This is a genomic window from Pyramidobacter sp. YE332 (genome assembly GCF_033060595.1).
GTDB lineage: Bacteria > Synergistota > Synergistia > Synergistales > Dethiosulfovibrionaceae > Pyramidobacter.
The window spans coordinates 1,377,148-1,434,818 of sequence record NZ_CP133038.1 but is presented as its reverse complement, the minus strand read 5'-3'; the positions used below and the strand labels follow the sequence as shown (position 1 = coordinate 1,434,818).

Below are 57,671 nucleotides of genomic sequence, written 5' to 3'. Positions count from 1 at the left end.
TTTTTTGATTTTTGATTTGTTTTCTGGCGCCAGACGTACACTGCTACGACAGCTGTGCAAACAGCGCAGAGAGCGAAACTGACCTCCGAAAGATGCCGCCGGATCAGCGATTGATTGGCGCCAAGCCAGTAACCCAGCAGCGTCAGGATGACGACCCAGATGCCGGCGCCAAGCGTCGTGTAGAAACAGAAGCGCGTCAGGTTCATGCGGGCGATCCCGGCCGGCAGCGAGATATACTGACGGATCACCGGGATCAGACGGCCGACGAACGTGCTGATATGGCCGTGACGCTCGAAGAACGAGTCGGCTTTGTCAAGAACTTCCGACGTGATCCCGAAGTGTTTGCCGTACTTGATGAAAAAGGGGCGCCCAAAACGCAGCGACAGCCAGTAATTAAACAGCGCTCCCAACAGACTGCCCGCAATCCCCGCAAGAAGCACCCCCAGCAGCGACATGTGTCCTCCGTGGGCCAAAAAGCCGGCCGGAGGCATAACGACTTCGCTGGGGAAAGGGAAAAAGGACGATTCCAGGAACATCAGTGCGACGATTCCCGTATATCCCAGCGAGCCGATCGTATCCACCAGCCAGCTGACCAAACTGCCAAAAACATCGCTTAGCATGACTTCACCCCGCTCGACGATTTTTCTAAGATCCGTGATCGATTAAAAGTCTAATCCGTACGTGCTTCGAGGCCCAAGGACGCACGTCGCGTCGAGACGAGTCCTTGACGGACCCTGTCTCTCGCTTTTTTCGGCACCTCCCCGGCGCGGGAAAAAGAGCGGCGGTCTTCTTTCCGAGAAACAATACGAAGCACGGCGCTATTGTAGCATCATCGGACGTCTTCCGGAAAAAGACCGAAACAGAGAACTTAAAAATATTTCTCCCACTTGAGGCGTTCTTTATGGGATAATAATATACGGATTTTTCGAGAAGGAGACTGTGCCGTGTGCCTGCCTTATTGGAACAGCGAACTTGACGTAGAAGTGGGATGCTGGAGTTTTTCCCGGCGCGAGCACGGCGCCATCTCCATGGCGGGGCTCCATAGCGAACTGCTGCGTGATCTGTCTTTTCAGGCGCTCTCTTTGGAGAGCGAGCTGTTGTATCTCTGCGGCAGCGAATGCGGCATCGCCGGCAGCATGATCTGGGATGAAGCCGTCCTCGAAAGAAGGATGGCTTCGGATATGTCTCCGTTTACCCTTGTATTCGGCTATAGCCGTGAGATGGAGCGCTTTGCGGGGCATTTTCTTGCTCAGCGCCGGGATCTGAAAGCCGGCGTGACGGAATGCACTTTTTGGAATGGGCAGATTGCTCTCATACGTTATAAAGTCATCGCCTATATGGCGGCGCTTCCGGTTTTTAACGAGCTGGAAGGACTCGCGGAAATGCGTGCGGACATGCAGAAATGGAAGAAAAGCAGCGCTCTGGTCCCTTTTTATGCGGAACGCTTCGGTTTTCTGCGCGCCCCTTTACCGTATGAGACTGACATTCCAAAGGACATGCTCGTCGTGAATAAGCTGGAGAACTTTCAGCTCGACGAGACCCGTTCAGTGATCGGACCGTCCCCGTCTATCCCGTTGCCGGCTTTTTATGAGCTGACCATCGGTGACGGCAGCGAGGAAACGTGATATTGTGAAACCCGTGGGAATTTGAAGCTGGTTGTTCGTGAGAAGATCTATCGGCCTTTTCGTCGTGGACGAAGAAGTGAAGGAGGATGTTCGATGGCTGTTCACAAAAAGAACAAGACTCTTGAACCCAAAGTGAGAGATTCCGCCGGGAGCGTACCGGAGCAGGTCCAGTTAACCAGACAATCTCCTTCCGCTCCGAAGAGTCCGAAGGCGAAAAAGGCGTCATCTTCCGACAAGAAAAAAAACGCATCCGGCTTTGAATCGGGAAATAAGGCGGTTGAAAAACACGTGAACAGCGAAGAATCCAAGGTTCATGAGAAAAAGAAGGCTCCCGCGGCAAACGCGCCGGTTCCTGCAAAGAAGAAAACCGTAAAGAAAGAGGTTGACATCCAGGCGGGCGTTTCGTCTGAAGGGAAGGGCGCAACGAAGAAAACCCCGAAAAAGACCGTCGAGACGTCTGAAAAAGCCGTCAAGAAAAAGAAAAAGGTGACGGCGAAGGGAAGCGATCCGAAAACTCCCGCCGCAGAGAAGCCGGAGGAGCAACCTCTCACGAAAGACGACGCGAAGAAAAAGGGTATCAAAAGAAAGAGCGCCCCGGAGCGTATCAAGTTGACCGCCACGCTGGACGCGCTTCCCAAAGAACCCGACGATCCGTTTGACGAGGTTCCCGCAGACGAAGACCTCGACAATTTCAGCGGCCCCGACGCGGAGGATCTCGCCGAGGTGGGAACCGACGATGAGCTCGACGAAAATCTGCCCCTTGAGGGAGAACGGGGAGGAGACGATTCGGAGGAATCTTCTCCCGGCGAAATCTCGGAAAGCGATCCGGACTATCTGCGTTCCATGATGAGCCATATCCGCGGGCTCATCGTGCAGGGGCGCAGGAATGGCTACGTGACTCACAAGGATATCGAGAAATATATTCCCGCAGATTATTGGAGTTCCGAGATCCTGGACAATGTTTTCATTAATTTGACGGAACTTGGCATTCAGGTACTGGATGATTCCACTCAAGTCACGTCAAAAGATAGTAATTCAGCCAAGTCGAAGCGGCCTTCGAAAAGCAGGGCAAAGATTTCCGATGAAGGAGAAAGTCCCGACGTTTCGGGCGACGACGACAGTGCGTCCGATTTTGCCTCGTCCGGCGGCGACGAAGCCCCCGGTTACGGGGAAGAGCTCGGACGCATGGAAGACGTGCCTCTGTCCGACCCCGTGCGCATGTATCTGCGCGAGATCGGCAAGGTCCCCCTCTTGAGCGGAGAGAAGGAACGCGAGCTGGCGATCAGGGTCGAAGCCGGCGACGCGGAGGCGAAACAGCAGATCATCGACGCCAATCTTCGTCTGGTCGTCAGCATCGCCAAAAAATACATCGGCCGCGGCATGCTGTTCCTCGATTTGATCCAGGAAGGCAATCTCGGTCTGATCCGCGCCGTGGAGAAGTTCGATTACCGCAAGGGTTTCAAGTTCAGCACCTACGCCACGTGGTGGATCCGCCAGGCGATCACCCGCGCCATCGCCGACCAGGCGCGCACAATCCGCATCCCCGTGCACATGGTGGAGACCATCAACAAGATGGTGCGCATTTCCCGCCAGCTCGTGCAGAAACTTGGGCGCGAACCCAGCGACGAGGAGATCGCGCACGAAATGGAGATCGAGAGCGGGCGCGTCGAAGAGATCCGCCGCATCGCTCAGCTCCCCGTCTCGCTGGAAACTCCCATCGGCGAAGAAGAGGACAGTCAGCTCGGCGATTTTATCGAAGACCGCAACATGCCCAGCCCCGAGGATGCCGCCGCCGGCAACCTGCTTCACGAACAGATCGAAGAGATGCTCGACGCGCTCTCCGACCGCGAGCGCGAAGTGCTGCGTTACCGCTTCGGGCTGGAGGACGGACGTTCCTATACGCTCGAAGAAGTGGGACGCCGTTTCGGCGTCACCCGCGAGCGCATCCGCCAGATCGAAGCCAAGGCGCTGAGGAAACTGCGCCACCCCAGCCGCAGTAAAAAACTCCGCGATTTTCTCGAATGATTCTTTATTTCAAGAGTTTGTCATGAGACAGAGCCCTTTCCCAGGCATCAAGCCTGGGAAAGGGCTCTTTTGCGATCTGCCGCCGCGGAGGCCTTCGGCGGAGTACGCCGGAAAAACCGAAAAGTTTCGTGAAAAGTCCGTCACGACGCTGTTTCTCCCGCCGCGGGAGGGGATTTTCGTTCGCCTCGTTCCCATAACCGGCGGTAGCAGCCGTCCTTTTGGGCGAGCAGGGTTTCGTGCTTTCCCGCCTGTACGATCGCGCCGTTCCTGAACACGAGTATCTGATCGGCGGAGCGTATCGTGCGCAGATGGTGGGCGACGACCAGCACGGTCCTGTTTTTTGCAAGTTCCGATATGGCTTCCTGAATCAGGACCTCGTTGACGGGATCGACGCTGCTCGTGATCTCGTCGAGGAGCAAAACTGGCGAGTCTTTCAAAAAGGCCCGCGCGATAGAGATCCTCTGTTTTTGTCCGCCCGAAAGTCCGACGCCGTTTTCGCCGATCGGAGTTTGATAACCTTTCGGCAGCGAGCGGATGAAATCATGGATCCGTGCTTTTTTTGCCGCGGCCACGATCTCGCCGCTCGTCGCATCCGCTTTTCCCAGGCGTATATTGTTCTCGATCGTGTCCGCGAACAGCTGCACGTTCTGCATGACGATGCTTATCGAATCGAGGAGTTCGTCGTAATCCATGTCCCGAACGTCCGTGTCCCCGATGCGGACGCTCCCGCCTTGGACGTCCCAAAAGCGGAGCAGCAGGTTGGCGATCGTGGTCTTGCCGGAGCCGGATTCGCCGACGAGCGCGGTCAGCGAGCGCTCCGGCGTGTGAAACGAAATGTCTTTCAGGATGAAGCCGTTTTTTTCGTAGGCGAAGCGGGCCTTGTCGAACGTTATGGAGAAATCTTTCGGCTTCCTGGGAACGGCCGGTTCTACGACGGTCGGAGCTTCTGTGATCTTTTTTATTCTTTTGAAGCTGTCCGTTACCTTGAGATAATTCATCCAGTGACTTTCTATCGCCGTAAAGGGCTTGTAAAACTCTCGGCTGAGAATGACGAACGTCAGATAATGACTCATCGGCAAGGTCTTGTCCATGACGAGGAACATTCCTGCCGTGGTCATGACCCAGAAAGCGGCGTCGATGAGAAAACCGTACAGGGACAAAACGACCGCTTTGTTTTGTGCCGTCTGCTTGCTGTGCTCCCCGAAGGACCGCGCCGCGGACGCAAGCTTTTCGTCAAATTGCCTGCTTTCGGGAAATGCCTTCAGCAGCGGGATCCCTTTTACGTATTCCACAAACAGGCTGACCATATCCGCAAGGCTGTTCCCCGTTTCCGCCTCCTGTCGTCCGGCTTTTTTCAAACCCGCGGCGAGCCACAGAAGCGCGGGCGGGAGGAGCGACAGCATCAGCAGACTCATTTTCGCGTTCAGACAGGACAGGAAAAGGAGCAGCGCCAGCGACACGATAAAATCGGCGCACATCCTCGGCCACATATGCCCGACGACCATCTCCATGCTGTCGACATCTTTGTGGATGATGGTGCTGATCTCGCCGAGCCTTTCGTTCGTGTAGAAGCCGAGAGAAAAAGTTTTCAGGCGGCGGATGATTTTCGATCTGATCTCGTAGACGATATCGAAACCGGCGAAATGCTTCTGTACGTCCGCCAGTATGTTGCTGCCGCATTTCAGCACAAGACAGAGGGCCAGCAGCCGCCAATATTTTGGTAAATTCACGGTCCGGCTGGAGATATCCCCCATGATTTTCAGCGCCAGCAGCATCATGGCCGCGCCGGAAAGCGCATACGCGGTGAAACTGAGGACGCTTATCAACAGCGAACGCCTGCCTCTTGGCGTGAGAGTGTTCCATATTTCCCGCACCATGCCTATGCCTCCCTGATATTCCAGTTGTCGACCTTGTTCTGGGCGCATACCATTTCGCGGTACAACGCGCAGCGTTCCATGAGTTCGGCATGCGTGCCGCTGTCGATCAAAGCGCCGTCGTCCATGACGGCGATCTGGTCCGCGTTCCGTATCGCGTTCAGATGATGGGCGATCGTGATGATCGTCTTTTCCCGGCTCAAGTCGGCGATCGCCGCTTGGATGCAGGCCTCGTTTTCCGCGTCTACCGCGGCCGTCGCCTCGTCCAGAACGATGATCGGCGCGTTTTTCAAGATGCCCCGTGCGATGGAGAGGCGCTGTTTTTCCCCGCCTGAAAATTTCACGCCCGCTTCTCCGACGGCCGTGTCGTAGCCACGGGGGAGTGACATGATGAAGTCGTGGAGCCGCGCTTTTCGAGCGGCGGAAACGATCTCTTCATCAGAGGCGTTCGGGTTGCCGATGAGGATATTTTCTTTCAGGCTCAAGTTGAACAGAAAAACTTCCTGCTGGACGATGGAAAACAGCGAATTCAGCTGTTTTTCGGAGAGTTCTTGAATATCCCGTCCCGCGATGCTGATTGTTCCCGTACCCGGCCGCCAGAACCCCATGAGAAGGTGGGCGAGCGTGCTTTTCCCGCAGCCCGAAGCGCCTACCAGCGCGTTGCGGCTGCCTTTCCTGAATGTGAGATCGATGTCTTTGAGAGTGTCCCGCTTGCCCTTGTAAGCGAAACTCAAACGGCGGATTTCGATGTCGCCGTTTGCCGCCGCGGCATCTGCCGCGCGGCTTTGAGGCGCGGGGACGTTCAGGATGGAGCCGACGCACGACATCGCCTGATTGAATACGATCCTGTAATGCTGAAACGTCGCCGTCTTGGCTATGGACGAGGTGAACGCCGCGCCTAAAATGACGGCCAGCACGAATCTCGATACGGACAATCTGTCGATGGAAAGAAGCCACGAGCCGAATATCATGACCAGGACGACGCCGGATTCCATGAAGAGATCGATCAGCCCCATCGGGACGGAAACGCCCGCCATGGATCTCTTGACCCAATACACGTAATCTTTTGCGGAGCGAAGCGTCTCTTCGGTTTTTCTTTCCTCTTTCCCGAAAGCCTTGACGACGGAAATATTTGAGACGTATTCCATGAGGTTCCCCTGCATCCGCCTCATGCTGTCGGTGAAGATTTTGAAGTTCTTCTTCCACAGCGGGGCGGATATCTTTCGGGTAAGCCACATCAGAGGCAGTCCCGCGATCATGAGCAGCGCCAGGCGCCATTCGAGCGCGAGCATAACGACGAAGATGACGACGGGCAGAAGCGCGGCGGCCATGATCTCGGGCAGTCCGTGCGCCAGATAAACCTCCGCCTGTTCCACGTCGTGCTGTACGATGTTCGCCAGCTCGCCCGCTCTGCGTTCCTGAAAAAATCCCAGCGGAAGCTTTTTCAAATGGGCGATGATTCGAAGGCGAAGTTCCGTTAGAGAGTTGTAGGCAGCCTCGTGAGCCTTCCATACGGCTCCATAGGCGCAGACCGCTTTCAGAGCGAAGCATAAGAGAATGCAGCCGGAGTCTTTCAGTATGAGATTTCGAGAGAGGCTATGGGAATAGGCGATTCCAATCATGTGTATGACCAGAACCTGCGGGATGATATCCAATGCGGCCTTTAGGCAGATCATGATATTCGAGAGCCTGTTTTTCGATGCGACGTGACGGATAAGTTCTTGGGAAGACGGCATAACGTGGATCTCCTTCTTGAATTTTGAATTTCTATTCGGTATTTGCGAGAAAATATTTTCTGCATCGGAACGGAGCCTTCGATGCAGAAATCGGAGTTGACGTCAATCTTGAAGGGCTGAAGGAACGTGCAGTGAGTTCACCCCCTCGTAATAGCATTTTGTCACGAGGGCGAGCATTTCCCGGGCAAACGCCCTGCTTCTGTAGTGTCTAGCGACCTCCAGCAAACTTTCTGTGAAATTGTTGGCCAAAATATGGACCAGCATGTCATGATATGGAGTGCCCGCGTTTTTCGACAGGGCCCTTTTTATATGCGCTTCTATGGAGCGGATCAATTCTTCTTTGGCGTTCGCGAATTGGGTGCCGCAGCTTTTATCCATGAGGATGACGAACACCTTGTGATGTTCGAGGATGTTCAAAAAATAGCTTTCCGCCGCTTTTTTGTATTTTTCAGACGGAAGCCCCGTCTCGGCTTCTTCCGCCTGCGCGATCCGGTCGACGTCTATGGGGATAGACGTCGCGATCTTCTCGAACAGCTCTTTCTTGCTCTTGAAATAGCTGTAGATGAGCCCGACGGGGATCTGCGCTTTGTCCGCTATATCCTGCATTTTGGCGCTTCTGTAATCCTTTTCGTAGAAAACGCCGATCCCGGCGCGAAAAATGCGATCGCGGATCTCTTCTTTCAAGACTTGGGGCACGGCGGGTCACCTCATAAATTGAATTTAAATTCACTATTATGGTACGATATGGCGGCTGCCATGTCAATATAGGAAGCGCGAGGAAAAGAGACGGGAAAATAATTTTTTCGTCGTAAAGGATATTTTTGCGTTTCGATAAACTTTGGGCGCGAAAAATGAAGATTCTTTGGCTTTCCTGTGATATACTTATCCGAGTCGTTTTTTTATCACCATTGAGTCCAGGTTTTGAAAGGAGTGCTTCTTGTGAAATCGGAACTGCTGTCACAAGAAAAAAATATCGTAACCATCAAGGTAACCGTGGATCAGGCCGGTTATGCGGCTCAGCTGAAGAAGACCTATGCCGAGATCGCCAAACGGGTCAACATCCCCGGCTTCCGTAAAGGGAAGGCTCCCAAAGCGGTGCTGGAAATGCGCCTTGGCAAAGACTCGATCATGAGTCAGGCGCTCGAAGACATGCTTCCCAAAGTTCTTGACGAAGTCTGCGCCGAGTACGATCTTGAGCCGATCGCTTCACCTGTCGTCGACGATCTCGACATCAAGGAGGGCGAGGACGTCACTTTTACCGTGAAGTACGAGGTCGAGCCCGAGGTGACTCTTCCCGAGCTCTCGGATATCACCGTTGATCTGCCGGTGTTCGCCGTCAGCGAAAGCATGGTCGACGAAGCGCTCGAAAACATGAAAAAGAGATTGGCCACCTATCGGCCCGTCGATCGGCCCGCTCAGCATGGCGATAAAGTCCGCGCCGCCTACAGCCTGGTCGTGAAAGACGACGACGGCAAAGACATCGTGTCTCACGAACCCCAGATCGACACGTTCGAACTGGACAATCTTTCCATGCGCCCCGAGATCGTCGAGGCTTTGACGGGGACTGAGGCTGGAACCAAAAACTCCGCCGACATCAACGTCGCCGACGATTATCGTGACAAGGCGGTCGCCGGCAAAACGGCTCACTACGAGTTCGACGTCATCGAGGTTCAAGAGCCGGTCGCTCCAGAGATGAACGACGAGTTCTTCAGGAAAGTCACCTCGGAGGACGTACACAGCGAGGCGGAACTGCGCGCCACGATCCGCGAGAACCTCGACAAGCGCCTGAAGGCCGACGCCCGTACCGCGGCCGAGAACGAAGCGGTCGCGAAGATTACCGAGGCTTCCCAGGTGGAACTGCCCGACTCGATGGTGCGGCGCCAGCAGGAACATCTGCGCAAGCGTTTCGAGGAAAACGTCAAACAGCGGACGAAGATGAGCCTTGAGGAATACTACAAGTCCGAAGGGCATGATCTCAAGGAACTCGAAGAGAATCTCGAGAAAGACGCTCGCCGCGACGTGATGGGGTATCTCGTGGTGGACGCCTGCGCCAAGAAATTCGGCGTCTCCGTGCGAAAAGAGGATCTGGACGGGGAGATCTCCCAGATGGCCGCCAATTACGGCATCTCCGGCGACAGCATCAAGGACATGCTGAAGAAGCGTCCGGAGGACTTCGAGAACATGATCTCTCAGGCGCGTTACCGCAAGACGCTGCAGGCGATTATGGAAAAAGTTAAAGTCAACGAAGTGAAGAAGGGTGTTGACGCTGAAGCGCCTGCCGCTCAGAATTAAGGATTTTCCCTCGTTGCTGCGGCAGATACGATGCCGCGGCAATTTTTTTTGAATAGAGAAGCAGAAAGGAGCCTCGATTTCAACATGTATATTCCTTTTGTAATAGAGCAGACCGGCCGAGGAGAGCGCTCTTATGACATCTACTCGCGGCTGTTGAAGGACCGCATCGTTTTTCTGGGCGACGAGATCAACGACGACGTGGCCAACGCGGTGGTGGCGCAGCTGTTGTTTCTGGAAAGCGAAAGCCCGGAGCGCGACATCAGCATCTATATCAATTCCCCCGGCGGCTCGGTTTCGGCGGGGCTGGCGATTTACGACACCATGCAGTTCGTGAAATGCGACGTGTCCACCATTGTCGTCGGCATGGCGGCCAGCATGGCCGCGGTGCTGCTCTCGGCGGGGGCTGCCGGCAAGCGCATCGCTCTTCCGAATTCCCGCATCATGATCCACCAGCCGCTCGGCGGCGCGCAGGGACAGGCCAGCGACATTGAGATCCAGGCCCGCGAGATCGTCAAAACCAAGGAAACGCTGAACAATATTCTTGTGAAGCATACGGGACAGAGCATGAGAAAAGTCAAGGGAGACACTGACCGCGATTTCTACATGACGGCGCAGGAAGCTCTCGCCTACGGCATTGTGGACAAAGTGATCGACAAGCGATAGAACGGAGCGGAATGACTTTGAGATTCCTGCCCCTCTCTCTCGTGTTGTTTATGATAAAACAGGCTGATATCGAAAGGGATGGCTGCCATGGCACGCACTGACGACAAAAATCGCAAGAATCCGCGCTGTTCATTCTGTGGCAGAAGCGCCGAAGACGGGATCACTCTGATCTCCGGTCCGGAAGGAATCAACATTTGCAGCGAATGCATAAAAATCTGCAATTCCTATCTGAGAAATACGGCGGATCTCGACGAAGCTTTTAATGATGCCGGACAGCACGACGACAAGATGATGACGGCGCTGAAAAATCCCCCGCGCCCGAAAGAGATCAAAGAGTATCTCGATGAGTATGTGATCGGTCAGGATTACGCCAAAAAGGCGATTTCCGTCGCCGTTTACAATCACTACAAACGGATTGTCACCGGTTTCAGCGGCGGCGAAGTGGAACTGCAAAAGAGCAATCTGCTCCTGCTGGGGCCGACGGGAAGCGGCAAGACGCTCCTTGCCCAGAGTCTGGCGAGAAAGCTCAACGTTCCCTTCGCCATTTCGGACGCCACGACGTTGACGGAAGCCGGCTATGTGGGCGAAGACGTCGAAAACGTGCTGGTAAGGCTCGTCCAGGCGGCCGATTATGACGTGGCCGCCGCCGAGCGCGGCATCGTTTACATCGACGAGATCGACAAGATCGCCCGCAAATCGGAATCTACGTCCATCACTCGCGACGTCTCCGGCGAGGGGGTGCAGCAAGCGCTTTTGAAGATTCTCGAGGGAACGGTCTCCAATATCCCTCCCAAGGGAGGGCGTAAACATCCTCAGCAGGAATTCATTCAGGTCAACACGGCCAACATTCTCTTCATTTGCGGCGGCGCTTTCGACGGGCTTGAAAACATCGTCGGCCGCCGCGTCAATAAGAAGGTCATTGGCTTCGACAGCGACATTCGCAACGGCACCGCTGCCGACCGCTACGACCTGCTGAGACAGGTGGAACCCGAAGATCTCGTTTCTTTTGGCTTTATCCCCGAACTGGTCGGGCGTCTGCCGTTGCTCGTACCTCTTCAAAGTCTTGACGCGGACGCGCTGGTGCGCGTTTTGACCGAGCCGAAAAATTCCCTGGTAAAGCAATATCAGAAGAGCTTCGAGATGGAGAACGTCAGACTGGACTATCGGCCGGAGGCCATCCGCGCGATCGCCGAAAAGGCGGCCAGCAAGGGGACCGGCGCCCGCGGCCTGCGCGCGATCATGGAAAACCTGATGCTTGATCTGATGTATGAAGTCCCTTCGTCCAACGCCAAAGAACACATCGAGAAAATCATCATCACTCCGGAGTACGTTGCGGGAACGGGGCAGCCTGAATACATCAAAAACGCGGAAGCGAAGGAGTCTTGACCGATGCTGTATGTGCTGCCTGCCCGCGATACCGTCATTTTCCCCGGAGTGCTCGTGCCGATTTTCGTCGGACGCCCTTCGACTCTGAAGGCCATAGAAATCGCGGCTACCGCGGAGAAACGTCGCATCTTTGTGGCAGCTCAAAAAAATCCTGAGGAAGAAAATCCGGGCCCCGCGGATGTATACGATGTCGGCACAGTGTGCGAGATGCTGCAGATGATCCGCATGCCCGACGGTACGATGAAGCTGCTGCTCGAAGGAAAAGAGCGCAAACGCTGCCGCGCGTATGTGCTGCAGGATTCCATGCTGACAGCTGATCTTGTCTCTGTGCCGAGCGGCTACGTGGATGACGACCGCCTGGAAGCCCTGCGCCAGGAAGTGCTCCGCGAGTTTGAGGGCTACGTGACCTATCACCCCCGTCTGCCGGCCGAGCTGATCCAGCCGGTCAGCGCCATCAAGGATCCCGGTCTGGCGGCTGACATGATCGCGGCGCACATGACCCTTGACGTTCAGCGCAAACAGTCGCTGCTTGAATGTTTTCGCGTGGACAGCCGCCTCGAGCTCCTTCTGAAATATTTGATTTCGGAGACGGAAATGCTGAAGCTGGGGCGGGAAATCCACTCCAAGGTCCAAAAGGAGATCGACCAGAACCAGCGGGAGTATTTTCTCCGCGAACAGCTGAAAGCCATTCAGGAAGAGCTGAAGATCGACGATTCTCCGGAAGCTCAAGATCTGCGCGACCGGGCCGCGAAGAGCGAACTGCCCGATTACGTCCGTTCGAAGGTCGAGTCCGAGCTCAAACGCATGTCGAAAACGCCGTCCATGTCGCCGGAAGCGACCGTCATTCGAAACTATGTGGAATGGCTGCTCGACGTGCCATGGCTGAAAAAATCGGAAGAGCAGCTCGACATCGGCGCGGCGAAAAAAGTCCTCGACGCCAATCATTACGGTTTGAAACGCGTCAAAGACCGACTGCTGGAATATCTGGCCGTACGGAAATTGGCCGGCAAGTCCTCGCGGGCGCAGATCTTGTGTCTGGTCGGACCGCCCGGCGTGGGCAAAACGTCGCTGGGAAAATCCGTCGCTCAGGCGCTGGGGCGTCGTTTCGTCAATTTCTCTTTAGGCGGGATGCGCGACGAGGCCGAGATCCGCGGGCACCGCCGCACGTATATCGGCGCGCTGCCCGGACGCATCGTGCAGAAATTGAAAGAGGCCGGCTGCAGCAACCCCGTCATGCTGCTCGACGAAGTGGACAAGATCGGCTCGGATTTTCGCGGCGATCCTGCCAGCGCTCTGCTTGAAGTTCTCGATCCGGAGCAGAATTCCCATTTTACCGACCATTATCTTGAAGTGCCCGTCGACCTGAGCGACGTGCTTTTCATCACGACGGCCAACGTCTCTCATACGATCCCGGCGCCGTTGCTGGACCGTATGGACGTGATCGAGCTTTCCAGCTATCTGCCCGAAGAGAAGTATCACATCGCCAAGGACCATCTGCTGCCTCGCATCTACAGGGAGAGCGGCCTGACGAAGAAAGACGTGGTCCTTTCGGCGCCCGCGTTGAAAGCCGTCATTGCCGACTACTCTCACGAGTCCGGCGTGCGCGAGCTCGACCGGCGCCTGTCCACGCTGTTCCGCAAGATCGCCCGCGCGGCTTTGGAACGGAAAGAGCGGGACGGAGCGCCGCGAAAAGTCAGCGTTGGGGTCAAAGATCTGGCAGGCTATCTGGGCGCGCCTCATCGTCCGGACGTGAGAATCCCCAAGGAACCGCAGACGGGACTTTCCGTCGGACTGGCCTGGACGGCTGCCGGCGGCGACGTCCTGATCATCGAAGCCGTAAAGATGCAGGGCAAGGGAGAGCTGCAGCTGACCGGCAACCTTGGCAAGGTCATGCAGGAATCGGCGATGACCGCGCTGGGATTCATCAAATCCCATTGGCGTAAGCTGACGGATCAGGCTGAACCAAAATGGGGCAGCGTAGGACTGCATCTTCACGTCCCCGAAGGCGCCATTCCCAAGGACGGGCCTTCGGCCGGCATCACCATGGCGATCGCGCTTTTTTCCGCTTTGAGCGGTGCAAAATTCCGTCCCGGCTGCGCCATGACCGGCGAAATCTCTTTGCGCGGCGACGTGCTGCCGATCGGCGGGCTGCGCGAAAAAACTCTGGCGGCCAAACGCTACGGCATTTATAATCTGTTTATACCGGAAGCGAACCGGGCGGACGTGGAAGACATGGAACCTTGGATCAAACAGGGCGTTCATTATGTTTTCGTCTCTCAGGCCGCGCAAGTCCTTGAAGAAACGTTGGAGGGCGGACGATGATCGCGTGGAAGGCGTCGCTGCGCTGTACCGCCTACAAGATCCAGCAGTTTCCCGCAGGCAGTCTGCCCGAAGTGGCCCTGGCCGGGCGCTCCAACGTCGGCAAATCTTCGCTGTTGAACAAACTGGCCGGGCAGAAACTGGCCCGCGTCAGTTCGGAGCCGGGGATGACCCGCAGCGTCAACTTCTTTGACGTTCAGTCGCCCCATCCCTTTACGCTCGTCGATCTGCCGGGGTTTGGCTACGCGTCCCGCAGCAAGGACGAACGCAGGGGCTGGGCCTCGCTGATCGAGGGCTATATCGAGCGCCGCGAAAATCTGGTCCTGGTGGTTCATCTGGTGGACGTCAGGCACGGCCTGCTGGATAAGGACCGCGAACTTCAGGAATGGCTCAAAGCCTTGAACGTGCCGATGCAGATCGTTTTCACCAAAGCCGACAAGATCGCAAAAACGAAACGTAGGAGCGTTGTCATGAAATATGTCGAAGCGGGCCTTTATTCGTGGAACCTGCCTTTGGCCTGTTCAGTCGACGAACCCGAGACGATTGAAGCTCTGAAAGCGCAGATCGATCTGTATCTGACCACTGCGCTGAAATAAGTTCAACTTTGACTAGGGAGGAAAAATAAATGGCCTCGCGCAACGCAGAGCTGTCGAAAACATACGACCCCGCGCCTCTTGAGGAAAAATGGTATCAGTGGTGGCTGGATCAGGACCTTTTTGACGCAAAGATTGATGCGGAGAAAAAAGCTTTCTCGATCGTGCTTCCGCCGCCAAACGTTACCGGGGCGCTGCACATGGGACACGCCTACGACCACACGTTCCAGGACATTCTGGCGCGTTACAAGAGAGCGTGCGGGTACAGCGTGCTCTGGCTGCCCGGGACGGATCATGCCGGCATTGCCACGCAGAACGTGGTGGAGCGTCGCCTCGCCAAAGAGGGCACGTCGCGCCGCGATTTGGGGCGCGAGGCCTTTGTGAAGCGGACGTGGGAATGGAAAGAGGAGTACCGCAGCCGCATCGTCAACCAAATGAAGTGTCTGGGCGATTCCTGCGACTGGAAGCGCGAGCGTTTCACGATGGACGAAGGGCTTTCCAAAGCCGTCCGTACGGTGTTTTGCCGTCTCTATGAAAAGGGTCTGATCTACAAGGGGAAGTACATTGTCAACTGGTGCCCGCGCTGCCACACGGCGCTCTCCGACATCGAAGTGGAACATTCCGAAGAGATGGGGCACATGTATTATGTCCGTTATTACTTCAAGGACAGCGGCGAGTACATCATGATCGCCACGACGCGCCCCGAGACGATCATCGCCGACGTGGCGGTGGCGGTGCATCCCGGCGACGAAGCGCACGCTTATGCGGTTGGCCGCGAGGTGATCGTGCCGATGACGGGCGGCCGCCTTGTCGACGGCACGATGAGCGGCGGTCGGGCGATCCCCGTCATCGCCGACCGCATGGTCGATCCCGCTTTCGGGACCGGCTTCGTGAAGATCACGCCGGCGCATGATCCCAACGATTTTCAGGTCGGCCGTACGCATGGCCTCGAGCCGATCCAGGTGATCGACGAGGACGGGCACATGATCAACATGACCGAAGCCGCCCAAGAGATGGAAGGCATGTCCGTAGCCGAAGCGCGCGTCAAGAGCGTGGAGATCATGCAGGGCGAAGGCGTGCTCGAAAAGATCGAAGAGCTGCCTCATCAGGTCGGCCATTGCTACCGCTGCGGTACCACCGTGGAACCTTACCTGTCGGAGCAATGGTTCGTCAAGGTGGCCCCGCTGGCCGAGCGCGGCGTCGCGGAATCGAAGGCCGGGCACATGCGCTGGGTCCCGCCGCAGTGGGATAAGACGTATTATCAGTGGATGGACGGCGTGCGCGACTGGTGCATTTCCCGTCAGCTGTGGTGGGGGCATCGCATTCCCGCCTGGACCTGCGGAGACTGCGGTCATATCGTCGTTGCCGAACACGATCCCGAGCGCTGCCCGAAGTGCGGTTCCAAAAGTCTGAAACAGGACGAGGACGTTCTGGACACGTGGTTCAGCAGCGCGCTGTGGCCGTTTTCCACGATGGGCTGGCCCGAAAAGACCGAGGAACTGAAATATTTCTATCCGACGTCGGTCATGGTCACGGGATTCGACATTATTTTCTTCTGGGTGTCGCGAATGATCATGATGGGGCTGGAGTTCATGGACGAGGTGCCTTTCCATGATATTTTCATCCATGCTCTGGTGCGCGACGAAAAGGGACGCAAGATGAGCAAGTCCTTGGGCAACGGCATCGACCCCATCGACATGATCAGGCTGTACGGAGCCGACGCGTTGCGTTTTACCGTCGCGGCTCTGACGGTGCAGGGCCGCGACATCCTGCTTGGCCCTGCGAAGATCGAAAACTACAAACGTTTTATCAACAAGATCTGGAACGCCAGTCGTTTCGCGCTGATGAGTCTCGGCGACGAGGACCATGAAGGACAGCCCGATCCCAAGCACATGCGCCTCCATGACCGCTGGATCCTCGAACGGCTGCGCCGCCTTGACGACGTCGTGACGAAGGATATCGACGGATACTTCATCGGCGAAGCCGCGCGCGAACTTTACGAGTTCATGTGGGGCGATTTCTGCGACTGGTACATCGAGCTTTCCAAGCCGGCGCTGTACGGCGACGAAGGCCCCGAGCGCCAGGAGACGACAAAACGCGTGCTGCTGCGCGTGTTCAAGGACGCTCTGCGTCTGCTGCATCCTTTTATTCCTTTTGTGACCGAGGAACTGTGGCACGCCTTTGCCTTTGGCGAGAAGCCGATGGAGTTGGAGTCCTGGCCTGACGCTGCCGCCTACGCCGTTGACCGGGCGTCGGTCGCGGAGATGGACGAGCTTCAGGAATTTATCCGTTCCATCCGCAATCTGCGCGCCGAAGCGGGGCTGCCGCCCAGCCGGAACGTGCAGCGCATCGTGCTGCGCGGTCCCGACCAGGCGTTCGAGCCGGTGCTCGAGGCCAACCTCGATCTGATCAAACTCTCCGCCAAGGTCGACGCCGTTGAAGTCGTTGCCGCCGAAGCCGATAAGCCTCATCTGGCGCTGAGCTCGATCGTCAGGGCCGGCCAAGTGTTCCTGCCGGTTGGCGACCTGCTCGATCCGAAAGCGGAGGTCGAACGTCTGCAAAAAGAGTTGAAGCAGGTCGAAGCCAATCTGGCCCGCAGCGAGAAGAAACTTTCGAGCGAGAGCTTCGTGGCCAAAGCGCCGGAGGACGTCGTCGAGACGGAACGTCAGCGCGCCGACGAGTCGAAGAGCCGCCGCGTCCGCATTCTCGAAAACATTGCCAGCTTGTCCGAGGAATAATCAATTAAAATGGACCGTTTCGAGTGTTGGGATGCTGTCGAAAAGCGCCTGAACTCTCTGACAAGCCCGAATCGCTTCAGGGGCTTGTTTTTGTAGAGAAAGTTTTTGAGGAACTGGGAGATCCGTCGAGATTTCCTGCCGTTCATATCGCCGGAACGAACGGCAAAGGTTCTACTGCCGCCTGCCTCGATTCCATGCTGCGCGCCGCAGGATACAGGACGGCCTTGTACACAAGCCCGCATCTGACCTGTTTGGGCGAGCGGCTTTTGGTCGACGGGCGGATGTTGGGCTGCGAGAAATGGCTGGACGCTCTGGAGCGGGTCAGCGCGGTCTTGAAAAAGCTGCCGGAGGTCCGTCTGGGATATTTTCAGGCGCTGACGGCGGCCGCTTTCTGGCTGATCGAGCGGGAGAAGGTCGATGCCGCGGTGATCGAAACGGGGCTGGGCGGACGGCTCGACGCCACGAACATGCTGCGCCGGCCTCTGCTGAGCGTTATCACGCCGCTGGGGATGGATCACATGCATTTGCTCGGCGACAGCCTGAGCGAGATCGCCGCGGAGAAGTTCGGCATCGTCAAGCCGGGCGGAAGAGCCCTGTACTGCGGCGGCGAGGCGGCGCTGAACGAACAGTTCCGCCGCCGTTGTGCGGAAGTGAACGCGGTCGGCGAGATCTTTTCCGAGCGCTGTCGGATTGCCGGCGTGCAAACCTCTTTGGACGGGAACCTCTTCACCTATGCGGGACCGCAGGGAACGCGGCGCTGCTTCGTCCGGCTCGCGGGGCTGCATCAGCCCGAAAACGCCTCGCTGGCGCTGCGGGCCCTGGAAATGATTTCCGACCGGCTGCCGGTCGGCGCCGGGGCAATGGAAAAGGGGCTGGCGGAAGTTTCCTGGCCGGGACGTATGGAGGTCATGCATCGCGGCCCCGACGTGATCCTGGACGGGGCTCACAACCCCCACGGCACGGCCGCGCTGATCCGGTCGCTGAAAGCGCTTTACGGCGACCGCCCGCTCAGCTTTGTCTACACGTCCATGGCCGACAAGGATTACGCCGCCTCGTTGGCGCTGTATGCCCGGGCGTTTCCGCAGGCGCGTCTGTTCTGCGTGGAGCTTGAAGGCGCGCAGCGCTGCGAGAGCGCCGAAGTTTTGGCGCGGACGGCGGCCGCTTTCCCGTGGGGGGGCGAGCCGCTGGCGGTGAAAGATCCGCTGACGGCTCTGAAAGCCGCCATGGCGCTGGGCGATCCCGTGATCCTTTGCGGAAGTCTGTACTTCGTCGGCACGATCAGGAGGCGGATAAAGGACGATGGATGGCTGTAAAACTTTTACGATCGCGTCGCATCGCGGGTTTTATGATTATCCGCTGCCCCCGCAGGCTCCCTTTCATGTGCGGATCTCTTTGAAGGGCGTCAGCGCGCAGGACGAGATCGAGCGCCTGGCGGCGCGTGCCCCGTTCGTCCTGCCCGGCCAGGTCCACGGCACGCGCGTCCTTTCCGCAGACCGGGCGCTCCGCTATCCCGAGAAGGACCGGGCCGACGGTCTGCTGATCGCGCCCGGAGACGCAGCCTGCGGACTGCGCTTCGGAGACTGCGCGCCGGTCGTAGTTCTCTCGCTTGGGGAAACGCCCTGGATTCTGGCGCTGCATTCCGGTTTCAAGGGGACTTTGAAAAATATCTGCGCTTCGGGAATGGATTCGGCCCGTCAAAGATTTGGCAGCGCCGCTCCGCAGAACCTTTATGCGTGGGTGGGGCCGTGTATTTCCGGAGCGTGTTACAGCCGCCGCATGGACGATCCCTCTACGGCCGAAGCTCTGAAAGTCTTTGCTCCGGAGGCCGTCCGCGTTTCGGCCGATTACGCGCTGTTCGACCTGAAAAGACAGATCGCCGGCCAGCTGCAGGAACAGGGCGTTCCCGCCGAACGCATTTTCCTCGAGTCCCAGTGCACGTGCTGCCGGACCGATCTGTTCTACTCCCACAGGCGCTCCACTCGGGAAAACGATCCGCGGATGCTTCTCACGATACAGACAGAAAGGCCACAAAAAGCGGAATGCACGTGATAAGATAAAAAGAGCAGTGCAACATATAAAACGGGGTGAATCATGTGGGGAGCATCCGAGTTGGCGTCATCGGAGTAGGACATCTTGGCCGTATCCACGCGCGCATATACAAAGAACTGATGGGAGCGAAGCTGGTTGGCGTTGTTGACAGCTCTCTCTCAGCCGCGGAGGAGATCGGCGCGCAGTACGGCGTGCCGGCCTATACCGACGTAGAACGATTCGTCAGCGAACAGAGGCCCGAAGCGATCAGCGTTGTCGTGCCGACCGTTGCTCATTTTGACGTGGCCAGCCGTCTGGCCCGACAGGGGATCCACCTGCTGATCGAAAAACCGGTGACGAGCACCGTGGAGCAGGCTTCGGCGCTTTTGGACATCGCCCGGGACAACGGCATCGTTCTCCAGGTCGGGCACGTGGAACGATTCAACAGCGCGATCCGCTATCTTGACGGCGAGATCAAAAACGATCCGCTCTGCATACAGTCGCGCCGCCAGGGCCCCTTTTCGTCGCGGATCGGCGACGTGGGGGTCGTGCTCGATCTGATGATTCACGACATCGATATTGTGCTTTCGCTCGTGAAGTCCGAAATCGCGGCGATCAACGCGATGGGACGCAAGATCCGCACGAATCACGAGGATCTTGCCGTCGCCCAGATCGCTTTCGAGTCGGGAGCGGTCGCCGACATTCAGGTGAGCCGGGTGGCGGAGCGCCGCCTGCGCCAGATGGATGTCATGTGCCGCGACAAGTATTATTCCGTGAACTTCGAAACTCAGGACGTGATGGTCCATCATGCACCGCAAACGTCGGCTGCCGGAAGTTTGATCGAAGTGATCGAACATCCTTTGTTGCCGAAAGGAGAGCCGCTCAAGCAGGAGCTCCAGCATTTCATGACCTGCGTGCGCGAGGGGCGCCAGCCGCTGGTCGGGATTTCGGACGGCAAGCGGGCGCTTCAGGTGGCCGTGGACATATTGAAGCAGATTCATTTTCAGGATTGATACCGGTTTCGTTGAAAAGGCTCCGTGCCCTTTTGTAGCGCAAAGGCGCGTCGAGAACAGTAAAAAAGACAGGCAGAAAATTTTTCTTTCTGCCTGTCTTTTTTTGTAAAACGAAAACCACCGGCAGTGCCGGTGGTTCCAAAAGGCTTTAGCTATGGAGAAAAAGGACTCCTCCTTTGGTAAAGTAAGAACGGTCTGTCAGCCGCCAAGCCAAACCAAAGGAGGATCAAGTCCTGATGAAACTTGACATAAGTAGTTTAGCACACACGAAGTGGGAGTGTAAGTATCACGTGGTATTTGCGCCGAAGTATCGCCGCCAGATCATCTACGGGAAGATCAAACAAGACATTGGCCTGATGCTGAGAAAACTGTGTGCGTACAAAGAAATTGAAATATTGGAGGCGGAAGCATGCAAAGATCACGTCCACATGCTCCTGAGTATACCGCCCAAATACAGCATATCACAGGTGATGGTTTACTTGAAAGGTAAAAGCAGTCTGATGATTTACGAGAAGTACGCGAATCTGAAGTACAAATATGGCAATCGACATTTCTGGTGTCGCGGTTATTACGTAAGCACGGTAGGACGCAACAAGAATGCAATAGAGACCTCCATCAGGAATCAATTACAGGAAGATCATGCCGAGGAACAGCTGACGATCAAAGAGTACGTTGACCCGTTTACGGGTAAGCCGGCACAGGAAGGCAAGTAGAGAGCCCCTTTAGGGGCAGCCTGTGAGAGTTGTGCGGCTGACAGACTTTTCGATGAGCCTATAGGCTCGGCTGGGAAGATGCCCCAAGGGGGCTTGTGCAAACCACCGGCACGGCCGGTGGTTATGATTCTCGGTAGAGCGCAGTGACATAGTTTTCTGTACGCTGCGACGCTCGCTTTGTGAGTCTTCCTCGCGGCGCCCTTGCGTCCGGCTTTTTGACTGATGGAGGAGTATTATTGCCGCAATCATTGAACTCGTTGCCATGGGAATATTGGATTGTGATATTATCGTCGTATATTCGCACCCAGGAGGGACAACGTGGAAAAAAAGATCATCATGGGGCTTCCGGCCCTAAATTTTCAGGCCTTGTTGGGCCTTGTTTTCTTTGCGGCAACGTTCTTCCTTGTAAAGCTGATCCGCGGCATTCAGACGGGCCGTTACCCCGGGGGCGGCGCGATGTTGCTTTATCTCCGCTCGATCTTATGGCTCTGCCTTGTCGGCGGTTTGATGATGTTTCTCGGAGCGCTCCTTGGTTTTCGATATGTTTAAAATTCTGTCGGACGTGTTTCTCGCATTTTTTTAAGAATTCAGCAAGAAGAATAAGAGCTTTTTTCGTTATTCTCTGTTATTATTTGTAGGCGGTTCCCGCTTTCCTCCGCAGCCCTCGTGCGCACGGGAAAACAAGGAGCGATTCGTGATTGACTTTGCCCGAATTACTGATAGAGTATGATTATTGTTTTTTCGGCGAAGGAAAGGGCGAGCTCCATTCTTGTCAAGCGCCTCACGGATTGACGTCTGATGAGCGTTAAAGATAAACGGCGTTAACGGCAGTTCATATTTTTCAAGGAGGTACCAGTATGGCGGTAAAAACCATCGATGAGCTTTGCAATGTGCTTCTCGACAAGCGCGCCAAGGCGGCGGCCGGCGGCGGCGAGAAGGCTGTTGCCAAGCACAAGGCCAAGGGCAGTCTCACGGCTCGTGAAAGGATCGATCTCCTCATGGATGAGGGATCGTTTGTCGAGCTCGACGAATTTGTGGAACATCGCTGCACGAATTTCGGCATGGAGAACAAAAAATATTTAGGCGACGGCGTCGTCACGGGCTACGGCACGGTCGGCGGACGCATCGTTTACGTTTTCAGCCAGGACTTTACGGTTCTCGGCGGCTCTCTGGGACAGATGCACGCTGCCAAGATCTGCAAAGTCATGGACCTTGCCCTTCGCAACGGCTGTCCGATCGTCGGCATCAACGACAGCGGCGGAGCTCGTATTCAGGAAGCCGTTGACGCTTTGGACGGCTACGGTGGAATCTTCTACCGCAATACCATTTCCAGCGGCATCATCCCGCAGATGTCGGTCATCGTCGGTCCGACGGCTGGCGGCGCGGTGTACAGCCCCGCTTTGACGGATTACATCTTTATGGTTGACAAGATCAGCATCATGCATATCACGGGCCCCGCCGTCATCAAGACGGTGACCGGCGAAGAGATTTCCAGCGAGGAGCTGGGCGGCGCCAAAACTCATAACAGTCGCTCCGGCAACGCGCATTTCTTCGCCGCTTCCGAGCAGGAATGCTTCCAGCAGGTTCGTGACGTGCTGAGCTACTTGCCCAGCAACAACATGGGCGACGCGCCCCGCGTGGCGACGAGCGACCCCGTCTCCCGCACGGAGATGGCTCTGCGCACCATGGTGCCCACCGATTCCAACAAGGGGTACGATGTGCACAACGTGATCAAGGCGGTGGTCGACGACGGCAAGTTCGTCGAGGTTCAGGCGATGTGGGCCAAGAACATCGTGATCGGCTATGCCAGCTTCGACGGTATGCCGGTCGGCATTGTTGCCAATCAGGCCAGCGTGATGGCGGGATGCCTCGATATCGACTGTTCTGATAAGGCGAGCCGTTTTATCCGTCACTGCGACGCCTTCAACCTTCCGATCGTGACGTTCGTCGACGTCCCCGGTTACCTGCCCGGCAAGGCGCAGGAGTGGGGCGGTATCATCCGTCACGGCGCCAAGATGCTGTATGCTTACAGCGAGGCGACCGTGCCCCTGATCACGGTGGTGATGCGCAAAGCTTACGGCGGCGCTTATATCGGCATGTGTTCCAAGGCGCTGGGGGCCGATTCTGTCCTTGCCTGGCCTCAGTCGCAGATCGCCGTCATGGGAGCGGCCGGCGCGGCCAATATCATCTTCCGCAAGGAGATCGAAGCGGCCAAGGATCCTCAGGCTGAGCGCGCCGAGCTCATCAGCGAGTATGAAGACGCCTTTGCGACGCCGTATCAGGCGGCCAGCCGCGGTTACGTCGACAAGGTCATCCTCCCCGAAGAAACCCGGTACGAAGTCATTCAGGCGTTGAAGGCTCACCGCACGAAACGCCAGGCTCTGCCCCGCAAGAAGCACGGCGTCATGCCCAACTAGTGAGGAGGAAGAGCGATGCCCGCTACCGAAGCAGTAAAAACATTAGCAGCGTCCTTTGAAGGAATGGGCGGTGCTACGGCTCTTTCACTGATCGCCTTCAGCGTCGTTTTCCTTGTTTTGGCGGGACTGACGTTGGTTATCTTTGCCATGCGCGTTGTTTCCAAGGTCGCCGGCAATCAAAAAGCTCCAGCGGCCGCTCCCGCTCCTGCGCAAGTTGCTGCAGGCGCTGCGCCTGTTCGCGTCGGAACGGCTTCGGACGACGAACTCGTGGCCGTTATCGCGGCGGCGATCGCGGCGCAGACGGGAACTATGATGTCCATCAGATCGATCGTTCCGGCCGGCGTGCATCTGATCGGCAGCGACGAAACGGCATGGATCGCCTGTGGACGCATCGAAGCGCTTCAGGGAGCTCTCTCTGACCGCTGGAATTAGTGACTGACGGTTCAGGTCAGTGCGCCTGAAATCCGAAAAAATTATCTCATTGAAAAACAACCGAGGAGGATACTCATAATGTCGATGTATAAGATTACCGTGAATGGCAAGTCCTATGACGTAAACGTCGAGCCTCTTGCTGGCGCCGCTCCTGTCGCGGCGCCTCAGGCTGCGCCCGTTGCGGCGGCTCCCGTTTCTGCTCCTGCCGCTGCTCCGGCGCCGGCGCCCAAGGCTGCGCCCGCTCCGGTGGCGGCGCCGGCCGCCGCCGCTCCGGCGGGCAGCACGGAAGTGACGGCGCCTATGCCCGGCAAAGTCCTGCGCGTCCTTGCCAAGGTGGGCGACACCGTGACGGCCAATGACAATCTTCTGATCCTCGAGGCCATGAAGATGGAAAACGAAATTCCCGCCGGCCGCGACGGCAAGGTGCTGGAGATCCGTGTGAACGAGGGTTCGGCCGTGAACAGCGGCGACGTTCTCGTGGTTATTGGCTGAAAACTGCCGGTCCCGAAGGCGAGGCATCCACTTTTCGTGGATGACCTCGCTTTTTTTATGCAAGTGTGGCAAAATAGCCTTGTTCCGTGGAAATGACTGAAGGTCGGCGAATCGACTTCTTTTGAGGGGGAAATTTCATCGTGAAAATTCTTATTGGTTCCGATCACGCGGGGTATGAACTGAAGCAGAAGGTCATCGCTCATTTGGCCGGCCGCGAGGGCTTGGCGGTGCAGGATTTTGGCACCGACACGGCGGAGGTCTCCTGCGATTATACCGATATCGCTCTGCAGGTCGGGCGCAGCGTGGCTCACGGCGACGCCGACCGCGGCATTCTGGTCTGCGGTACGGGACTGGGCATGGAGATCGCCGCCAACAAGGTCTCGGGAGTTTACGCGGCGGACTGTTGGAATAAAGAGGTCGCGGTCCTGAGCCGTCGTCATAACAACGCCAACGTCCTGACGCTGGGAGCGCGCGTCATCGACGAGCCGACGGCGATGGAAATCGTCGATGCCTGGCTGGCGACCGGGTTCGACGGCGGACGCCATGTACGCCGCACGCAGAAGATCTGCGCCTACGAACGCAGCACGAATCGAGCCTTTATGAACGAGGCCGGCCAGGTGGTGGTCTTCGACCATCCGCTCGTGCAGCACAAGCTGAGCATTATCCGCGACAAGAACACCCCGGTGAAGACGTTCCGCGAGACGGTGGCGGAGATCGCTTCGCTGATGGTCTACGAGATCACCCGCGATCTGCCCCTGAAGATGATCGACGTGGAAACGCCCATCACGCGCACGAAGGCCTATGCGCTGGCGGGCAAAAAACTGGCGATCGTGCCGATCCTGCGCGCCGGGCTGGGCATGATGGAGGGCGTGTTGAACCTGATCCCCAACGCGAAGGTCGGGCATATCGGCCTTTACCGCAATCCGGAGACGCTTCAGCCGGTGGAATACTACTGCAAGCTTCCGGGCGATATCGAGGAACGCGATATTTTCCTGCTCGATCCGATGCTGGCGACCGGAGGTTCCTCGGCGGAAGCCATCAGCCTGATCAAAAAGCGCGGCGGCAAAAAGATCTCTCTGGTCTGTCTGATCGCCGCGCCCGAGGGCGTTTCGGTCGTGCACGAGCAGCATCCCGACGTGAACATCTTTGTCGCGTCTCTTGACAGTCATCTGAACGAGCACGGTTATATCGTTCCCGGCCTTGGCGACGCAGGAGACCGTATTTTCGGAACCCGTTGATGAAGCCGTTCTGGCTTTTTGTGATCTTTCTGTTGTGGGGCGGCGGGATGACTCCCATTGCCATCATGCTGGCGGAGCGTTACGGCATGATGGATTACCCGGATCAGCGCAAGATCCACCATGACCCGGTGCCGCGCGGCGCCGGGCTTGTTTTGTGGAGCGGCCTGCTGATGTGGGCGCTGCTTTTTGCCCGGGTTTCGTTCGAACTGAGGATCATCGTGACCGGCGCGACGATCGTTTTTTTTGCCGGCTATGTGGACGACATGCTTTCTCTGTCCCCGCTCGGACGCCTGGTCGTGCATTTCCTTGCCGCCGCCGTCTCGTTGCTCATGGTGGGACGGCAGGATGCGCTGCATATGGGCGTTCTGTTGTTCTGGGTCGCCGGCGTGACGAACGCTTACAACTTTATCGACGGCATCAACGGCTTGGCTCTTTCCATGGCCTTCCTCAGTCTGAGCTTTATCGGCTGGATGAGCGCTTCGACTATGGTAATGCCGGTCATTGCCATGATCGCAGGGATCTTTTTCTGGAATTTCCCCAGGGCGAGAACTTTCCTGGGGGACGGCGGCGTCTACCTGCTGGGCTACTTTACCGCGGCCGTCACGATGCTTTGGCTGCTGCCGATGAATCTCGGCATTTACAAGTTCTGCGCGCTGCTGCTTTTCATTGGCGGCGTGCCTGTGATCGACACTCTGGCGGCGATCATCCGTCGCGCTGCCGCGGGGAAATCGCCTTTTTATCCCGATCGGAGCCATATTCATCATCGTCTGCTGGATAAAGGGCTGTCGCCGTTCGGGGTCCTGGCGGTCTTGAGCTTCCTGCAGATCATCAGTCTGTCCTGCGCCTATCTGCTTTTGCGTTTATAGGGGAAAAGCCGTCGCCCTGATCGAGGGTGACGGCTTTCTTGTAGTTGTTGTATAATGTAAAAGTATTTGTATCTTGGCTATCATAAAAACGTGCCTTAGGAGTGGGAGTTATGAGTAATGCCCAGTTTTTAAAGATTTCCGGCGGAGCGGCTCTCAAGGGGAAGGTTCGTACCCAGGGATCCAAGAACGCCGCGCTGCCGGTGATGGCGGCGGCTCTTCTGCTCGGCGACGGCGAAAAACTGACATGTACCAATGTGCCGCTTCTGCGCGATACCGAGACGCTGGTCGCTCTTTTGTGCGCGCTGGGGATGGGGGTGCAGTTCGAGGATGGCACGGCCACGGTGACCCGTCGGGGCGACCTGATCTGCGAAATGCCCGCCTCGCTGGTGCAAAAGATGCGCGCTTCTTCGATCCTTTTGGGACCGCTGCTTGCCCAGACGGGAAGGGCGGTCATGCCTTTGCCGGGAGGCTGTGCGATCGGCGCCCGGCCGATCGATCTGCATCTCAAGGGGCTGGCGAAAATGGGCGCTTCGATCGAACTCAGCCACGGGGCCGTCTATGCCAGCGCCAAGAAACTGCGCGGCTGCAGAATATATCTGGATTTCCCTTCGGTGGGCGCGACGGAGAACCTTGTCATGGCGGCGGTGCTGGCGGACGGCGAGACGACGATCGAAAACGCCGCCCGCGAGCCGGAGATCACGAATTTGGTTCAGGCGCTTCAGGCGATGGGGGCCGAGGTCTGTTATAAAAAGGACAACGCCGGCGTGATCCAGGTCAACGGTCGGGCCGGATTGGTTTCCGGCCGCGTCCAGATCATCCCCGACCGCATCGCTTCATGCACGTACCTCTTGGCCGGCGTGATCACGAACGGCGAAGTGACCGTGACCGACGTGACGCCTCAGCATTTCGATTCTCTTCTGGCCAAACTGGAAGAGGCCGACGTGTCTTATGAACGGCAGGAAAGCAGCGTCACCGTTTATCCCTCGCGCGACAGGCTCAAGAAGCTGTCGGTCAAGACCATGCCTTATCCCGGCTTCCCCACCGACGTGCAGCCGCAGCTGATGGCCGCGCTGTGCCTCGCCAAGGGCACGAGCGTGATCAAGGAAAGCATCTTCGAATCCCGTTTTCAGCACGTGGCGGAACTTCGCAAAATGGGCGCGGCGATCGAGATCCAGGGCAACACGGCGGTCATCAACGGCGTACCCGCTCTGTACGGCGCCAGCGTGCAGGGAACCGATCTTCGCGCCGGCGCCGCCTTGGTGCTGGCGGGGCTGGCGGCTGAAGGCGAGACTCGCGTTTACGGCCTTGACCATATCCTGAGAGGGTACGAAAATTTCGATCGCGCCCTGCAGGGGCTGGGCGCCAAAGTTTCTATCGCGGAAGACGACGAAAGCTCGCTTTAGAGCGTTTATCCTTCCAGAAGGGGGAGCGGTCGTGAAGACGAAGACGGTTTCTGACCTCCTTCCGGGGAAATATGAAGTCCTGGCCTTTTACGGGCCGGCGGGAACGGGAAAAAGCATGCGCTCGCAGATGGTCGCGTCGAAACGCAGCGTCGACATCATCATCGACGACGGGCTGCTGATCTCCCGCGGGCGAATTCTGGCCGGGAAAAGCGCCAAAACGGAACCCAACATGGTACGGGCCATTCGGCGCGCCATGTTCCATTTCCCCGAACACCGCGACGAGGTGCGGCGCTGCCTGGCGCGCCACCCTGGAAGCCGCGTCATGATTCTCGCCACGTCGCGGGGCATGAGCGACGAGATCTGCGAGGTGCTGGGACTGCCGCTGCCTTCGGAATACGTGCGCATCGATCAGGTCGCCTCCGACGACGAGATCGAAAAGGCGCTTTACGAGCGGAAACAGAACAAGCGTCACGTCATTCCCGTCGCTCAGACGCAGATCCAAAAGAACTATACGGGACGACTGGTGGGCCGTCTGAAAAATCTTTTCTCGAGTCGGGACGAGGCGGAAAAGACCATTGTGCGTCCTCCGTTCAGCTACTACGGGGCGCTCAAGATCGAATCCGCCGTCGTCGAACAGATCGCCGAGCACGTGGCCCGCGGCACCGTACAGGTAGTCTCCGTCAAAGAACCCAAAGTGAAAGAAGAGAACGACCGTCTGGTCATTTCTCTTTCCCTGACAGTGGAAACCGGCGCGCTCAGCTTCAAGGAACTGACCGGTCAGGCGGCGCTGCGCGTCCGGGTTGCCGTCGAACAGCTGACGGGAATGGAAGTCGCGAGAGTCGACGTGACCATAGCAGAGGTAACCTTTAATGACTGAAATGCTCTCTCAAGCGCAACGCTCTCCGCAAGAGCGCACGGCGCTCTACCAATTGCTGCGGGACGCGGCGAACCGATGTGAACAGTGTGGTCTCTGCCGCTCCAGAAAGAACGTCGTGGTCGGCGAAGGCAGCCTGACCTCGCGCATCATGTTCGTCGGCGAAGGCCCCGGCGAGGTGGAGGACAATTCGGGACGTCCCTTCGTCGGTCCGGCCGGGCAGCTGCTGACCCGCATCCTCGAGGCGGCCAAATTCAGCCGCGACGACGTGTACATCACCAACATCGTCAAGTGCCGGCCGCCCAACAACCGCGTTCCCGAAATCGAAGAGGTCTTAAGCTGCCAGCGCTGGCTGGAGGCTCAGATCGCCCTGCTTCAGCCGCAGATCATCGTCTGTCTGGGGAACACGCCTCTGAAGTGGTTCCTGCACGGCACGGAGGGGATCACCAAAATGCGCGGGCGCTGGTTCACGTGGCGCGGCGCGGCGCTGATGCCGATGTTCCATCCCAGTTATCTGCTGCGGAACCAGAGCCGTGAGCGCGGCGGCCCCAAGGATTTGACGTGGCGCGATATTCAGGAGATACGTCAGCGCTATGAGAGCTTGAGAGGATAAAGCATGGAACGTTGCGCGAACTTACCGAAACACGTTGCCCTGATCATGGACGGCAACGGCCGCTGGGCTAAAAAGCGCGGCCTGCCCCGCCTGCTGGGGCACCGTGCCGGGATCGCCGCTCTGGAACGGACGGTGCGGGCGGCCGGCGAGATGGGCATTGGCTTCCTGTCGGTCTACGCTTTTTCAACGGAAAATTGGAATCGTCCCCGGCTCGAAGTGGCGGGGTTGATGGAGCTGCTTCGGCACTACGCGCGCAAGAAAGTTCCCGATCTTGTGAAAAACGGCGTCAGAGTCCGTTTTTGCGGGGCGCGCCGAGGCGTGCCCGACGAAGTTCTTCGGATCATCGACTGGAGCGAAGCGGAGACGGCTCGATGCGGCCGCATGACGCTGATCGTCTGTTTCAACTACGGCGGCCGGCAGGAGATCCTGGACGCCATTGCCGACGCTCAGTCCAAAGGGGAAACGATCGCCGGCGAAGAAGACCTGAGGAAACATCTTTATCTCCCCGACATTCCCGATCCCGATCTGATCATCCGCACCAGCGGGGAGCTCCGCATCAGCAATTTCTGGCTGTGGCAGGGATCATACAGCGAATATTATTTTACGGACACGCTCTGGCCCGATTTCGGCACCGCGGAACTGAAGAAGGCATTGCAGTCCTATGCCGGAAGGGAACGCCGCTATGGACGAGTCGAAAAGTTTTGAGCATACGCTGGCTGTTCGCGCTGCTACGGGCACGGCACTGGTCGCGGTGATGCTGGGATTGCTCTATCTCGGCGGCTGGTGGTGGCATGTCTATGCCGCGTCTGTGGCTTTGGGTTCTCTCTGGGAGTTTTACCGCATGTCGCCCGGTCTGCCGAAAGCGGACCGTTGCGTCGGCCTGGTGGCCGCGACGGTGGTGCTTTTTTCCTCCGAACGCGTGTCGCAGACGGGGTTGATGGCGATTTTCGGCTTGTGCTGCTTCGCCGTCTATTTCATGGAACTGGCGCGGCGCCAGCTGACCGCCGACAGTCATTCCACGGCCAGCGTCGGGCCCGTGATCACCGGCTTGGTGTACGCGGTCATCCCGTGGTACTGCATGATTCGTTTTCGGGCTCTGCCCGATCCCGTAGGATGGGCGGCGGTGCTTTCCATCTTTCTCTGCACCTGGTCCTGCGACGTCATGGCCTATCTTGTCGGCTCGCGTTGGGGGACGGTGCGCGTTTGTCCTCATATCAGCCCTCACAAGAGCCTTGAAGGTTTTATCGGCGGTTTTGTCGCCAGCACGCTGTGCGGTGCGCTGTGCGCGCTGTTTTTCAAGTTCAGCCCGATGGCGTTCGTCCTCGTCGGCGCGGCCTGCGGCAGCGCCGGCCAGCTGGGCGATCTGGTGGAATCTCTGATCAAGCGCGAGAACGACGTCAAGGACAGCGGACACATTTTCCCCGGCCATGGCGGATTCCTCGACCGTTTTGACAGCGTCCTCGTCAACACGCTGTGCGCGTGGATGATCTGGTGGGCTTTTCTGCTTTGAGAGTTGAAGGATGTTGAAAAATACGAGAAAAAAGGTGGCCGTGATCGGCTGCACCGGCAGCGTGGGCTCTTCGGCGCTTGACGTGTGCCGCTCCTATCCCGAGATCTTTCAGGTGACGGCGCTGGCAGCGGAGACGGGAAGAGAGGCGCTGCCGTCGCTTTGTCGGGAGTTCGGACCTAAAATCGTCGTCTTGCGGAAGCCACGCTGTGATTTGCCCAAAGGAGCGGAGCTCTGGCAGGGAGACGAGGCGCTGCTTCGTCTGGTCGAGTCCGACGAAGTGGAACATGTCGTCTTCGCCTCGTCCGGCGTCGTCGCGGTAAAGGCGCTGGCGCGCGCGATGGAACTGGGCAAGGAAATCAGCCTGGCCAACAAGGAATCGGCGCTGATCATGGGCGAGCGCCTGGCCTCCGCCGTGCGCGCCGGTCAGATCCGTCCGCTCGACAGCGAACATAACGCGCTCTGGCAGTGTCTTGCCGGCGAAAATTACGATCATGTGGAACGGCTGGTTCTGACGGCTTCGGGCGGCCCTTTCCTGCGCACGCCGCTGGAACAGCTCGACGCGGTCACGCCCGAGCAGGCGGCGTCGCATCCCGTCTGGCCCATGGGGCGCAAGATCAGCGTCGACAGCGCCACGATGATCAACAAGGGCATCGAGCTCCTCGAGGCGCGCGATCTCTTCGGGATTTCGAGCGAGAAAATCCTGCCCGTGATCCATCCCGGCTCGAAAGTTCACGCGCTGGTTTCCTTCGTCGACGGGGCGACGAAGATGCTCCTGAGCCCTCCCGATATGCGCCTTGCGGCGCTGACGGCCCTCTCGTGGCCAATGCGCTTGCCGCTGCGGATGAAGAAGATCGAGCCGGTCGAACTGGACGGCCTGGATCTTCATTTCGAAAGGCCGCAGGAGGCGCGTTTCCCCGGGCTTTATACGGCGATCGAGGCGGCCCGCAGGGGCGAACCCTATCCCGTCATTCTGATCGCCGCCGACGAAGCGGCCGTGCAGATGTTTCTCGAAAGAAAGATCGGCTTCGCCGACATTGCGAAAGTCGTGACCGCCGTCGTGGACGGCTATAACGGCGGAGACGTGGAAGACATTTCTTCGCGCGTCGCGCTTTACGAACGCTGCCGGGTCCACGCTCTCGAGTTGGCAAACGAGAGGGCCTGGGGCAGGAAGAAGGTTTGGAGTTAAATGATTCTGAGCGTCATATCGTTTCTTTTTATCATCCTGATCTGCGTGATCGTGCATGAGTTCGGCCATTATCTGACCGCGCTCTGGTGCGGCGTCAAGGTGCACGAATTTTCCTTCGGCATGGGGCCCGTGCTGTGGCAGCGCCAGGGGCGCAAAAATAAGTGGTCGGTGCGCGCGTTTCCCGTGGGCGGTTTTGTCCGTCTGGCCGGCATGGGCGAGGAAAACGAGGGCGAATCGCTTCTTCCCGGGGAGAGCTTTCAGGAAAAGCCCGCCTGGAAGCGCCTGATCGTTTTGGCGGCCGGCGCCTTCAACAATATCCTGCTGGTCGTGGCGCTGGCGACGGTGCTGCTGATGTCGCGCGGCGTGATGGACCTTTCCGTCAGCGAAGTCGGCGCGCTGATGCCCGGCTTTCCGGCGGCGGAGGCGGGGTTGCGGCGCGGCGACGTGATCGAGCGGGTCGGCGGCGTCGACGTCCGCAACTGGGAAGAGATGACCCGCGCGATCCGCTCCCAGGCCGCCGGTCAGGAGAAACTCGAGCTGACGGTCCGGCGCGGTCCCCGGCAGCTGACGCTGACGATGGGAACCAAAGCTGAAAAGGCGGGCGAGCCGCCGCTGATCGGCATCCAGCCCGCGATCAGGAAGCTGCCGCTGAGCCGGGCCCTGCGCGGCTCGATCGCGTGGACCTTCCACATGTCGCTGGCGATGCTCCAGGGGCTGAAAGAAATGCTCGTTCACCCGGCGAAAGTCGACGTCTCCGGGCCCGTGGGTATCGCCGCCATGGCCGGGCAGGCGGCCAGCGCCGGATTTTTCTCGCTGCTGTCGTTCCTCGCCGTGATCAGCCTCAATCTGGGGATCATCAACTTGCTGCCTTTTCCCGCCCTCGACGGGGGACACATCCTCTTTGTGCTGGCCGAGATGATCACGGGCAGAAACATGTCCCTCGAACTGGAAGGGAAGATCCATTTCATCGGCTTTATGATCCTGTTCGCTCTGATCATCGTCGTGACCTGGCAGGATATTTTGAAGCTCTTTTAGCGCGGAGGCCGATCATGAAAAGAACCGTGCGGATTGGTTCCCTGACTCTGGGCGTGGGCGCGCCGGTGCGGGTCGAGTCGATGCTGAAAACGAGCCTCGACGACACGGCCGCGTGTCTGAAACAGCTGACCGAACTTCGGGCCGAAGGCTGCGAACTGGTGCGCGTCGCGTTTCCCAAGCCGGAGCTGAAAGACCGGCTGCGCGCCCTGAACGATTCCTCGCCGCTGCCGCTGATGGCGGACATCCACTTCGATCCGGCGCTTGCCGTCGCGGCCATGGAGGCCGGCTGCCCTTCCATCCGCATCAATCCCGGCAACATGGGTAGCCCCGGGCGCCTGGCGGCCGTCGTCGACCTGGCGCGGGAGCGCCGGGTCGTCATCCGGATCGGCGCCAACAGCGGTTCGGTCAATGACGCGCAGCTTCGGCGCGCCGGCGGCGACCGCGGCGCCGCTCTGGCGCTGGCAGTTGGAGAGCAGATGGAAATGCTGCTGTCGCTGAAATTTTACGACATTGTCGTTTCCGCCAAATCGACCGATCTGGAAGAGTCCCTGCGCGCCAACGTCCTTCTCCAGCGCCGCTACGGCGACTTCCCGTTCCACGTGGGGATCACCGAATCGGGCAGCGGATTGGACGGCGTCGTCAAAAGCGCCTGCGGCCTGTCGCGGCTTTTGGCGCTGGGCATCGGCGACACGATGCGCGTCAGTTTGTCCCAGCCGCCCGCGGACGAAGTGCGGACGGCCTACAGCATCCTGCGGGCGCTGAATCTGCGCCAGCGCGGCGGGCGGCTGATCTCGTGCCCGACCTGCGGACGGCGCCAGCTGGAAGTGACCGCCGTCGTTCCTCAGCTCGCCCCGATATTGGAAGAACTGCCCGACGGCTACACGCTGGCCGTGATGGGCTGCGAGGTGAACGGTCCGCGCGAAGCCCGCTGCGCCCAGCTCGGCGTCGCCGGTTCGCCTTCGGGCCCGGTCATCTTCAAAGACGGAAAGATCGTCGAGCGCGTCGAAAGCGGCTGCGTGATCGAGGCGCTGCGGCGCCATCTGCCGAAAAAATCTTGAAAAAAAGCCGCCACGGAAGAATGATATGTCCCCTTCATTTTTCCGTGGCGGCTTTTTTCTGCCCTAAATACAGCGAGTGTGGTAAAATAAAACGTCATGTCGCATGAGGGAAGAGGAGGGGCTTCTGTGAGAGACGCCAGAAAATTGATCGACGCCATCGAAAAATGGATGAGCCAGATTATTTCCGCTTCCGGAGCCGGCGGCGCCGTGGTCGGACTGAGCGGCGGCATCGACTCGGCCGTGGCGGCGGCGCTGCTCAAAGAAGCGCTCGGGACGGAACGCGTGATAACGGTGTATATGCCGTGCCACAGCATTCCGCTTGACGGAGAGCACGCGCGCCTGACCGCCGACGCGCTGGGAGTGAAAATGCTGACGGTCGATCTGTCGGAGACTTTTGACGTCTACCGGCGCACGATCGGCCGGATCATGGAACCTTCCGCGCTGGCAGCGGCCAACATCAAGCCCCGCCTGCGCATGATCACGGCGTATTCCATCGCGCAGACGCTCGGGTACCTGGTGTGCGGTACGGGCAACAAGGACGAGCTGACCGTGGGCTACTTTACCAAATACGGAGACGGCGGCAGCGACTTTATGCCTCTGGCCGATCTGACCAAGGCCGAGGTGCGCGCGATCGCGCGCGAAATGGGCGTGCCCTCTCCGGTCATCGAAAAGCCGCCGTCGGCCGGACTCTGGGAAGGGCAGACCGACGAGCAGGAAATGGGGCTGTCCTACGACGTACTCGACGCGTATGTTTCCGGACGGCCGGTCGATGAGAAGAGCCGCAGGGAAATCGAGCGGCGCAGACGTATTTCGGAGCATAAAAGGAAAATGCCGCCAATCTGCGTCATCGACGCAGTTTGAGCGATTTCAAGCATGTTTTGCAGAGTGCGATTCCTTAAACTTTTTATGAGGTGATTTTGTATGTCAGGGCATTCGAAGTGGGCAAATATCAAGCATCGTAAGGCTGCGCAGGATTCCAAAAAAGGAAACGAGCGCCAGAAGCTGATCAAGATGATCATCATCGCGGCCAAGGAGGGCGGCGGCGATCCCGGCATGAACGTGCGCCTCAAGGCGGCGCTCGACCGCGCGCGGGCGGCCAGCGTCCCCAACGACACGATCACCAGGGCCATCAAACGCGGCACCGGCGAGCTCGAGGGCGTTTCCTACGAGGAACTGACGTACGAGGGCTACGGCATCGACGGCGTGGCCATCATCTGCGAGTCGTTGACGGACAACCGCAACCGTACCACGCCCGAGATCCGCGCCATTCTCGAACGCAACGGCGGTTCCATGGGGACGGCCGGCAGCGTGGCCTGGAACTTCGAGCGCAAGGGCAGCATCGCCATCGAGGGGGCGGTCGACGAGGATCAGCTGATGGAAGATGCCATCGACGCCGGCGCGGATGACGTGGCCGTCAATGAGGAGGGCGCCACGGTGACGACCGATCCTTCAGCCATGATGGAGGTTCGCGAAGCGCTTGAAAAGAAGGGCTATAAGGTCACCGACGCCGAAAATGTCTTCGTCCCCAAGACGACCGTGACAATCGGCGACGTGGAAAAAGCCCGCAAGATGCTCAAGCTCTTCGATCTGCTCGACAGCCACGACGACGTTCAGAACGTCTACGCGAACTTTGAATTTACCGACGAGGTGAACGAGGCCATTGCCAACGACGACTAAGGGGCTTGTCTGTCTGGGGATCGACCCGGGCATCGGCCGCCTCGGATACGGCTTTGTGTGCCAATCGGGAAGCTCCTATCGGGCGCTGGCCTACGGGTGTCTTGAGACGCCTCCCCATCAGGATACGTCAGTGAGAATTAAAGCGTTGTATGACGGTGTGAGGGAGCAGATTGAAAACTGCTCCCCTCATTTTATGTCCGTCGAGAGACTCTATTTCGGACAGAACCGCACGACTGCCGAAGCGGTGTGGCAGGTTCGGGGGGCCATACTGTTGCTGGGAGCGCAATATCATCTGCCGGTTGTCGAACCCAAACCGTCGGAAGTGAAGCTGACGGTCTGCGGCGATGGCACGGCGGAAAAACGTCAGGTACAGCTCATGATCCAGCAGCTTCTGAACCTGCCGGAAATCCCCCGTCCCGACGACACGGCCGATGCGCTCGGTATCGCTCTGGCCGGCCTGGCGATCGTCCGCAGTCCGCAGTATGCCTATGGAAGGAGATAGCCGGCCATGCTTGCCAGCATCAGAGGAAAGGTCGTAGAAAGGTCCGAATTTGCAGCCGTCGTCGAGTGCAACGGCTTTGGCGTGGAGGTCCTTTTGACGCGCCAGGCGGCGGAACGATGCGAACTCGGAGCGCAGGTATTTCTTTACACCCTGCTGCAGATCGGCGACGCCGGCGTGGCTCTTTACGGTTTTGCCGACGATACCGAACGCCGGACGTTCAAACTGATGATTCTGACCAAGGGCGTGGGCGGCAAGGCGGCCATTTCCATCCTTCAGTATCTTTCCCCTGCGGAGATCGTCGCGGCCGTGGAGCAGAACGACATCAGGCTGCTTACTTCGGTGCCGGGAATTGGCAAAAAAACGGCCGAACGCATTTGTTTCGAACTTTCTGACCGCATTCATAAAAAAGGCTTTATCCAGCTGACGGGCGAACTGCACGGTGCGCCTGCCGGCGATCGGCAGGCGGCCGCCGGCGTGCTCGACGCTCTTGAATCCCTGGGATTCGACCGCGCCTCGGCCGTGCGCGCCTACAAGTCGGTTGTGGCTGAACAGGGAGAGTCTCTTGGCGAAAGCGAGGCCATTATGAGCTGCCTTCGCATCCTTCAGCCCCGCAAGTGAGGTGATGCGTTTTGGACAAAGAAAACATTCATCGCGGTTTCGATCTGCCCCCGCTCGAAGAGCTCAAAGAGCGGGAAGACGAGAGGGGCCTTCGCCCCCTCCAGTTATCCGATTTCAACGGCCAGACGGAGATAAAATCCAAGCTGGAAGTCTATATCCAGGCCGCGAAGAAGCGCGAAGAAGCGCTGGACCACGTCCTCTTTTACGGGCCTCCCGGCTTGGGAAAGACGACCCTGGCCGGCATCATCGCCCATGAAATGGACAGCGAGCTGCGAGTGACGACGGGGCCGGCGCTGGAGAAGCCCGGCGATCTCGCGGCGATCCTCTCGAACCTTCAGGATCACGACGTGCTGTTCATCGACGAGATCCACCGCATGTCCACGACGATCGAAGAAGTGCTGTACTCCGCCATGGAGGACTTCACGCTGCACATCATCGTCGGCAAGGGGCCTCTGGCGCGCAGCATCTGCCTGAACCTGCCGCACTTCACGCTGGTGGGGGCCACGACCCGCCTGGGGCTGCTCAGCGCGCCGCTGCGCGCGCGGTTTGGCATCGTCGAGCAGCTGCGGCTCTATACGGCGGAGGAACTGTGCGTCATTCTCGACCGCGGCGCGGGCGTGATGAACATGAAAGTGGAGCCCGACGCCTGCCGCGCGATCGCCAGCCGTTCGCGCGGGACGCCGCGGATCGCCCTGAGGCTGCTACGCCGCGTCCGCGACTTCGCCGAGGTGGCCGGCGTGCCGACCGTCGAAGCCGCTCTGGCGGCGCGGGCGATGGATACGCTCGGCCTTGACGGACTGGGGCTGGACGACGGCGACCGCAAAATACTCGACGCCATCGTCAGCCTTTTCGACGGCGGTCCCGTGGGGCTTTCGACCCTTGCCGCCGCGCTGAACGAAGAACCTCAGACGATCGAAGACATCTACGAGCCCTATCTGATTCAAAAGGGCATGATCGAACGCACCCCTCGAGGGAGGAAAGCAACGGAAAATGCGTACCGTTATCTTGGCAAGACGCCGCCTCAGGCGGCGCCGGATCAACTGGAACTGCTGTAAAAAGATCGCTCTCGCCGTGTTTTTTTTCTCGCTGTGCCTGTGCCTTTCGGCTGAGGCTCAGGCGCGCTGGATTCGCGTGGGGCTCATGACCGCGCCTTCCGCGCCGATTTCCGGACGCAGCTTGAGCGGCAGGGATGGCGGCGGCCGCCGCTTTTCGTTGCCGGCGAGTTTCAGCGCTCACGCGCGCGGATCGAACGTCGTCATTCAGGGAAAAAGTTATGCTTCTCCTGTGATCGTGAGCTCGCCGCATCAGATCCGCTGCGGCAAAGTCAGCTATGAAGGCGAGCTGGTGCTGCGGGCCCGCGGCGGGCAGGTCACGGTGATCAACCGTCTTGACGTTGAAAAATACCTTCGCGGCGTCCTCGGCTACGAGATCAATCCGCAATGGGCCATGGAAGTCCTCAAGGCGCAGGCGGTAATCTCCAGGACCTACGCGCTGGCGCAGATGGGACGTCACGAAGCCAGCGGTTATGACGTCTGCACGACCGATCATTGTCAGGTCTATCGAGGCACGAACGTGCTCCACGCTTCGACGGACCGCGCGATCGCGCAGACCCGCGGCCAAGTTTTGACGTACAGGGGCGATTTGGCGCACACCTTTTTCTGTTCCGACAGCGGCGGCGCCACCGCTGATGTCGGCGACGTGTGGGGCAAACGCGTCCCCTATCTGGTCGTTCGCAAAGAACCCTTTCCCTCCGGATCTCCCAAGGCTCGCTGGGAGGCCTCTCTGTCGGCGGGCGAGATCCAGAACGCTCTCGCCAAAAAAGGCAAAAGCGTGGGAACGGTGTCGCAGATCGCCATCGAGCGGCGGGACGCTGCCGGGCGCGCGGCGGCGCTGAGATTTACGGGTTCTGCGGGAAGCTCCGTGCTCAGCAGCGCGGCTTTTCGCACCCTGATCGGCGCGAAAAAAGTGCGTAGCACGTTCTTTGAGTTTTCTCCCGAAGGCCCGCGTGCGACCGACGTGCCCGATCCCGTTCAGCGTCGCGAAGCGCCCCGGACCGCGAGAAAAATCGCCTTTGACCCAACGCCTCTGACGACGGCTGAAGACGCGCAGCTCAAGGCGCTGATCGAGCAAAAGAAATTCAACGTCGACGAACGCCTGGACATGATCCTCTATCCCGAGCGGCGCCGGAATTACCTGTATAAAGCTTTAGGCGTTGAGGCGCCGGCAATGGAGCGGAAACGAGAACCGCTCGAACAGCCGGCGGAGACGGCGAAGCGCATTCCGAATCCGGCCCGGACGGCAGTTTCCGCCAGCCTCGCCGGCGGCAGCGTCACATTGTATGGGCGCGGCTGGGGGCACGGCGTCGGCCTCTCGCAGTGGGGAGCCAAGGCCATGGCGGATCGAGGCTGGTCGGCGGAAAAAATACTTGAGTTTTATTATCCCGGCACGGCAATCCAAAAGAGATGAAGAGATAACGTACGGCAAACCTTTACAGGAGTGACTTTTTGTCAATGACGCAGAGGGACTTTTTCGACATCAATACCTATGATTATGAACTTCCGCCCGAGCTGATCGCGCAAAAACCGGCGGACCCCCGCGACCGTTGCCGCCTTCTGACCGTACGCCGCGCGGACGGGAAGCTGTTTCACCAGCATTTCCACGATGTTCTCCAATGGCTTCGCCCCGGCGATGTCCTTGTGCGCAACGACACGCGCGTTATGGCCGCGCGCGTCGGAGGCGTGAAGGTCAACGGCAGCGCCCAGGTGGAGGTCCTTCTGCTGCGTCCGGAGGACGACGGCGAAAAATGCTGGGAGGCTCTGGTTCGCCCCGGCCGCAAGCTGCCCGAGGGATCGCGGGTGCGCCTTGACGGCGACGTCGTGGTCACAATCGACGCCGTCAAAAGCGAAGACGGCGTGCGCCGCGTCGTTTTCCCCGCCGACTGCGATGTGCGCGCTCTGGCCGAGGCAAACGGCTCGATGCCGCTGCCCCCTTATATTCATGAGCGCTCGTCGCGCCCCGAGGATTATCAGACCGTTTATGCGAAGGATCCCCGTTCTGCGGCGGCGCCGACGGCCGGCCTCCATTTTACTCGAGAGCTGCTTCGGAAAGTCGCCAAGCGCGGCGTGACGATCGCCGACATTACGCTCGAAGTCGGGCTGGGAACGTTCCGCCCCGTCAAAACGGAGGATATTCGAAGGCATCATATGCATGCCGAACACTGCGTGATCCCGCAGGATGCCTATGACAAGATCGTCATGGCCAAGAAGAACGGCGGGCGCGTCGTCGCCCTCGGCACGACCGTGGTGAGGACGCTCGAAGGCATGGCCGCCGCCTCTGGGGGGCTTCATCCGGGCGTGCTGGAAACGGAGCTGTTCATCTATCCTGGGTTCGAATACAAGGTCGTGGACGCGCTGATCACGAATTTTCATCTTCCCAAGAGCACGTTGGTGATGCTGGTTGCGGCCTTTGCGGGCTATGACCTGACCATGAAAGCGTACGCCGAAGCGGTGAAGGAACGATATCGCTTCTTTTCGTTCGGGGACGCCATGATGATCGTATAAAGGCAGGCGCCGCGATGAAAAAAATCCTTGCAGTCCTTGCGCTCGCTTTTGTCGGCGCCGCCGCCGTGTATCGCTGGAAGCCTTCGCAGTGGAAAGACGTCTTCGTCATGCCGTTCCATAAGAACGAAAAGACGGCTCAGCTCTTCCTGAAAGAGGGAGAATCTCTGCGCCACTTCGCACAAAGGATCGCCGAAGAGGACCTCGTTGCCGACCGCCGCAATCTGCTGTACTGGCTCGGCAGGAAAGGCGCCGATCGTTCGCTTCGCGCCGGGGGGTATCACATATCTTCCGGCCCTTCCTGGTATGTCGCTGAACAGCTGAGCAGCAGCGCGCCTTCGTACTTCAGCGCGATCATCGTTCCCGGCGCGCTGCCGCAAAAGCCTTTTTCGCTGGGGAGCGACGAAGCGCAGAAAGCGGCCCTGAATGACCTCGACAACTTCCCCGCGGCCATGCGCCGCATTTTGCCCGACGCCGCCGAAGGACGCGCCGCGTTCCTTTTGCCCGAGACCTATTCCCTGACGGAGGCATCTCTGCCGGAGCTTGTCAGACAGGCGTCGGCGGCGTGGTATGCCCGTTTCGGCGCGCTTCTGAACGATAAGGACAACGCTTTGCGGACGGCGGTGATCGCCTCTCTGCTGCAGCGCGAAGCGCAGATCGACAGCGAATACCCTGTGATCGCCGGAGTCATCGAGAACCGGCTGGCTCAGAACATGCTGCTGCAGATCGATGCCAGCGTCGTCTACGCGTGGTATCTTCAGAAAGGCGAAACGCTGAAGCGCGTGCTGTTCAAGCATCTCGAAGTGGATTCGCCGTACAATACCTATAAGAGCGCGGGGCTCCCGCCGCTTCCTGTCTGCGTTCCTTCGCCCCAAGCCTGGGAAAGCGCGTTGGCACCTGAGAAGAACGATTTTCTCTACTATGTGGCCCGCGGCGACGGAAGCCATCGTTTTGCCAAAACAGAAGCCGAACACCAGAAGAACGTGTTGCTCTATCGCAAAAGCAAATAAATTCGTGGGAACAGAAGAAGGAGACGCTTCCGATGGAAGAAAAGAAACGTTGTCCCGGCTGCGGAGCCGTTTTTCAGAGCGTTGACGAGAATCTCCCCGGCTATCTTGTGCCGGGCAAGAATCCCGACGAAGGCGTGCTTTGCAAACGCTGCTTTCAAATGAAGCATTACGGCGTTTATCGCAAGGCGCTGCTCGCTGACCCGGGGATCCAAAAGGATATCAGGGCCCGCGCGCTGGGCGCCGCCGCCCTGTTTCTTGTCCTTGACGTGAGTCGTCCGGAGATTTCCCTGCCCGATCTCGACTGGGCGGAAAGCATGAAAAAGCCTGTCTTTGTTATCGCCAACAAAATCGACCTGCTCGAACCGTGGACGACCCGCAAAGACGTGCTGCAGTGGCTGTCGGAACGCACGGGCGTCCGTCAGGAACAGATTCTCCTGGTCTCGGCGCAGAACCGCGGCGATATGGCCGAACTGCGACGGCACATCGAGGAGACGTTCGACGCCGACGACCGGCTCCTTTTTGCCGGCGCCGCCAATGTCGGCAAGAGCACGCTCCTCGGCGCGCTTTTGAAGAATGAAGTGCCGACGGTGTCCCGTCTGCCCGGCACGACCGTGGGACTGACGGAATACCGGATGGCGAACGGTCCCGTTCTGGTGGACGCTCCCGGCTTGAAGGGGGAGGATCCCTTCGTTCCCGTGCTCTGTCCTGATTGCCTTGCCGCTCTTTCGCCGAAAAAAGTTTTTCAGAGCAGCATCGAGGTGCTGAAAACCGGTCAAACCGTTTTTTGGGGCGGCTTGGCGCAGCTTACAGTTGCGGATGCGGGCGAGCGCGGCTGGGTCCGCTTGGGGATTTTCGCTCCTGACAGCGTCACGATCCATCGCACCCGCGAAGAACGCATCGACGGCCTGATGAAGGATCATGTCGGCGAATTGCTGGTGCCGCCGTGCCGCAAGTGCGCGGCGAAACTGCGGACGCAGAGCTGGCGTGAAGAAGAGTTCCGGATCCGCCCCGAAGAAGATCTGGTCGTCCCCGGCATCGGCTGGGTCGCGCTGTACAGCGGCGCTTGTACGGCGAAGCTGCGCGCCCCCGCGTTCGTGAAGGGAGTCCGGCGTCCCTGGCTCATTCCCTCGCCGGCGCGGCGGCTGCAGGGGAAGAAAAAATATTAATGGCCGCTTTGGAGGACTGCAGGCAGTTTTTGAGCGCTCTGCCCGGTATTGATGGGGGCGATCTGTACTTTCAGCGCTCCGCGTCGCGCAGTTTGTCCTACAGTGACGGAAAAGTCGAAGAGGTTTCCAGCTCTTCGTCCGCTGGCTGTTCCGCCCGTTTGCTGAAAGGCAGGAGTTCGGCTTTTGCCGTGGTTTCCGGCGTCGAACGCGGCGGCGCGGCGCGGGCTCTTGCAGAGGCGGCCCGCATCGCTTCGGTCAAAAGCGGGAAAGTTCCCGCAATGAATTTTCCGATTGACCGCGTGCAGGCGTTCTTTCCGGAGAACGTGGATTTTTTCGGTGAAACTGACCGGTGCCTGCGGGCAGAGTGCGGCTGGATCAGGCAGATCACGCTGTCCTGTTCCGCAAACGCGCGCCGGTACGTCGTCGTTTCACCGGAAGGAAGCCGTGCCGGGGAAGTGGAACATTGTTCTTTTGCCGCCGAGGTGATCGTGGAACGCAATGGACGTCTGGAAAGCGGCTATGACGCTTTTTCCCTGTCCGGAGACGCCCGTGAGTTCTTTCGAGAGCTTTCCGCGAACAACGTGGCTCGCAGAGCTCTTCGGGAGGCTTTGCTCAACCTTGAAGCGGTGGAGTGTCCGACGGGCGCCATGCCGGTGCTTTTATCCGACGAAGCCGGCGGCACCATTGTCCATGAGGCCTGCGGGCATGGAATGGAAGCCGATCTCGCGTTCGAGGAACAGTCGTCCTTTGCGGGAAAAATCGGCAGACAGGTCGCGGCGGAGGACGTGACGGTCGTTGACGACGCGTCGATCCCCGGACTCTACGGTTCTTTTGCCTGCGACGACGAAGGGACGCCCTCCCGGCGGACGGTCCTTATCGAGCGGGGAATTCTGAAAAACTACCTGACGGACAAACGATGTGCGCGCTTGTATGGCCTGCCCCTGACCGGCAACGGGCGGCGCTCGTCCTATGCCGGCCTGCCGATGCCGCGTATGAGCAACACCTTTGTGGCCGAAGGGACCCGCGAGCAGGGCGAGATGATCCAGAGCGTTCCCCGTGGGATCTTCGTCTGCCGCATGGGCGGCGGCGAAGTCAACACGACGACGGGGGAATTCGTTTTCGACGTCACGCAGGGCTCTCTGATCGAAGACGGGAAAATAACGCGCCCGGTCAAGGGCGCTTCGCTGATCGGCCGCGGCATCGACGCGCTGATGGGGATCCGCGCCGTCGGCAAAAGGCTCCACATGGAGCCGGGAATGTGCGAAAAGGAGGGACAAAGCCTCCCTGTCACAGACGGACAGCCATCGTTGCTGATCGATGGGCTTGTCGTCGGAGGGACGGCCGCTGATAGATGAGTTCGAAAAATCGCTTTAAATCGCGTCGGCGCGCCACAAAAACTCAGTCTGCACGTGGCAGGATGGCCAAGCGCGGTTTTGAATTCGGCGCGCTGTTCCGTCTGTGTCAGATTTTTCTGGCGGCGATCCTGCTGTATGTCACGGCCTCGTTGTTCACCAAAGGCGCCGGCGTGCTGGGTAAGGACATGGCGAGCTGCCTGCTGCGGCTGGCGGGCGGCGGTCTTGTGCTGCTGCTGTTGCATTTTTTCTACGGCCTTTTTTGTTCTTTGCTGTACCGTCAGGTTCATTCCGTCTTCAGCCAGTGGATGGGGACGTTTTGTCTTTACGGCGCCGTCACTCTGTTCCTGGGAATGCTTCGGCGCATCGGAGCGGGCGAAAATATCGGACTTCTCAGTCCCGGTATTCTGGGGAACGTCTCTTCTCAGGTGCTGCCCCGTTTTATCGGCGTGATCGGGACAATGCTGACGGGGCTGTGTCTTGTCGGACTGGCGGCATTCAATTATGGACATCTCAACGCTGCTCGTGTTGCCTGGCTCCGCGAGCGTTTGTCGTTCGTTCACATGCCGCGCTGGCGCCGCGAAAAAGCGTCCCAGGCCCCCGCTTCTGCGCAGGCCGAGGGGGAAGCCGCGCCGGCGGTGCAGGGTGAGGCCGAAACGGCGCGACCGGAAGAAAGTATCCCCGAAGAGGCGTTGCCCAGCGAAGAAGCCGAGGCTGCCGAGGCCGCCGTTTCTGAAACGGAAAGCCCGCCCCAAAGCGGCGGCGCCGGAAAAACAGGCTTCTGGGGCTCGCTGGGCGCTGCCGTGAAGGCGCTGTTCGGTCACGGCAGGAAGGAACGCGAAAACGGCGAGATCATCGACGAGTATGCCGAGCAATACGCCGACGAGCAGGGAGAGAACGCCGAAAGCGAAGATTACGGCGATTATTTTGCCAACGCGCCCCAGTCCGACCGCTATGGCCATGAAGCGGCGGAGGCGCGGGAAGATGAACTTTCCGATACGAATGGCGAAAGAGCGTCCGCCGCCGTCACTTCCGGGGAATCCGGAAGCGCTGGCGAAGCGGAAAGCGCCTTTGCAGCGGCCGGTTCCGTGCCGATCAGCAAAAAGCCTTCCGTGGAAGTGGAACCGTCGGGAGATCTGGTCGGGACGGAGAACGTTCAGTTCTGCGCGGGACGCCCGATTCCCGCGGGAAGTTTCCCGCCGCCGCTCGATCTGCTCGGACCGCATCGGGACATCAAAGAGGTCATCGACGATCAGCAGGCGCAGGAAAACGGACAGAAAGTGATCTTGTCTCTTGCCGATTTCGGCGTTTCCGCGGAACTGAAGCGCACGATCATCGGCCCGACGGTCGTGCAGTATCAGATCCAATTGGCTCCGGGCATCAAGGTCAGCAAGGTGATGGCTCTCGGCAACGACATTGCCGTGGCGCTGGGCGTCTCCTCGATCCGAGTGGAAGCGCCGATCATCGGCACCTCGTATGTGGGCATCGAACTGCCGAACGTCAATCGCCGTTCCGTGCCGCTGCGCCAGATTCTGGAAAGCGAAGTTTTCCAGAAAACGAAACTCAAGCTGCCGCTGCCGCTGGGGCAGACGGTGGACGGGCGCATCCTCATCTCCGGTTTGGAAGACCTGCCGCATCTGCTGATCGCCGGAACGACGGGGTCGGGCAAGAGCATTTTCGTCAATAACTGCATCGTCTCTCTGTGCTATCACAACACGCCCGCGGAGCTGCGCTTCATCATGGTCGATCCGAAGCGGGTCGAGATGGGCATCTACGAGTCGCTGCCGCATATTCTCGCCAAACCCATCGTCTCGGCGACGGGGGCCGTGCACGCTCTGGCCTGGGCCGTGCGCGAGATGGAGCGGCGCTACGACGTCTGCTATCAGGCAAAGGTCAAGGATATCTTTTCGTACAACAGTAAAGTTCTTCCCAAGGATCGTCTGCCTCATATCGTGATTATCGTGGACGAGCTGGCCGATCTGATGATGACGGCTCAGAAAGAAGTGGAAGACTGCATCATGAGTCTGGCGCAGAAAGCGCGCGCCTCCGGAATCCATCTGATGCTGGCGACGCAGCGCCCCTCCGTCAACGTGCTGACCGGAACTATCAAGGCGAACATCCCGGCGCGAGTGTCTTTCGCGCTGCCGTCGGCGGTCGACTCGAAAACCATTCTGGACAAGTCCGGCGCGCAGAATCTGCTGGGCAAGGGCGACATGCTCTTTGTCAGCACCAAGACGCCGCATCCGCTGCGGATCCAGTCGCCGTTCCTGGACGAACAGACGAACATCAGGGTGGTCGAATATCTGCGCAACACTTTCGGCGATCCCGAATACGTCGATCTGGAAGAGGCAAGTGACGAAAAGGGCGGGACTTCTTCCGACTTTCTTGAAGACAGCCGCCTTGAGGAAGCCATCAAGATCGTGCTCAGCACCGGCGTGGCTTCGTCGAGCGGTCTGCAGCGCCAGATGCGCGTCGGTTTTACCCGCGCCGCCCGCATGGTCGATACGATGGAGTCCATGGGCATCGTCGGACCGCAGCATGGCGGCAAGCCCCGGGAAATCTTGGTGGACGAGGCGGAAGCTTTGGAGATTCTCGAGCAGCTCCGCGGCGAATAGAAAAAAATGACGGTGAAAAAGTTTGCGCCCATCGGGCGCAGACTTTTTCACCGCCATGGCAGGAGCCGGGGATAAAAAAAGAGGCCCCTTTCGGGCCTCTCGGCGTGTCCGTTCTACCGGAAAAGTTCCGGCTGAAATCATTGGCAGCACAAGGAACGGCGGCTTGTCCGTTTTGATTAGAGCGCTCTCTTGACTTTTCCGGAACGAAGGCAACGGGAGCAGATGCGCATTCTCTTCGCTTCGCCGCCGCCAAGGTCCACGCGGACGGAGAAAAGGTTGAGCAGCCAGCGTCTGCGAGTTCTGCGATGAGAGTGGCTCAGCTGATTTCCCGTCGCAGGACCGCGACCACAGCAGTCACATACCTGGGACATTTAAAGCAGCCTCCTTTGTGTAGTGTTCAGTAACAACCAGTGAATTTTAACACAGGTACGGCCATTAAGGCAAATGGTTTCAGAGGTCTGGATATTTTTTTAAGAAGAACATTCTCTCTCTCTGCGGGGAGCTTTGATTGGAGTCGTGAAGATGGACTATTCAGCAAAAATCGGACGCCTTGAAGAAATCTTGAAAAACATGGAGCGTACGGCGATGCCGCTTGAGCAAACGCTGGCGCTCTATGAAGAAGGGCAGAAGCTCGTGGCCGAGTGCCGCCGGTTCCTTGCCGAAGCGGAGGGGAAGGTCAAGAAGCTGGAGGACGACGGGACGTTGAGCGACTTTGACCGGCAGGAAGAAGACGAAAATGGACTTTAAAGAAGAACTGAGCCGCCGCTCGGCTTTTTTCGAAAGGTCGCTGCGGACTTTTTGCGAAGAGGAGCGTCGTCGCATTCCGGCGCGGCTGCGCGAGGCCATGAATTATTCTCTGTTGGCGGGCGGCAAGCGCCTGCGCCCGGTTTTGTGCATGGCCGGAGCGGAGATCATGGGAGGAAAAGCCGAAAGCGTTGTGCCGATGGCGACGGCGTTCGAGATGGCGCACACCGCGTCCTTGATTCACGACGACCTGCCCTGCATGGACAACGACACGCTGCGCCGCGGCAAGCCGACGAACCATGTCGTTTACGGCGAATCCCTGGCGCTGCTGGCCGGTGACGCGCTGTTTCTTGACGCGTTCGAGACCGCGCTCGACGGTCTGTCGAAAAACGGCGCCGAACCGCAGCGCTGCGTCCGGGCTCTCGCTCTTTTCGCGCAGGCGCTCGGCCCGGAAGGGATCTGCGGCGGCCAGGTGCTCGACACGGATCGCGCCAGCCAGACAAACGACCAGAGTTTTGTCATGGACATCGCTTCGATGAAGACGATGGTGCTGATCCGCGCCTCGTTGTGCGCAGGCGCCATCTTGGCGGGGGCGGACGGCGCGCTTTTGCAGCGGCTCATGAAGTATGGAGAGAACGTCGGGCTGGCGTTTCAGATCGCCGACGACCTCCTCGACTGCACCGGTTCGCAGGCTGCGATGGGAAAGACGCTCGGCAAAGACGAAGCGCAGGGCAAACGCACGTTCGTGCGCGCCTACGGTCTCGACGGTGCCCGCGCGCTGCTTCATGAGAGGACGCTGGACGCCGAAAGGCAGCTGGAGCCGTTCGGGGAAAAGGGCGCGTTCCTGCGGAGTCTGGCCGCCTATCTGGAGCACAGGTCGAATTGACATGGCGCTGCTGGACGACATCAAGGGACCGGAAGACGTAAAAAAGCTCCCCGAGAAGGAGCTTCCCGGACTGATCGGCGAAGTTCGTTCCCGCATCGTCGACGTCACGCTGAAAAACGGCGGCCATCTGGCTTCTTCTCTGGGAGCCGTGGAACTGATCGTGGCGCTGCTGCGGGTCTTCGATCCGCGGCGCGACCGCGTCGTGTTCGACGTGGGGCACCAGGCCTATGCGTGGAAGATCCTGACGGGGCGCAACGCCCGTTTCGAGACGTTGCGGACGGAGGGCGGCATCAGCGGCTTTCCGAAAATGAGCGAAAGCCCGTACGACCACTTCGGCGTCGGACACAGCAGCACCTCGCTCTCGGCGGCCCTGGGATACGCGGTCGCGCGCGACCTGCGCGGCGAAAAGCATCACGTCGTCGCCGTCGTCGGCGACGGCGCGCTGATCAACGGCGAGTCCTTCGAAGCGTTGAATCACGCCGGTTCCCTCGACAATCCCGTGATCTTCATCCTCAACGACAACGCCATGTCGATCAGCCCGCGCGTGGGCGGCATGGCGCTGCATCTGGCGAGGCTGTCCACTTCCGCGCTGTACAAGGGCACGAAAAACGTCGTGAAGAGCTTTTGCCGAAAGGCGTTCCGCACCGACCGGGTCTACCGGCGTTTGGAGCGGATGAAGAACGCCGTCAAAAAAGCGCTGAGCCGCGGCAACCTTTTCAGCGACATGGGGCTGACGTACTGGGGCCCGTTTGACGGACACGACGAACAGGAACTCGAGCGCGTCTTCGCTTTGGCGAAAAATTACGACGGTCCCCTGCTGATCCACGTGCTCACGGAAAAAGGCAAAGGGTACGCGCCGGCCGAAGAAAATCCCGTCGCCTATCACGGCGTCGCCGCCGCGCGGAAAGCTCCCGCGAGTTCGGCGAGCTGGAGCAGGGCGGCGGCTGCGTGCATCGAAGATCTGGCGGAAAAAGACCCCCGCGTCACGATCCTGACCCCGGCCATGACGGAAGGATGCGCGCTGAATCGTCTCCGCGCCGTTTTCCCGCGGCGTTTTTTCGACGTGGGCATCGCCGAAGAACATATGCTCACGTTCGCCGCGGGACAGGCGGCCGGCGGCCTCAGGCCGATCGCCTGCATCTATTCGACGTTTTTGCAGCGGGCGATGGACCAGCTGGTGCACGACATCTGTCTGCAGCGTCTGCCGGTGATCCTGGCCGTGGACCGCGCCGGACTGGTGGGCGAGGACGGCGAGACGCATCAGGGACTGTTCGACATGAACTGGGCCAGCGCCATCCCCAATCTGAAAGTCTGGGCGCCTTACGACGGCCGTTCGCTGAAGGCCGCCTTCGAGAGCGCGGCGCGCTGCGAAGGCCCGTCGCTGATCCGCTATCCGCGCGGCAGCGCCGTGGAACGGCTGACGCCGGCCGACGCTTTCGAGACGGCAGATTTCGCCTTCGTGAATCGAAACAGCTCATGGTGCGTCGCTGCGGCCGGATCGGCCTGCCAGATCGCTCGCCGGGCGGCCGAACTGGTTGACGAACGCGGCGGCGAAGCGCCCGACCTGCTTTATCTGAACCGCGTTTCTCCGCTGCCGGAAGAGGCGCTGGCGCGGCTGGACGGAAAAAAACTCCTCGTCACGGCCGAAGAAGCGTATGAGCGCGGCGGGCTGGGCGAGCACCTGTCTTTGTTCTGCGCAGAGCGCGGTCTGCAGTGTGCCGTGCGGGCGGCGGCGCTGCCGGCGGCCTTCGTCGCGCCGGGCACGCCGGAGCAGCAACGCAAGCGTCTTGGCCTGACGCCCGAAAGGATCGTGGAGTTCTATGAGCGCCAGATGCGTTAAAAAACGACTTGACCTGCGCCTGGTCGACGAAGGGCTGGCCGATTCCGTTCGGGCGGCCGGCGCGCTGATCATGGCCGGGGAGGTCCTGATCGACGGTCAACCGGCGTCCAGCGCCGGACAGCCGGTGAAGGACGCCGCCGTCGTGCGCCTGAAAAGCGGTTCCGGCGGCTGGGTCAGCCGCGGCGCCCACAAACTGCTGACGGCGATCGAGCGTTTCCATCTGAAGCTGGACGGCCGCGTGTGCCTCGACGTCGGCGCTTCGACCGGCGGTTTCACTCAGGTGATGCTCAAACATGGCGCGGCGAAAGTCTACGCCGTCGACGTCGGCTACGGACTGCTGGACTGGAGCCTGCGCACCGATCCGCGGGTGGTGGTGATGGAGCGCCGGAACGCCCGTTCCCTGACGGGGGAGATGTTTTCGCCGCCGCCGGATTTTGCCTGCAGCGACGCCTCGTTCATATCGCTGCGCCTGCTGTTGAATCCGCTGGCGGCGTCGACGTCGGCGGACGCCGAAGCCGTGGTGCTGGTCAAGCCGCAGTTCGAAGTCCGCCGCGAGGAAGTCGGCGAGGGCGGCGTGGTCCGTTCCGCGGACGTTCATTGCGGCGTGCTGGAAGATCTGTCGGCGTTCATCGGCGGCGAGACGCCGTGGGGACTCGCGGGGGCGGCCTGGTCGGCGATCAAGGGCCCCAAAGGCAACATCGAATTCCTGTTTCATTTGAAAAAAAACGTCGCCTCGGTGGCAGTGGATTTTCATGAGCTGGTGCGCATGAGCCACGAAGCCCTCGCCGAATGAGCTGAACTTTTAAGGCGTCGGAGGAAACTGCGTCTTGTTTCCTTCGGCGCCTTTTTGTTGTTTTGTTGCGGAAATCGCCGCCTTTGAATTGTCGGCTTCGTGAAATCTGCTATAATCGCATTGAATTCTTTTTGTGAAACGGAATCCCTGGTGTATTTCCGATGGAGGACAGTCGATGAAATTCGGCCTGATTGTTAATTTGTCGAAGCCCGAAGCGGTCCAGCTGGCTGAGGAGCTGTGCGCGTGGGGAAGAAAGAGGGACAATCCCTTTTTGCTCTTTGCCGATGAGGCGGCCGCGCTCCGTCAGAGCGGGATCCCTCTCGACCGTTGGCTGGCGGAGGTGGAGACGGCGCTGGTGATCGGCGGCGACGGCACTTTTCTGCAGGCCGCCCATCTGGTGCAGCACAGCGGCATCAACCTGTTCGGCGTCTCCGTGGGACACCTGGGCTTCCTGGCGGTCGGCGATCCGCGGCGCGTGCGCGAACAGATCGAGCAGATCGAAAAGGGCGATTTTAAGATCGAACGGCGGCGTTGTCTCGAAGGCGTATTGGCGACGGAGGAGAAAGAACGGCGCGTTTTCGCTCTCAACGATCTCGTGCTCAGCAAGGGGATCCAGGCGCGGCTGGTCTCTCTCGACGTGCAGGTGCAGGGGAAGCCGATATGCGAATACCGCGCCGACGGCGTGATCATTTCGACGCCGACGGGATCTACGGCTTATGCGCTTTCCGCGGGCGGGCCGATCGTGCCGCCGTCGCTGGACTGCATGCTGCTGGTCCCCATTTGCGCGCACACGTTATATGCGCGCCCCACGCTGCTGGGGCCGGACGACTGCCTGACGCTGCGCCCGACGGAAAATTCCGAGCTGTTTTTGACGGTGGACGGCGCCGACGTTTACCCTTTTTCCAGCCGCGATCGTCTCGATGTGCGGCTCTCCAGGGATCACGGCGTCAACACCATCTCGCTGCCTCAGTTCGACTATTACGATCTGCTCCACGAAAAGCTCCTGTGGGGCTGGAATCCAGTTTCCGAAAGGAGCGCCCGCCGTGCTTGAAGAGCTGAAACTCGTTTCCGTGGGCGGCATCGGGCAGGTTTCGCTGCGCTTCGGCGCCGGATTGACGGCGGTGACGGGGGAGAGCGGGGCCGGAAAAAGCAGTCTGGTGCGCGGGCTTGAACTGGTCTGTGGAAAGCGCAGTTCCAGTGGCACGATTCGCGCCGGAGATGAGATCGCCGTCGCGGAGGCGTTCTTTTATCAGCCCGACCGCCTGGAGGGCGTCGGCGAGGAGCTGCAGCCTCAGGATTGTTCGCTGGCGCTGCGGCGCGAACTGTCGCGCTCCGGGCGCGGCAGGTGTTCCGTCCAGGGGCGGACGGTGCCGTTGAACGCCGTCCTGGATCTGGCTCCCCGGCTGCTCACGATCCAAAGCCAGTTCGCCCAGCTCGAGCTGCTCGACCCCGACCGTCAGCTCAAAATCCTCGACGCCTGCGGCGGCGAAGGGCTGAAAGAGACGAAGGTCCGGCTCGAAAAGGAATTTTACAAAGTCTTGGACTGCGAGCGGGAACTGCGCCGCAACAAACAGCGCGAACAGGGAATCACCTCGGCGTACGGGGCGCTGGCCGAGATCGCGCCTTTTTTGGAACGCGCCGGTCTGCAGCCCGACAGCGAAGAACGGCTGAATGAGGACTTCGCCGAAACGGAGCGCGAACTCAAACGCCTGCGCGAGCTGCGCGGCCGCTTCCGCATGCTGCAGAACCAGGAAAGCGGCGGACTGGTCTCCGAGCTTTCGGGCGTCCTCAACGGCCTTTCCGAGCTCGTGCCCTGCGAGAACCGCGAGGCGCTCGGCGAGATGTCGCAAAAAGCGATCGCCGTTCTCGAAGACCTTGCGGGAGCGATCGGCGCGCTGGCCTCTTCGGAAGCGCTCGAGAATCTCGAAGCGGAACTGGAAGCTCTTGAAGCTTCCCTCGGTCAGATTCGCAAGAGCAAGCGCCTTGCCAAGGTGAACACCGTCGAGGAACTGCTGGAATACTGGCATAAAGGCGAGGAAGAATCGCGCTGGCTGGCCGGATCGGGAAAAATCCAGGCCGACCTGAACGAGAAAATCGCGGCCGCCAAGAAAGCCGTCGCGAAGGAAGCCCGTACGCTGCTGGAGCAGCGCACCGCGGCGGCGCTGGCGCTTCAGCAGCGAGTCAGCGAGAATCTCGCCGGCGTGGCGATGGAGAACACGCAGTTCCGCATCCGCATCACCGAAACGAATAAACTGAAAGCAAACGGCGCCGAGAAGGTGGATTTCGTCCTGCGGCGCGGCGATCAGGAAATTCCGGTAGCGAAAGCGGCTTCCGGCGGCGAGCTGAGCCGTATCCTTTTGGCCATCCAGATCTCGCTTCCCGATGAACTGATGCCGCCCACGGTCGTTTTCGACGAAGTGGAAGCCGGGCTGGGCGGACGGGCCGCCTATCTGACCGGCCTGAAGCTGCGCGAGCTGGCCGACCGCGTCCAGGTCATTCTGATCACCCATGAAGCCAGCATCGCGGCGCTGGCAAACCGACATTACCGCGTGACGCGCCGGGGCACGCTCTCCACCGTGACGCGCGTCGAGGGGGAAGAGCGGATCCGGGAGATCGCGCGGATGCTCTCCGGAAACGACCAGGAAGAAGAGGCGCTTTCGCATGCGCGCAAGCTGCTTGGGGCAGACGCCGCCGACGAGGAAATCGTTTTTGATCCGGACCGTTTTTTTGACGGAAAAAGCAGTCCCTTGTGATCGCCGGGTGTGGACGATCGAAAGGGACTGCTTTTTTTTTGAGGCGGGCAAATTATTCGTGATTGCGATTCTGGACGTGGCGCATATAAGCCTGAAGGTCCTTGGACGTGTTGACAAGGTGGCTTTCCAGAGCCTTGAGCGTGCGGTCGAGGTCATGGGCCTTCACGCCGGCAAGGATTTCGCGGTGCTGCTCCTCCGATTCCTTGCGCATGGAACTGAGATGGTTGCGGATGTAACGGTCGACCTGACGGCGCAGTTTGGCGAGCATATCGAGCGTCATCGGTCGGTCGGCCGGCTCGTACAGCGAGGAATGGAAGAGCACGTTCATGTCGCGCCATTTGACGGGATCTTCCTCTTTTTCCATCCTGTCCAGCAGCACCTCTTCTTCCTGGATCAGCGCGTTCGAGATCAGGTCGAAGGAGACTTTCATGATGCCGACTTCGAGCCAGGTGATCATGTCGTAAATTTCGCGGGCGTCTTCAAGGCTCAGCCCGGAAACGATCGCGCCGCGACGGCCGCGGAATTCGACCAGCCCTTCGATCTCGAGCTGCTTCAAAGCTTCCCGCAGCGGGATCGGGCTGACGCCCATCCGCGCCGCGAGCTGGTTCTGCAGCAACTGCTCGTTTTCCTGAAGAATTCCCCGATAAATGGCCTCGCGCAGCACGTTGGCGATGTAGTACGAGGCGGCCTTGTCTCCGCTGATACGAGGCATCAGCTCTTCCAATGTCATGTTTCAGATTTCTCCCTTCCCGAAAGCAAAATTTCTGCCTGGATACTATATTATTCTACTCTCTCGGAGTATAAAAATCCATGTCCTATTTTTATGTTATTTTATTATATATAGAATCTCATTTCGAATTATACTCATTTGACAAACAAACTTCGCCTCCATATACTTAAGAAAAATAAGAAGTCAACTGGAGGCGTTTTGATGAAAAAGATCATGGTTTCTGGCTGTCTCGGCCAGATCGGCACAGAGCTCGTCACCAAGCTGAGACGTGATTACGGCGCGGAAAACGTTCTCGCGACCGATATCCGCGAGGACTCGGCCCATGTCCTTCCCGAGGGGCCTTTTGTGATTCTCGACGCCCGCGACGGCAAAAAGTACGCGGAGCAGGTCGAAAAGTTCAAGCCGGACACGATCTATCATTTGGCCGGACTGCTTTCCGCGACGGCCGAGAAGAAACCTCAGCTCGCCTGGGACATCAACATCAACGGGGTCTACAACGCCCTCGAATGCGGTCGGATCTATCACAGCGCCGTCTTTTTCCCCAGTTCCATCGCCGCCTTCGGCCCCGATACGCCTCGCGACAAAACGCCGCAGGACACGCTGCAGCGCCCCAATACGATCTACGGCGTGACGAAAGTGGCCAGCGAACTCCTGGCGGAATATTACCATAAAAAATGGGGCGTCGATACCCGCGGTGTGCGTTTCCCCGGCCTGATCTCCTACAAGACGCTGCCCGGCGGCGGCACCACCGATTACGCCGTCGACATCTACTATCAGGCCGTGCAGCAGGGCAAGTACACCAGCTACATCGCCAGGGGCACCTACATGGACATGATGTACATCCCCGACGCGATCGACGGCATGATCCAGCTGATGGAAGCCGATCCGTCGCGGCTGGTCCACCGCTGCTGCTTCAACATCACCAGCATGAGTTTCGAGCCGGAACAGGTCGCCGCGGCGATCCGCGCCCATATCCCTTCGTTCGCGATGGATTACGCCGTCGATCCCGTGCGCCAGGCCATCGCCGACAGCTGGCCGAACTCTCTCGACGATTCGGCTGCCAGGGCGGAATGGGACTGGGATCCCAAATACGATCTGGAGAGCATGACGGTGGACATGCTCAAGAACCTGCGCGCCAAACTCGGCGACAAGGCGAAGTTTTAAAAAAATCTCGTAAGGCAGGAGGCATTCATACGATGAAAAAACTCGAAGCGGTACTGACGGCGGAGCTTGAAAAGTTGAAGCAGGAAGGCCGTCTGAAGGGCAAAGAACAGATCATCGTCGACGTGAAAAAGGGCGAAGGCGCCAAGGGGCCCCGTTATTTCCTGAAAGGGGAGGGCGGCAAGGAATTCATCCGCATGAATTCCAATTCCTATCTGGGCCTGTCGCTGCGCGAGGACATGATCGCCGCGGAGGAAGAGGGCACGCGCAAGTACGGCGTCGGTCCCGGCGCGGTCCGCTTCATCAGCGGCACCTTCAAGGCGCACCGCGACCTGGAGCACAAGCTGGCTGCCTTCCACGGCCGCGAGGACGCCATGATCTTCAGCGCCGCCTACGTGACCGTCGGCGGCGTCCTGACCTCGCTGATCAGCAAGGAAACCTTCGTCATCAGCGACGAACTGAACCACAACAGCATCATCAACGCCATCAAACTCGGCCTGGGCAAGTCGGGGCTGCGCGCCGTCTCCAAGCACAACTCTCTCGACGACCTCAAGCGCTGTCTGGACGAAGCCGTCAAGAGCGGGGCCAAGCGCGCTCTGGTGGTGACCGACGGCATCTTCAGCATGAGAGGCGACCACGCGCCTTTGAAGGAGATCGTCGAGCTGGTGCACAGCTATGACGATCGCTTCGCCGAGGACGCCTTCGTCGTGGTCGACGATTCCCACGGCGTCGGCGCGTTCGGCAGGACGGGGCGCGGCACGGAGGAGATCACCGGCGCCCGCGTCGACGTGCTGATGGGCACGCTCGGCAAGGCGTACGGCGTCAACGGCGGCTACGTCGTCGGTTCGCGCGCGCTGATCACGTATCTGCGCGAGCACGCCGCCATGTACATCTATTCCAATCCCATCACCGTCGGCGAAGCCTATGCCGCCATAAAGGCGCTGGAGATCCTCGACAGCGAAGAAGGCCGCACGATCCTCGCTCATCTGCGCGCCGTGACCAAGCGTTTCGAGGACGGCCTGGTCGCGCTCGGTTACGAGACGATCCCCGGCGAACACCCCGTGACGCCGCTCGTGCTTCACGACACGGCCCGTACCAAAGCGCTGGTCGCGCACCTGACGGAGCACGGCGTGCTGGCCACCGGCATGACCTATCCCGTGGTGCCCAAGGGCGCCGAGGAGATCCGCTTCCAGATCAACGCGGACCACACCGAAGCCGACATCGACGAAGTGCTGTCGGCGATCGCCTCGTTCAAGGGTTAGATTTTTTCCGGCGGCCGTCGGTCCGGCGCCCCGCTTTTTCCCGTCCCTCGCGAAAAAGAGCTTGCAACTCCTGCGAAGCGATGCTACAATGCTTTTCGACCTGTTACTCCGTTGCTCCCCCTCGGGAGCTTCCCGTTCCGCTTTGCTTCCATGGAGCGCAAAGTCGGAGAGGAGCTACGTTGTTTCAGGATTATTGCCCCATGAGGTGAAGCATTATGTTGGAGAAGTCAGTCAAAACCGAGCTCATCGAGAAGTATCGCGTGCATCCCACCGATACCGGCTCGCCCGAAGTGCAGATCGCCGTTCTCACGCAGAGGATTCGCGATCTGACCGATCACCTGCGCGTGCACATCCACGACCACCATTCCAAGAAGGGCCTTCTGACCCTTGTCGGCAAGCGCCGCAAGCTTCTGCGCTATCTGAGCGGAAAGGATTTCAACCGCTACAAGCAGCTGATCGAAAGCCTGGGCCTTCGCCATTAAGCCCAACGGAAAGAGAGAGTCCCGTTCGTTCGGAACTCTCTCTTTCTTTTTTGACAAAAAGTTTTCAGGGATTCTAAGGGCGATTCCCTCGGATTTATGCGCCGATCTTGAAATTCGACTCTCGCATTTATATGAAATTGTGTTATTCTTACGCTATTATATATCGCGATCGAAAAGAAAGAGGAGGAGTCTTTTATATGGAAAAGACCTACACACTGAACGTCGGCGGCCAGGATCTGGTTTTCAAAACCGGAAAAGTCGCCAAGCAGGCCAACGCGGCCGTTGTCGCGTCTCATGGAGAAACGACCATTCTCACCACCGCCTGCATGTCGGACAAGCCCCGCGTGGGATTGGATTTCTTTCCCCTGCTCGTCGATTTTGAAGAACGCTATTA

Annotated in this window: 53 protein-coding genes (2 of these 53 only partly in view); 48 read left to right on the top strand and 5 right to left on the bottom strand. The window is 59.2% G+C overall.

Features of this window, described 5'->3' with window-relative positions:
- Positions 1-620 carry the 5' portion of a DedA family protein gene (locus tag RAH42_RS06715; RefSeq protein ID WP_120373080.1) on the bottom strand. Its footprint begins 10 nt before the window's first position, so only the first 620 of its 630 coding nucleotides appear in the window; its start codon is at positions 618-620; its stop codon lies beyond the left edge, outside the window.
- Positions 621-944: 324 nt separating this feature from the next.
- On the opposite strand from RAH42_RS06715, the gene RAH42_RS06710 reads away from it, so the two are divergent.
- Together RAH42_RS06710 and rpoD are read left to right on the top strand one after the other, a co-directional pair.
- Positions 945-1,625, top strand: coding sequence for a hypothetical protein (locus RAH42_RS06710; RefSeq protein WP_078016960.1), 681 nt, complete (start codon positions 945-947; stop codon positions 1,623-1,625).
- A gap of 843 nt (positions 1,626-2,468) precedes the next feature.
- Positions 2,469-3,650 (top strand): RNA polymerase sigma factor RpoD, encoded by a 1,182-nt coding sequence (gene rpoD, locus RAH42_RS06705; protein WP_120372030.1) that lies wholly within the window; start codon positions 2,469-2,471, stop codon positions 3,648-3,650.
- Positions 3,651-3,790: 140 nt separating this feature from the next.
- On the opposite strand, the gene RAH42_RS06700 is transcribed toward rpoD, so the two are convergent.
- Positions 3,791-5,527 (bottom strand): ABC transporter ATP-binding protein, encoded by a 1,737-nt coding sequence (locus RAH42_RS06700; protein ID WP_317539096.1) that lies wholly within the window; start codon positions 5,525-5,527, stop codon positions 3,791-3,793.
- A gap of 2 nt (positions 5,528-5,529) precedes the next feature.
- On the bottom strand, positions 5,530-7,200 hold the full coding sequence (locus RAH42_RS06695; protein ID WP_317539095.1) for an ABC transporter ATP-binding protein: 1,671 nt from the start codon (positions 7,198-7,200) through the stop codon (positions 5,530-5,532).
- Positions 7,201-7,512: 312 nt separating this feature from the next.
- On the opposite strand from RAH42_RS06695, the gene RAH42_RS06690 reads away from it, so the two are divergent.
- From RAH42_RS06690 to RAH42_RS06515, 36 genes are all read left to right on the top strand, one after another.
- Positions 7,513-8,028 (top strand): hypothetical protein, encoded by a 516-nt coding sequence (locus RAH42_RS06690; protein ID WP_317539094.1) that lies wholly within the window; start codon positions 7,513-7,515, stop codon positions 8,026-8,028.
- 171 nt (positions 8,029-8,199) lie between these two features.
- On the top strand, positions 8,200-9,552 hold the full coding sequence (gene tig / locus RAH42_RS06685; RefSeq protein WP_317539093.1) for a trigger factor: 1,353 nt from the start codon (positions 8,200-8,202) through the stop codon (positions 9,550-9,552).
- Positions 9,553-9,636: 84 nt separating this feature from the next.
- Positions 9,637-10,215, top strand: coding sequence for an ATP-dependent Clp endopeptidase proteolytic subunit ClpP (gene clpP, locus RAH42_RS06680; protein WP_078016955.1), 579 nt, complete (start codon positions 9,637-9,639; stop codon positions 10,213-10,215).
- An 87-nt stretch (positions 10,216-10,302) separates the two neighbouring features.
- A complete protein-coding gene (gene clpX, locus RAH42_RS06675; protein ID WP_317539092.1) occupies positions 10,303-11,601 on the top strand; it encodes an ATP-dependent Clp protease ATP-binding subunit ClpX in 1,299 nt (432 codons plus the stop codon).
- Positions 11,602-11,604: 3 nt separating this feature from the next.
- On the top strand, positions 11,605-13,923 hold the full coding sequence (lon, locus tag RAH42_RS06670) for an endopeptidase La (protein WP_317539091.1): 2,319 nt from the start codon (positions 11,605-11,607) through the stop codon (positions 13,921-13,923).
- A complete protein-coding gene (gene yihA / locus RAH42_RS06665; protein WP_317539090.1) occupies positions 13,920-14,516 on the top strand; it encodes a ribosome biogenesis GTP-binding protein YihA/YsxC in 597 nt (198 codons plus the stop codon). Before lon ends, yihA begins: the two co-directional genes overlap by 4 nt.
- Positions 14,517-14,545: 29 nt before the next feature.
- Positions 14,546-17,251 (top strand): valine--tRNA ligase, encoded by a 2,706-nt coding sequence (locus tag RAH42_RS06660; protein WP_317539089.1) that lies wholly within the window; start codon positions 14,546-14,548, stop codon positions 17,249-17,251.
- A gap of 26 nt (positions 17,252-17,277) precedes the next feature.
- Positions 17,278-18,564 (top strand): folylpolyglutamate synthase/dihydrofolate synthase family protein, encoded by a 1,287-nt coding sequence (locus RAH42_RS06655; RefSeq protein WP_317539088.1) that lies wholly within the window; start codon positions 17,278-17,280, stop codon positions 18,562-18,564.
- Positions 18,551-19,300, top strand: a complete 750-nt coding sequence (locus tag RAH42_RS06650; protein ID WP_317539087.1) for a polyphenol oxidase family protein — start codon at positions 18,551-18,553, stop codon at positions 19,298-19,300. Before RAH42_RS06655 ends, RAH42_RS06650 begins: the two co-directional genes overlap by 14 nt.
- A 44-nt stretch (positions 19,301-19,344) precedes the next feature.
- Positions 19,345-20,292, top strand: coding sequence for a Gfo/Idh/MocA family oxidoreductase (locus RAH42_RS06645; RefSeq protein ID WP_078016950.1), 948 nt, complete (start codon positions 19,345-19,347; stop codon positions 20,290-20,292).
- A gap of 236 nt (positions 20,293-20,528) precedes the next feature.
- Complete coding sequence (gene tnpA / locus RAH42_RS06640) at positions 20,529-21,005, top strand: IS200/IS605 family transposase (protein WP_317539086.1); 477 nt, start codon at positions 20,529-20,531, stop codon at positions 21,003-21,005.
- A 318-nt stretch (positions 21,006-21,323) separates the two neighbouring features.
- Positions 21,324-21,554, top strand: coding sequence for a hypothetical protein (locus tag RAH42_RS06635; protein WP_078016831.1), 231 nt, complete (start codon positions 21,324-21,326; stop codon positions 21,552-21,554).
- Positions 21,555-21,862: 308 nt separating this feature from the next.
- Positions 21,863-23,422 carry an acyl-CoA carboxylase subunit beta gene (locus RAH42_RS06630; protein WP_317539085.1) on the top strand — a complete coding sequence of 520 codons (1,560 nt, stop codon included), beginning with the start codon at positions 21,863-21,865 and terminating at the stop codon, positions 23,420-23,422.
- Between the two features lie 63 nt (positions 23,423-23,485).
- Positions 23,486-23,854 (top strand): OadG family transporter subunit, encoded by a 369-nt coding sequence (locus RAH42_RS06625; protein WP_078016829.1) that lies wholly within the window; start codon positions 23,486-23,488, stop codon positions 23,852-23,854.
- A 75-nt stretch (positions 23,855-23,929) separates the two neighbouring features.
- Complete coding sequence (locus RAH42_RS06620; RefSeq protein WP_317540249.1) at positions 23,930-24,346, top strand: biotin/lipoyl-containing protein; 417 nt, start codon at positions 23,930-23,932, stop codon at positions 24,344-24,346.
- Positions 24,347-24,486: 140 nt separating this feature from the next.
- Positions 24,487-25,584: a uracil phosphoribosyltransferase gene (gene upp / locus RAH42_RS06615; protein WP_317539084.1), complete on the top strand. Its 1,098-nt coding sequence runs from the start codon at positions 24,487-24,489 to the stop codon at positions 25,582-25,584.
- Positions 25,584-26,450: an MraY family glycosyltransferase gene (locus RAH42_RS06610; protein ID WP_120372009.1), complete on the top strand. Its 867-nt coding sequence runs from the start codon at positions 25,584-25,586 to the stop codon at positions 26,448-26,450. Before upp ends, RAH42_RS06610 begins: the two co-directional genes overlap by 1 nt.
- 110 nt (positions 26,451-26,560) lie before the next feature.
- Positions 26,561-27,853 carry a UDP-N-acetylglucosamine 1-carboxyvinyltransferase gene (gene murA / locus RAH42_RS06605; protein WP_317539083.1) on the top strand — a complete coding sequence of 431 codons (1,293 nt, stop codon included), beginning with the start codon at positions 26,561-26,563 and terminating at the stop codon, positions 27,851-27,853.
- Positions 27,854-27,884: 31 nt separating this feature from the next.
- Entirely contained in the window at positions 27,885-28,730 is an 846-nt protein-coding gene (locus RAH42_RS06600; protein WP_317539082.1) for a hypothetical protein, read from the top strand.
- Positions 28,723-29,340: a uracil-DNA glycosylase gene (locus RAH42_RS06595; protein ID WP_317539081.1), complete on the top strand. Its 618-nt coding sequence runs from the start codon at positions 28,723-28,725 to the stop codon at positions 29,338-29,340. The genes RAH42_RS06600 and RAH42_RS06595 overlap by 8 nt, the downstream gene beginning before the upstream one ends.
- A gap of 3 nt (positions 29,341-29,343) precedes the next feature.
- Complete coding sequence (uppS, locus tag RAH42_RS06590) at positions 29,344-30,045, top strand: polyprenyl diphosphate synthase (protein WP_317539080.1); 702 nt, start codon at positions 29,344-29,346, stop codon at positions 30,043-30,045.
- Entirely contained in the window at positions 30,023-30,850 is an 828-nt protein-coding gene (locus tag RAH42_RS06585; protein ID WP_078016821.1) for a phosphatidate cytidylyltransferase, read from the top strand. Before uppS ends, RAH42_RS06585 begins: the two co-directional genes overlap by 23 nt.
- Positions 30,851-30,860: 10 nt before the next feature.
- Entirely contained in the window at positions 30,861-32,036 is a 1,176-nt protein-coding gene (locus RAH42_RS06580) for a 1-deoxy-D-xylulose-5-phosphate reductoisomerase (RefSeq protein WP_317539079.1), read from the top strand.
- On the top strand, positions 32,037-33,071 hold the full coding sequence (locus RAH42_RS06575) for a M50 family metallopeptidase (protein WP_317539078.1): 1,035 nt from the start codon (positions 32,037-32,039) through the stop codon (positions 33,069-33,071). It begins immediately after the preceding gene.
- Between the two features lie 14 nt (positions 33,072-33,085).
- Positions 33,086-34,129 carry a (E)-4-hydroxy-3-methylbut-2-enyl-diphosphate synthase gene (ispG, locus tag RAH42_RS06570; RefSeq protein ID WP_317539077.1) on the top strand — a complete coding sequence of 348 codons (1,044 nt, stop codon included), beginning with the start codon at positions 33,086-33,088 and terminating at the stop codon, positions 34,127-34,129.
- Between the two features lie 126 nt (positions 34,130-34,255).
- A complete protein-coding gene (nadE, locus tag RAH42_RS06565) occupies positions 34,256-34,990 on the top strand; it encodes an NAD(+) synthase (protein WP_078016817.1) in 735 nt (244 codons plus the stop codon).
- 60 nt (positions 34,991-35,050) lie between these two features.
- The gene (locus RAH42_RS06560; RefSeq protein ID WP_078016816.1) at positions 35,051-35,806 is read left to right on the top strand and encodes a YebC/PmpR family DNA-binding transcriptional regulator; all 756 of its coding nucleotides are present in this window, start codon (positions 35,051-35,053) and stop codon (positions 35,804-35,806) included.
- Positions 35,790-36,308 (top strand): crossover junction endodeoxyribonuclease RuvC, encoded by a 519-nt coding sequence (gene ruvC / locus RAH42_RS06555; protein WP_078016815.1) that lies wholly within the window; start codon positions 35,790-35,792, stop codon positions 36,306-36,308. Before RAH42_RS06560 ends, ruvC begins: the two co-directional genes overlap by 17 nt.
- Positions 36,309-36,314: 6 nt before the next feature.
- A complete protein-coding gene (gene ruvA, locus RAH42_RS06550) occupies positions 36,315-36,926 on the top strand; it encodes a Holliday junction branch migration protein RuvA (protein WP_078016814.1) in 612 nt (203 codons plus the stop codon).
- A gap of 11 nt (positions 36,927-36,937) precedes the next feature.
- Positions 36,938-37,981, top strand: a complete 1,044-nt coding sequence (gene ruvB / locus RAH42_RS06545; protein ID WP_120372001.1) for a Holliday junction branch migration DNA helicase RuvB — start codon at positions 36,938-36,940, stop codon at positions 37,979-37,981.
- The gene (locus RAH42_RS06540) at positions 37,917-39,392 is read left to right on the top strand and encodes a SpoIID/LytB domain-containing protein (RefSeq protein WP_317539076.1); all 1,476 of its coding nucleotides are present in this window, start codon (positions 37,917-37,919) and stop codon (positions 39,390-39,392) included. Before ruvB ends, RAH42_RS06540 begins: the two co-directional genes overlap by 65 nt.
- 44 nt (positions 39,393-39,436) lie before the next feature.
- Positions 39,437-40,486 carry a tRNA preQ1(34) S-adenosylmethionine ribosyltransferase-isomerase QueA gene (queA, locus tag RAH42_RS06535; RefSeq protein WP_317539075.1) on the top strand — a complete coding sequence of 350 codons (1,050 nt, stop codon included), beginning with the start codon at positions 39,437-39,439 and terminating at the stop codon, positions 40,484-40,486.
- Positions 40,487-40,500: 14 nt separating this feature from the next.
- Positions 40,501-41,493, top strand: coding sequence for an endolytic transglycosylase MltG (gene mltG, locus RAH42_RS06530; RefSeq protein ID WP_317539074.1), 993 nt, complete (start codon positions 40,501-40,503; stop codon positions 41,491-41,493).
- A gap of 32 nt (positions 41,494-41,525) precedes the next feature.
- The gene (locus RAH42_RS06525; protein WP_317539073.1) at positions 41,526-42,659 is read left to right on the top strand and encodes a GTPase; all 1,134 of its coding nucleotides are present in this window, start codon (positions 41,526-41,528) and stop codon (positions 42,657-42,659) included.
- Positions 42,659-44,014, top strand: coding sequence for a TldD/PmbA family protein (locus RAH42_RS06520; RefSeq protein ID WP_078016808.1), 1,356 nt, complete (start codon positions 42,659-42,661; stop codon positions 44,012-44,014). The genes RAH42_RS06525 and RAH42_RS06520 overlap by 1 nt, the downstream gene beginning before the upstream one ends.
- A gap of 62 nt (positions 44,015-44,076) precedes the next feature.
- The gene (locus RAH42_RS06515; protein ID WP_317540231.1) at positions 44,077-46,626 is read left to right on the top strand and encodes a DNA translocase FtsK; all 2,550 of its coding nucleotides are present in this window, start codon (positions 44,077-44,079) and stop codon (positions 46,624-46,626) included.
- 176 nt (positions 46,627-46,802) lie between these two features.
- Here the strand turns inward: RAH42_RS06515 and rpmB are convergent, their stop codons facing one another.
- Complete coding sequence (rpmB, locus tag RAH42_RS06510) at positions 46,803-46,997, bottom strand: 50S ribosomal protein L28 (protein WP_040550057.1); 195 nt, start codon at positions 46,995-46,997, stop codon at positions 46,803-46,805.
- 151 nt (positions 46,998-47,148) lie between these two features.
- Here rpmB and xseB point away from each other — a divergent pair, with 151 nt between their 5' ends.
- The 6 genes from xseB (at position 47,149) to RAH42_RS06480 (ending at position 53,642) form a co-directional block, all read left to right on the top strand.
- Positions 47,149-47,373: an exodeoxyribonuclease VII small subunit gene (gene xseB, locus RAH42_RS06505; RefSeq protein ID WP_078016806.1), complete on the top strand. Its 225-nt coding sequence runs from the start codon at positions 47,149-47,151 to the stop codon at positions 47,371-47,373.
- A complete protein-coding gene (locus tag RAH42_RS06500) occupies positions 47,363-48,256 on the top strand; it encodes a farnesyl diphosphate synthase (RefSeq protein WP_317540230.1) in 894 nt (297 codons plus the stop codon). Before xseB ends, RAH42_RS06500 begins: the two co-directional genes overlap by 11 nt.
- Position 48,257: 1 nt before the next feature.
- Positions 48,258-50,096: a 1-deoxy-D-xylulose-5-phosphate synthase gene (gene dxs, locus RAH42_RS06495; protein ID WP_317540229.1), complete on the top strand. Its 1,839-nt coding sequence runs from the start codon at positions 48,258-48,260 to the stop codon at positions 50,094-50,096.
- Positions 50,077-50,889: a TlyA family RNA methyltransferase gene (locus RAH42_RS06490; RefSeq protein ID WP_317540228.1), complete on the top strand. Its 813-nt coding sequence runs from the start codon at positions 50,077-50,079 to the stop codon at positions 50,887-50,889. The genes dxs and RAH42_RS06490 overlap by 20 nt, the downstream gene beginning before the upstream one ends.
- Positions 50,890-51,064: 175 nt before the next feature.
- Positions 51,065-51,940, top strand: a complete 876-nt coding sequence (locus tag RAH42_RS06485; RefSeq protein ID WP_317540227.1) for an NAD(+)/NADH kinase — start codon at positions 51,065-51,067, stop codon at positions 51,938-51,940.
- The gene (locus tag RAH42_RS06480) at positions 51,933-53,642 is read left to right on the top strand and encodes an AAA family ATPase (RefSeq protein WP_317540226.1); all 1,710 of its coding nucleotides are present in this window, start codon (positions 51,933-51,935) and stop codon (positions 53,640-53,642) included. Before RAH42_RS06485 ends, RAH42_RS06480 begins: the two co-directional genes overlap by 8 nt.
- Before the next feature lie 52 nt (positions 53,643-53,694).
- Here RAH42_RS06480 and RAH42_RS06475 read toward each other — a convergent pair whose 3' ends face one another.
- A complete protein-coding gene (locus RAH42_RS06475; RefSeq protein ID WP_078016800.1) occupies positions 53,695-54,372 on the bottom strand; it encodes a GntR family transcriptional regulator in 678 nt (225 codons plus the stop codon).
- A 201-nt stretch (positions 54,373-54,573) separates the two neighbouring features.
- Here RAH42_RS06475 and RAH42_RS06470 point away from each other — a divergent pair, with 201 nt between their 5' ends.
- From RAH42_RS06470 to RAH42_RS06455, 4 genes are all read left to right on the top strand, one after another.
- Positions 54,574-55,536 carry an L-threonine 3-dehydrogenase gene (locus RAH42_RS06470; protein ID WP_120371991.1) on the top strand — a complete coding sequence of 321 codons (963 nt, stop codon included), beginning with the start codon at positions 54,574-54,576 and terminating at the stop codon, positions 55,534-55,536.
- 32 nt (positions 55,537-55,568) lie between these two features.
- A complete protein-coding gene (locus RAH42_RS06465; protein WP_078016798.1) occupies positions 55,569-56,795 on the top strand; it encodes an aminotransferase class I/II-fold pyridoxal phosphate-dependent enzyme in 1,227 nt (408 codons plus the stop codon).
- A gap of 215 nt (positions 56,796-57,010) precedes the next feature.
- Positions 57,011-57,277 carry a 30S ribosomal protein S15 gene (gene rpsO, locus RAH42_RS06460; RefSeq protein ID WP_078016986.1) on the top strand — a complete coding sequence of 89 codons (267 nt, stop codon included), beginning with the start codon at positions 57,011-57,013 and terminating at the stop codon, positions 57,275-57,277.
- A gap of 197 nt (positions 57,278-57,474) precedes the next feature.
- Positions 57,475-57,671, top strand: partial view of a polyribonucleotide nucleotidyltransferase gene (locus RAH42_RS06455; protein WP_120371990.1) — the 5' end (the start) only. It continues 2,059 nt past the right edge of the window; 197 of the gene's 2,256 nt are visible here — the first part of the coding sequence; it begins with the start codon at positions 57,475-57,477; its stop codon lies off the right edge, out of view.

What these genes read in the sequence shown, in the direction of transcription:
- rpoD (WP_120372030.1), top strand. Translation starts at nt 2,469, where the DNA reads ATGATGAGCCATATCCGCGGGCTCATCGTGCAGGGGCGCAGGAATGGC.
- RAH42_RS06700 (WP_317539096.1), bottom strand. Translation starts at nt 5,527, where the DNA reads ATGGTGCGGGAAATATGGAACACTCTCACGCCAAGAGGCAGGCGTTCG.
- RAH42_RS06695 (WP_317539095.1), bottom strand. Translation starts at nt 7,200, where the DNA reads ATGATCTGCCTAAAGGCCGCATTGGATATCATCCCGCAGGTTCTGGTC.
- RAH42_RS06690 (WP_317539094.1), top strand. Translation starts at nt 7,513, where the DNA reads ATGGACCAGCATGTCATGATATGGAGTGCCCGCGTTTTTCGACAGGGC.
- clpP (WP_078016955.1), top strand. Translation starts at nt 9,637, where the DNA reads ATGTATATTCCTTTTGTAATAGAGCAGACCGGCCGAGGAGAGCGCTCT.
- clpX (WP_317539092.1), top strand. Translation starts at nt 10,303, where the DNA reads ATGGCACGCACTGACGACAAAAATCGCAAGAATCCGCGCTGTTCATTC.
- lon (WP_317539091.1), top strand. Translation starts at nt 11,605, where the DNA reads ATGCTGTATGTGCTGCCTGCCCGCGATACCGTCATTTTCCCCGGAGTG.
- yihA (WP_317539090.1), top strand. Translation starts at nt 13,920, where the DNA reads ATGATCGCGTGGAAGGCGTCGCTGCGCTGTACCGCCTACAAGATCCAG.
- RAH42_RS06660 (WP_317539089.1), top strand. Translation starts at nt 14,546, where the DNA reads ATGGCCTCGCGCAACGCAGAGCTGTCGAAAACATACGACCCCGCGCCT.
- RAH42_RS06650 (WP_317539087.1), top strand. Translation starts at nt 18,551, where the DNA reads ATGGATGGCTGTAAAACTTTTACGATCGCGTCGCATCGCGGGTTTTAT.
- tnpA (WP_317539086.1), top strand. Translation starts at nt 20,529, where the DNA reads ATGAAACTTGACATAAGTAGTTTAGCACACACGAAGTGGGAGTGTAAG.
- RAH42_RS06630 (WP_317539085.1), top strand. Translation starts at nt 21,863, where the DNA reads ATGGCGGTAAAAACCATCGATGAGCTTTGCAATGTGCTTCTCGACAAG.
- RAH42_RS06625 (WP_078016829.1), top strand. Translation starts at nt 23,486, where the DNA reads ATGGGCGGTGCTACGGCTCTTTCACTGATCGCCTTCAGCGTCGTTTTC.
- RAH42_RS06610 (WP_120372009.1), top strand. Translation starts at nt 25,584, where the DNA reads ATGAAGCCGTTCTGGCTTTTTGTGATCTTTCTGTTGTGGGGCGGCGGG.
- murA (WP_317539083.1), top strand. Translation starts at nt 26,561, where the DNA reads ATGAGTAATGCCCAGTTTTTAAAGATTTCCGGCGGAGCGGCTCTCAAG.
- RAH42_RS06595 (WP_317539081.1), top strand. Translation starts at nt 28,723, where the DNA reads ATGACTGAAATGCTCTCTCAAGCGCAACGCTCTCCGCAAGAGCGCACG.
- uppS (WP_317539080.1), top strand. Translation starts at nt 29,344, where the DNA reads ATGGAACGTTGCGCGAACTTACCGAAACACGTTGCCCTGATCATGGAC.
- RAH42_RS06585 (WP_078016821.1), top strand. Translation starts at nt 30,023, where the DNA reads ATGGACGAGTCGAAAAGTTTTGAGCATACGCTGGCTGTTCGCGCTGCT.
- RAH42_RS06580 (WP_317539079.1), top strand. Translation starts at nt 30,861, where the DNA reads ATGTTGAAAAATACGAGAAAAAAGGTGGCCGTGATCGGCTGCACCGGC.
- RAH42_RS06575 (WP_317539078.1), top strand. Translation starts at nt 32,037, where the DNA reads ATGATTCTGAGCGTCATATCGTTTCTTTTTATCATCCTGATCTGCGTG.
- ispG (WP_317539077.1), top strand. Translation starts at nt 33,086, where the DNA reads ATGAAAAGAACCGTGCGGATTGGTTCCCTGACTCTGGGCGTGGGCGCG.
- RAH42_RS06560 (WP_078016816.1), top strand. Translation starts at nt 35,051, where the DNA reads ATGTCAGGGCATTCGAAGTGGGCAAATATCAAGCATCGTAAGGCTGCG.
- ruvA (WP_078016814.1), top strand. Translation starts at nt 36,315, where the DNA reads ATGCTTGCCAGCATCAGAGGAAAGGTCGTAGAAAGGTCCGAATTTGCA.
- RAH42_RS06540 (WP_317539076.1), top strand. Translation starts at nt 37,917, where the DNA reads ATGCGTACCGTTATCTTGGCAAGACGCCGCCTCAGGCGGCGCCGGATC.
- queA (WP_317539075.1), top strand. Translation starts at nt 39,437, where the DNA reads ATGACGCAGAGGGACTTTTTCGACATCAATACCTATGATTATGAACTT.
- mltG (WP_317539074.1), top strand. Translation starts at nt 40,501, where the DNA reads ATGAAAAAAATCCTTGCAGTCCTTGCGCTCGCTTTTGTCGGCGCCGCC.
- RAH42_RS06525 (WP_317539073.1), top strand. Translation starts at nt 41,526, where the DNA reads ATGGAAGAAAAGAAACGTTGTCCCGGCTGCGGAGCCGTTTTTCAGAGC.
- RAH42_RS06520 (WP_078016808.1), top strand. Translation starts at nt 42,659, where the DNA reads ATGGCCGCTTTGGAGGACTGCAGGCAGTTTTTGAGCGCTCTGCCCGGT.
- RAH42_RS06515 (WP_317540231.1), top strand. Translation starts at nt 44,077, where the DNA reads ATGGCCAAGCGCGGTTTTGAATTCGGCGCGCTGTTCCGTCTGTGTCAG.
- rpmB (WP_040550057.1), bottom strand. Translation starts at nt 46,997, where the DNA reads ATGTCCCAGGTATGTGACTGCTGTGGTCGCGGTCCTGCGACGGGAAAT.
- xseB (WP_078016806.1), top strand. Translation starts at nt 47,149, where the DNA reads ATGGACTATTCAGCAAAAATCGGACGCCTTGAAGAAATCTTGAAAAAC.
- RAH42_RS06500 (WP_317540230.1), top strand. Translation starts at nt 47,363, where the DNA reads ATGGACTTTAAAGAAGAACTGAGCCGCCGCTCGGCTTTTTTCGAAAGG.
- dxs (WP_317540229.1), top strand. Translation starts at nt 48,258, where the DNA reads ATGGCGCTGCTGGACGACATCAAGGGACCGGAAGACGTAAAAAAGCTC.
- RAH42_RS06490 (WP_317540228.1), top strand. Translation starts at nt 50,077, where the DNA reads ATGAGCGCCAGATGCGTTAAAAAACGACTTGACCTGCGCCTGGTCGAC.
- RAH42_RS06485 (WP_317540227.1), top strand. Translation starts at nt 51,065, where the DNA reads ATGAAATTCGGCCTGATTGTTAATTTGTCGAAGCCCGAAGCGGTCCAG.
- RAH42_RS06475 (WP_078016800.1), bottom strand. Translation starts at nt 54,372, where the DNA reads ATGACATTGGAAGAGCTGATGCCTCGTATCAGCGGAGACAAGGCCGCC.
- RAH42_RS06470 (WP_120371991.1), top strand. Translation starts at nt 54,574, where the DNA reads ATGAAAAAGATCATGGTTTCTGGCTGTCTCGGCCAGATCGGCACAGAG.
- RAH42_RS06465 (WP_078016798.1), top strand. Translation starts at nt 55,569, where the DNA reads ATGAAAAAACTCGAAGCGGTACTGACGGCGGAGCTTGAAAAGTTGAAG.
- rpsO (WP_078016986.1), top strand. Translation starts at nt 57,011, where the DNA reads ATGTTGGAGAAGTCAGTCAAAACCGAGCTCATCGAGAAGTATCGCGTG.